The sequence below is a fragment of the Granulibacter bethesdensis genome, assembly GCF_001889525.1.
GTDB classification, from domain to species: domain Bacteria; phylum Pseudomonadota; class Alphaproteobacteria; order Acetobacterales; family Acetobacteraceae; genus Granulibacter; species Granulibacter bethesdensis_C.
Map to the genome: position 1 here is coordinate 1822918 of NZ_CP018192.1, position 57671 is coordinate 1880588.

General features: G+C 59.3%; 46 protein-coding genes, 2 tRNA genes and 1 CRISPR repeat array (2 of these 49 only partly in view). Of the genes, 27 read left to right on the forward strand and 21 right to left on the reverse strand.

Annotated features, from left to right (window positions below; translation table 11 throughout):
* On the reverse strand, nucleotides 1-753 hold the 5' portion of the coding sequence (thrS, locus tag GbCGDNIH6_RS08170; protein ID WP_072563526.1) for a threonine--tRNA ligase. The gene continues 1176 nt to the left of window position 1, outside the view; the window shows 753 of its 1929 coding nt (coding positions 1-753); it begins with the start codon at nucleotides 751-753; its stop codon lies beyond the left edge, outside the window.
* Between the two features lie 277 nt (nucleotides 754-1030).
* Between thrS and GbCGDNIH6_RS08175 the strand changes: the two genes are divergently transcribed.
* The 8 genes from GbCGDNIH6_RS08175 (at nucleotide 1031) to ppk2 (ending at nucleotide 12431) form a co-directional block, all read left to right on the forward strand.
* Entirely contained in the window at nucleotides 1031-2059 is a 1029-nt protein-coding gene (locus GbCGDNIH6_RS08175) for a catalase family peroxidase (protein WP_072563527.1), read from the forward strand.
* A gap of 154 nt (nucleotides 2060-2213) precedes the next feature.
* The gene (locus GbCGDNIH6_RS08180; RefSeq protein ID WP_072563528.1) at nucleotides 2214-4811 is read left to right on the forward strand and encodes a S8 family serine peptidase; all 2598 of its coding nucleotides are present in this window, start codon (nucleotides 2214-2216) and stop codon (nucleotides 4809-4811) included.
* Nucleotides 4812-4897: 86 nt separating this feature from the next.
* Complete coding sequence (locus GbCGDNIH6_RS08185) at nucleotides 4898-7492, forward strand: S8 family serine peptidase (RefSeq protein ID WP_072563529.1); 2595 nt, start codon at nucleotides 4898-4900, stop codon at nucleotides 7490-7492.
* Nucleotides 7493-7715: 223 nt separating this feature from the next.
* Complete coding sequence (locus GbCGDNIH6_RS08190; RefSeq protein WP_072563530.1) at nucleotides 7716-7976, forward strand: FeoA family protein; 261 nt, start codon at nucleotides 7716-7718, stop codon at nucleotides 7974-7976.
* Nucleotides 7977-8047: 71 nt separating this feature from the next.
* Nucleotides 8048-9895 carry a ferrous iron transport protein B gene (gene feoB, locus GbCGDNIH6_RS08195; protein WP_072563531.1) on the forward strand — a complete coding sequence of 616 codons (1848 nt, stop codon included), beginning with the start codon at nucleotides 8048-8050 and terminating at the stop codon, nucleotides 9893-9895.
* Between the two features lie 19 nt (nucleotides 9896-9914).
* Complete coding sequence (locus tag GbCGDNIH6_RS08200) at nucleotides 9915-10145, forward strand: DUF6587 family protein (RefSeq protein ID WP_072563532.1); 231 nt, start codon at nucleotides 9915-9917, stop codon at nucleotides 10143-10145.
* 240 nt (nucleotides 10146-10385) lie between these two features.
* On the forward strand, nucleotides 10386-11396 hold the full coding sequence (locus GbCGDNIH6_RS08205; RefSeq protein ID WP_072563533.1) for a transporter: 1011 nt from the start codon (nucleotides 10386-10388) through the stop codon (nucleotides 11394-11396).
* A 117-nt stretch (nucleotides 11397-11513) separates the two neighbouring features.
* Entirely contained in the window at nucleotides 11514-12431 is a 918-nt protein-coding gene (ppk2, locus tag GbCGDNIH6_RS08210; protein ID WP_072563534.1) for a polyphosphate kinase 2, read from the forward strand.
* A 45-nt stretch (nucleotides 12432-12476) separates the two neighbouring features.
* On the opposite strand, the gene GbCGDNIH6_RS08215 is transcribed toward ppk2, so the two are convergent.
* The 3 genes from GbCGDNIH6_RS08215 to GbCGDNIH6_RS08225 form a co-directional block, all read right to left on the reverse strand.
* Nucleotides 12477-13238: a sulfite exporter TauE/SafE family protein gene (locus tag GbCGDNIH6_RS08215; protein WP_072563535.1), complete on the reverse strand. Its 762-nt coding sequence runs from the start codon at nucleotides 13236-13238 to the stop codon at nucleotides 12477-12479.
* Nucleotides 13239-13417: 179 nt separating this feature from the next.
* Entirely contained in the window at nucleotides 13418-14404 is a 987-nt protein-coding gene (locus GbCGDNIH6_RS08220) for a hypothetical protein (RefSeq protein WP_081370049.1), read from the reverse strand.
* A gap of 254 nt (nucleotides 14405-14658) precedes the next feature.
* On the reverse strand, nucleotides 14659-15297 hold the full coding sequence (locus GbCGDNIH6_RS08225; protein ID WP_081370172.1) for a YceI family protein: 639 nt from the start codon (nucleotides 15295-15297) through the stop codon (nucleotides 14659-14661).
* 263 nt (nucleotides 15298-15560) lie between these two features.
* On the opposite strand from GbCGDNIH6_RS08225, the gene galE reads away from it, so the two are divergent.
* Both galE and GbCGDNIH6_RS08235 read left to right on the forward strand, forming a co-directional pair.
* Nucleotides 15561-16586: a UDP-glucose 4-epimerase GalE gene (gene galE, locus GbCGDNIH6_RS08230; protein WP_072563536.1), complete on the forward strand. Its 1026-nt coding sequence runs from the start codon at nucleotides 15561-15563 to the stop codon at nucleotides 16584-16586.
* Between the two features lie 124 nt (nucleotides 16587-16710).
* A complete protein-coding gene (locus tag GbCGDNIH6_RS08235) occupies nucleotides 16711-17457 on the forward strand; it encodes a VIT1/CCC1 transporter family protein (RefSeq protein WP_072564467.1) in 747 nt (248 codons plus the stop codon).
* Here the strand turns inward: GbCGDNIH6_RS08235 and GbCGDNIH6_RS08240 are convergent.
* From GbCGDNIH6_RS08240 to GbCGDNIH6_RS08260, 5 genes are all read right to left on the reverse strand, one after another.
* Entirely contained in the window at nucleotides 17454-19166 is a 1713-nt protein-coding gene (locus tag GbCGDNIH6_RS08240) for an ABC transporter ATP-binding protein (RefSeq protein WP_072563537.1), read from the reverse strand. The two genes, GbCGDNIH6_RS08235 and GbCGDNIH6_RS08240, sit on opposite strands and share 4 nt — an antisense overlap.
* Before the next feature lie 256 nt (nucleotides 19167-19422).
* Nucleotides 19423-21097: a CRISPR direct-repeat array (repeat unit 28 nt; unit sequence GGTCTATCTCCGCGTGCGCGGAGGAACC).
* Between the two features lie 528 nt (nucleotides 21098-21625).
* Nucleotides 21626-22867 (reverse strand): CCA tRNA nucleotidyltransferase, encoded by a 1242-nt coding sequence (locus tag GbCGDNIH6_RS08245; protein WP_072563538.1) that lies wholly within the window; start codon nucleotides 22865-22867, stop codon nucleotides 21626-21628.
* Nucleotides 22864-23520, reverse strand: a complete 657-nt coding sequence (locus GbCGDNIH6_RS08250; RefSeq protein ID WP_072563539.1) for a CoA pyrophosphatase — start codon at nucleotides 23518-23520, stop codon at nucleotides 22864-22866. Before GbCGDNIH6_RS08250 ends, GbCGDNIH6_RS08245 begins: the two co-directional genes overlap by 4 nt.
* A 3-nt stretch (nucleotides 23521-23523) precedes the next feature.
* Entirely contained in the window at nucleotides 23524-24063 is a 540-nt protein-coding gene (locus GbCGDNIH6_RS08255) for a DUF1285 domain-containing protein (RefSeq protein ID WP_072564468.1), read from the reverse strand.
* Nucleotides 24064-24288: 225 nt separating this feature from the next.
* Nucleotides 24289-25698: a nucleobase:cation symporter-2 family protein gene (locus GbCGDNIH6_RS08260; RefSeq protein ID WP_072563540.1), complete on the reverse strand. Its 1410-nt coding sequence runs from the start codon at nucleotides 25696-25698 to the stop codon at nucleotides 24289-24291.
* Between the two features lie 162 nt (nucleotides 25699-25860).
* Here GbCGDNIH6_RS08260 and GbCGDNIH6_RS08265 point away from each other — a divergent pair, with 162 nt between their 5' ends.
* From GbCGDNIH6_RS08265 to GbCGDNIH6_RS08305, 9 genes are all read left to right on the forward strand, one after another.
* The gene (locus tag GbCGDNIH6_RS08265; protein WP_072563541.1) at nucleotides 25861-26775 is read left to right on the forward strand and encodes a LysR family transcriptional regulator; all 915 of its coding nucleotides are present in this window, start codon (nucleotides 25861-25863) and stop codon (nucleotides 26773-26775) included.
* A gap of 98 nt (nucleotides 26776-26873) precedes the next feature.
* Nucleotides 26874-27890, forward strand: a complete 1017-nt coding sequence (locus tag GbCGDNIH6_RS08270; protein WP_072564469.1) for an AAA family ATPase — start codon at nucleotides 26874-26876, stop codon at nucleotides 27888-27890.
* A 23-nt stretch (nucleotides 27891-27913) separates the two neighbouring features.
* Entirely contained in the window at nucleotides 27914-28843 is a 930-nt protein-coding gene (locus GbCGDNIH6_RS08275; protein WP_232449764.1) for a DUF58 domain-containing protein, read from the forward strand.
* Nucleotides 28844-28856: 13 nt separating this feature from the next.
* The gene (locus GbCGDNIH6_RS08280) at nucleotides 28857-31721 is read left to right on the forward strand and encodes a DUF4159 domain-containing protein (protein ID WP_072563543.1); all 2865 of its coding nucleotides are present in this window, start codon (nucleotides 28857-28859) and stop codon (nucleotides 31719-31721) included.
* 12 nt (nucleotides 31722-31733) lie between these two features.
* Nucleotides 31734-33947: a hypothetical protein gene (locus GbCGDNIH6_RS08285; protein ID WP_072563544.1), complete on the forward strand. Its 2214-nt coding sequence runs from the start codon at nucleotides 31734-31736 to the stop codon at nucleotides 33945-33947.
* 98 nt (nucleotides 33948-34045) lie between these two features.
* Nucleotides 34046-34555 (forward strand): TspO/MBR family protein, encoded by a 510-nt coding sequence (locus GbCGDNIH6_RS08290; protein ID WP_198355735.1) that lies wholly within the window; start codon nucleotides 34046-34048, stop codon nucleotides 34553-34555.
* Between the two features lie 56 nt (nucleotides 34556-34611).
* Nucleotides 34612-35220, forward strand: a complete 609-nt coding sequence (locus tag GbCGDNIH6_RS08295; RefSeq protein WP_072563545.1) for an ankyrin repeat domain-containing protein — start codon at nucleotides 34612-34614, stop codon at nucleotides 35218-35220.
* Between the two features lie 110 nt (nucleotides 35221-35330).
* Nucleotides 35331-35405: transfer RNA gene (locus GbCGDNIH6_RS08300), tRNA-Thr, on the forward strand.
* A 283-nt stretch (nucleotides 35406-35688) separates the two neighbouring features.
* Complete coding sequence (locus GbCGDNIH6_RS08305; RefSeq protein ID WP_157692384.1) at nucleotides 35689-35910, forward strand: helix-turn-helix domain-containing protein; 222 nt, start codon at nucleotides 35689-35691, stop codon at nucleotides 35908-35910.
* Nucleotides 35911-35936: 26 nt separating this feature from the next.
* Here GbCGDNIH6_RS08305 and GbCGDNIH6_RS08310 read toward each other — a convergent pair whose 3' ends face one another.
* The 7 genes from GbCGDNIH6_RS08310 to GbCGDNIH6_RS08340 form a co-directional block, all read right to left on the reverse strand.
* On the reverse strand, nucleotides 35937-38108 hold the full coding sequence (locus GbCGDNIH6_RS08310) for a Hint domain-containing protein (RefSeq protein ID WP_081370051.1): 2172 nt from the start codon (nucleotides 38106-38108) through the stop codon (nucleotides 35937-35939).
* A complete protein-coding gene (locus GbCGDNIH6_RS08315) occupies nucleotides 38105-39355 on the reverse strand; it encodes an autotransporter strand-loop-strand O-heptosyltransferase (RefSeq protein WP_232449766.1) in 1251 nt (416 codons plus the stop codon). The genes GbCGDNIH6_RS08310 and GbCGDNIH6_RS08315 overlap by 4 nt, the downstream gene beginning before the upstream one ends.
* A gap of 298 nt (nucleotides 39356-39653) precedes the next feature.
* A tRNA-Gln gene (locus GbCGDNIH6_RS08320) sits at nucleotides 39654-39728 on the reverse strand.
* 98 nt (nucleotides 39729-39826) lie between these two features.
* Nucleotides 39827-41377, reverse strand: coding sequence for a bifunctional phosphoribosylaminoimidazolecarboxamide formyltransferase/IMP cyclohydrolase (gene purH, locus GbCGDNIH6_RS08325; RefSeq protein ID WP_072563548.1), 1551 nt, complete (start codon nucleotides 41375-41377; stop codon nucleotides 39827-39829).
* Nucleotides 41378-41513: 136 nt separating this feature from the next.
* Entirely contained in the window at nucleotides 41514-41969 is a 456-nt protein-coding gene (locus tag GbCGDNIH6_RS08330; protein ID WP_072563549.1) for a hypothetical protein, read from the reverse strand.
* 206 nt (nucleotides 41970-42175) lie between these two features.
* Entirely contained in the window at nucleotides 42176-42523 is a 348-nt protein-coding gene (gene clpS, locus GbCGDNIH6_RS08335) for an ATP-dependent Clp protease adapter ClpS (RefSeq protein ID WP_038512569.1), read from the reverse strand.
* A gap of 156 nt (nucleotides 42524-42679) precedes the next feature.
* Nucleotides 42680-43021: a phasin family protein gene (locus GbCGDNIH6_RS08340; RefSeq protein WP_072563550.1), complete on the reverse strand. Its 342-nt coding sequence runs from the start codon at nucleotides 43019-43021 to the stop codon at nucleotides 42680-42682.
* A 456-nt stretch (nucleotides 43022-43477) separates the two neighbouring features.
* Between GbCGDNIH6_RS08340 and GbCGDNIH6_RS08345 the strand changes: the two genes are divergently transcribed.
* The 6 genes from GbCGDNIH6_RS08345 to GbCGDNIH6_RS08370 all read left to right on the forward strand — a co-directional run bounded on the left by GbCGDNIH6_RS08345 (nucleotide 43478) and on the right by GbCGDNIH6_RS08370 (nucleotide 50439).
* Entirely contained in the window at nucleotides 43478-44767 is a 1290-nt protein-coding gene (locus GbCGDNIH6_RS08345) for a D-alanyl-D-alanine carboxypeptidase family protein (protein WP_072563551.1), read from the forward strand.
* 185 nt (nucleotides 44768-44952) lie between these two features.
* The gene (locus tag GbCGDNIH6_RS08350) at nucleotides 44953-46266 is read left to right on the forward strand and encodes an NAD(P)/FAD-dependent oxidoreductase (RefSeq protein WP_072563552.1); all 1314 of its coding nucleotides are present in this window, start codon (nucleotides 44953-44955) and stop codon (nucleotides 46264-46266) included.
* A 130-nt stretch (nucleotides 46267-46396) separates the two neighbouring features.
* Nucleotides 46397-47200 (forward strand): type I methionyl aminopeptidase, encoded by an 804-nt coding sequence (gene map, locus GbCGDNIH6_RS08355; protein WP_072563553.1) that lies wholly within the window; start codon nucleotides 46397-46399, stop codon nucleotides 47198-47200.
* A gap of 32 nt (nucleotides 47201-47232) precedes the next feature.
* Nucleotides 47233-48048 (forward strand): RadC family protein, encoded by an 816-nt coding sequence (radC, locus tag GbCGDNIH6_RS08360; protein ID WP_072563554.1) that lies wholly within the window; start codon nucleotides 47233-47235, stop codon nucleotides 48046-48048.
* Between the two features lie 100 nt (nucleotides 48049-48148).
* Nucleotides 48149-48850, forward strand: coding sequence for a response regulator transcription factor (locus GbCGDNIH6_RS08365; RefSeq protein ID WP_232449767.1), 702 nt, complete (start codon nucleotides 48149-48151; stop codon nucleotides 48848-48850).
* Nucleotides 48851-48873: 23 nt separating this feature from the next.
* The gene (locus tag GbCGDNIH6_RS08370; RefSeq protein ID WP_157692385.1) at nucleotides 48874-50439 is read left to right on the forward strand and encodes a sensor histidine kinase; all 1566 of its coding nucleotides are present in this window, start codon (nucleotides 48874-48876) and stop codon (nucleotides 50437-50439) included.
* 27 nt (nucleotides 50440-50466) lie between these two features.
* On the opposite strand, the gene GbCGDNIH6_RS08375 is transcribed toward GbCGDNIH6_RS08370, so the two are convergent.
* Nucleotides 50467-51147 (reverse strand): YjbE family putative metal transport protein, encoded by a 681-nt coding sequence (locus GbCGDNIH6_RS08375; RefSeq protein WP_232449769.1) that lies wholly within the window; start codon nucleotides 51145-51147, stop codon nucleotides 50467-50469.
* Nucleotides 51148-51277: 130 nt separating this feature from the next.
* On the opposite strand from GbCGDNIH6_RS08375, the gene purB reads away from it, so the two are divergent.
* Both purB and GbCGDNIH6_RS08385 read left to right on the forward strand, forming a co-directional pair.
* The gene (purB, locus tag GbCGDNIH6_RS08380) at nucleotides 51278-52609 is read left to right on the forward strand and encodes an adenylosuccinate lyase (protein ID WP_072564472.1); all 1332 of its coding nucleotides are present in this window, start codon (nucleotides 51278-51280) and stop codon (nucleotides 52607-52609) included.
* Between the two features lie 37 nt (nucleotides 52610-52646).
* Complete coding sequence (locus GbCGDNIH6_RS08385; RefSeq protein ID WP_072563558.1) at nucleotides 52647-53372, forward strand: NRDE family protein; 726 nt, start codon at nucleotides 52647-52649, stop codon at nucleotides 53370-53372.
* Between the two features lie 164 nt (nucleotides 53373-53536).
* Here the strand turns inward: GbCGDNIH6_RS08385 and GbCGDNIH6_RS12460 are convergent, their stop codons facing one another.
* The 4 genes from GbCGDNIH6_RS12460 to GbCGDNIH6_RS08395 form a co-directional block, all read right to left on the reverse strand.
* Nucleotides 53537-53935, reverse strand: coding sequence for a hypothetical protein (locus GbCGDNIH6_RS12460; protein ID WP_198355736.1), 399 nt, complete (start codon nucleotides 53933-53935; stop codon nucleotides 53537-53539).
* A 1-nt stretch (nucleotide 53936) separates the two neighbouring features.
* The gene (locus GbCGDNIH6_RS08390; protein WP_157692387.1) at nucleotides 53937-54887 is read right to left on the reverse strand and encodes a hypothetical protein; all 951 of its coding nucleotides are present in this window, start codon (nucleotides 54885-54887) and stop codon (nucleotides 53937-53939) included.
* Nucleotides 54888-55102: 215 nt separating this feature from the next.
* On the reverse strand, nucleotides 55103-55420 hold the full coding sequence (locus GbCGDNIH6_RS12465; protein ID WP_157692388.1) for a hypothetical protein: 318 nt from the start codon (nucleotides 55418-55420) through the stop codon (nucleotides 55103-55105).
* 1 nt (nucleotide 55421) lies between these two features.
* Nucleotides 55422-57671: the 3' portion of a hemagglutinin repeat-containing protein gene (locus GbCGDNIH6_RS08395; RefSeq protein ID WP_072563560.1), read on the reverse strand. Its footprint extends 609 nt past the window's final position; only the last 2250 of its 2859 coding nucleotides appear in the window; the start codon falls outside the window, past its right edge; it ends in the stop codon at nucleotides 55422-55424.

Sequence of the window (57671 nt, forward strand, 5' to 3'; positions counted from 1 at the left end):
CATCTCCTTGCCCAGTCGGCGATGGTCGCGGCGTTCGGCTTCCTCCAACTGATGCAGATAGGCATCCAGCTCCTTCTGATCGCGCCATGCGGTGCCGTAGATGCGGCTGAGCATCGCGTTGCGGTGATCGCCACGCCAATACGCGCCTGCCACCTTCATCAGACGGAAAGCCGGACCGATATCCCCGGTGCTGCGCATATGCGGGCCACGGCACAGATCCAGCCACTCGCCCTGACGATATACCGTGATCGTCTCGGTATCCGGCAAATCCTGAATCAACTGGGCCTTATATTTCTCGCCCTTGTCCTGAAAGAAACGGATCGCATCCTGACGGTCCCACACCTCGCGTTCAAACGGAGCGTTGCGGGCGATGATCTCGCGCATTTTCGCTTCGATCGCAGGCAGGTCTTCCGGCGTGAACGGCTCGTTGCGGGCGAAATCGTAGTAGAAACCGTTCTCGATCGACGGGCCGATGGTCACCTGCGTGCCGGGGAACAGCTCCTGCACCGCTTCCGCCAGCACATGCGCGGCATCGTGGCGGATCATCTCCAGCGCGACTTCGTCCTTACGGGTGACGAACACCACATGCGCATCAGCCGCAATGGCGCGGGACAGGTCCATCATCTGGCTGTCCACCTTCATTGCCAGAGCCGCGCGCGCCAGACCGGGACCGATATCGGCCGCGATCGTAGTGCCCGTCACCGGCGCATCATAGTGGCGCACGGAGCCGTCGGGCAGGGTGATCGCTGGCATGATATCGGTATCCTGATGATAAAAAGTGAAGGCGCTGCACCTAAACGCAGCCGAACCGATTGTCCACCGTCATGGGGTCAGACCTGCCCTCCTTCTCCTCCTTCCCCCATCTTTCCCTTTGACTGCAATGCGGGAGAAAGGGAGCAAGACAACACGGGGAAAGGATGATTATCCTCCGCCTGTGAGGGGCGTATCTACTGCCTTTCTTTCCTTCAGCCGCCCCCGAAAACACCCGGATCAACCGGGATCCCATCCATCATAAGGGTTTCCTCCCCCCATGTCGTACCCTGTGTCGCACCATCATACTCGACCGCCTTATATCCGGGCTGCCGCTGCCGGGCTGTTGCTTGCTGCTGCTTTCTCACTGTCTGCCGCCGGCCCCGCCATGGCGGAGGATGGAGCCTCCATGCCCGAGCAGATCGTGAATGTCATGAATATAATGTGGGGCAAGCAGGCCCCCGGCCAGCGGGCCAATCATGCCAAGGGTGTGCTGGCGGAAGGCACATTCACCCCAAGCCCAGATGCGAAAAAGCTCAGCCGGGCAGGCATTTTCACGGGCAAGACCATTCCCGTCACCGTGCGCTTCTCAGACGCCACCGGCCTGCCTCATGTCGCCGACCTCTCGCCGAATGCCAATCCCCACGGCATGGCCATCCGATTTCACGACAAGGGTCATACAGATGTCGATGTGATCACCAACTCCCTGCCCTTTTTCCCGGTCCGCACGCCGGAAGAATTTCTTCAGCTACTGACTGCAATTTCGAAAAGCAAGGATGCGCCTCACCCGACCCCGGCCGAGCAGTTCATCATCACTCACCCCACCGTAGCCGGAGCAGTCGGCGCCCTCAAAACACCGTCCAGCTTTGCGAGGGAAACATACAACGGTATCAACACCTTCATTTTCACCGATAGCGATGGCAAGAAACATCCATTCCGATTCAAAATCTCCCCGATCAGCGGCGCCCATCATCTGACGCAGCGGGAAGCCGAGAAACAGAAGCCGGATTTTCTGGTGGATGAGCTGCCGACGCGACTGAAAAAAGGCCCTGTCAAATTCGCTCTCTATGCCGTTCTGGCTGAAAAAGACGACGCGATCGAAGATGGGTCAAAGCGCTTCCCGGCAGATCGCCGCCAGGTCCAGCTCGGCACGATCTCCATCACGCGCATCCCCGAGGATGCGGCCAAACAGGCAGCCTCCATCCTGTTTCTGCCCGGCAATCTGGAAGCCGGGATCGAAGCCTCCGCCGATCCGCTGATCGACGCGCGTAATGCCGCCTATGCAGTGTCCTTTTCGCATCGGCAGTAAGCGATATCAGCAGAAGCAGTGCACGAAAACCACAGTGTGCACTGCTTTCCAAGGATAACCATTCTTTCACAATTATCCCATTGTAAGGAGAACAAAAATGATAAAAATATAATTTATGTTTCTTCGTGTTATTTTTTATATCCAGGGTCGATGAATGTCTTTTTCCGGCCTGCCGAATGATCCGCTGTTTCAGTATCAATGGTATCTGCAAAATACCGGACAGGCAGGGGGAACACCCGGGATCGATATTGATGTCACGCCGCTATGGTCCCGCTACACTGGCAAAGGGGTTCGTGTCGGTGTCATCGATGTCGGAACCCAGCTCGATCATCCCGATCTGGTCCAAAATATCGACCCGACCGCTACGTGGGATGCCGCACAGGACAAACCGGGCGGTGGCCCGACCACTGCCGCGGAAAATCATGGCACTGCCGTCGCCGGTCTGATTGCCGCCGCCGCAAATAACGGGATTGGCGGAGTGGGAGTTGCCCCCGATGCCACGCTCGGCATCTATCACGAAGCAGAGGGAACGGTTCCCTACCCGGTGAATCCGCAGGAATTCTCGATTGCCTTCACGCATGCGCTGAACGACCGGATGGATGTGGTCAATGCCAGCTGGGGGGTCGGAACCCCGTTCGCGCCCTTCATGTCCGGGCTTCAGACACTGGCACAGCAGGGCCGCAACGGACTTGGCACCGTGATCGTGATGTCCAGCGGTGACAGCCGTGGCAGAGGCTCCAACGCCATCATGAACGCCACCAAGAATTCCCAATACGTGATCGCGGTCGGGGCCGTCGACAATACCGGCATCGTAGCCAGATATAGCACGCCGGGCGCCAGCCTGCTGATCACCGCGCCGGGCGGCTCTGCCACCAATCCCTCTGCCTCTACACCCGGTTCAGACATCGTCTCCACCGATCGCACCGGTTCTGATGGCTATAACACCCTTGCCGGTGCTGCCGGAGATTATGTCTATAATTTCAACGGCACCTCTGCCTCCGCGCCGATTGTATCAGGCATCGTGGCCCTGATGCTTCAGGCCAATCCCAACCTGAATTATCGTGATGTACAGCAGATTCTGGCCCAATCTGCACGCATCATCGATGCAGGCTCCGTCAAATGGTTCCAGACGCATTCGGCAGACTGGAATGGAGGAGGCCGTTTCTACAACGCCGATTACGGATTTGGTCTGGTCGATGCCCGCGCCGCCGTGCGTCTGGCCGAAAGCTATCGGGGCCGCAGCGTCACCGGAACCGGGCAGACACTGACCGCTGCCTATCAGCCTGCAAGCCCGGTCGATATTGCACTCGATCCATCAGGTACAGCACCGACACGGATCAGCTTTACCATCGATAACGCCATTTCTGTTGAGCATGTCAGCCTGAATCTGAACATGAATGTGCCGGATTCAGGCAATCTTCGTCTTGGTCTGACCTCGCCAGCGGGCACCACCGCGTTCCTGCTGGTGAACATTGCCGATATGCAGAATGTTCCTTGGAAACAAGGCGGTTTTACACTGACCTCGCCCATTTTCCAGGGAGAACATGCGCAAGGCACCTGGACAATGAGCATCTGGGACAATGCTCATTTCTCAACCCCCACGACGCCCGATACGCTGACCAGCGCGACATTGAGTGTCACAGGATCGCAGCCTGCCAGCCATGACATTGTCTACACGAATGATTTTCCGACTTTGGCCAGCCAGAGTACAAGCCGGCTGATCTTATCCAGCACACAGCCAAACCCGGTTTTCAACGCCTCTGCTGTAAGCCTGCCGGTCAGCATCAGCATTCCGGTGCAGCGCTTTTCCATTGGGGGGACTTCGGCCTCCATCGCGCCTGCAACCACCTTGTCGGCACTTTATACCGGCGATGGCAATGATACGCTGGTCGGTGGCAGCAGCGCCATGACCTTCAATCCCGGCTATGGCAATAATACTGTTCTCCTCGGCAATGCCAACAACATCGTTAACTCCAGGGGACAAGATACCATTACCGCAACACAGGGTGCGGCAACTGTGCGGGCTTCCGGTAATGCCATGGTGTTCAACAATGCCGCCCAGCTGAATTTCGTCAGTTCAGGGGGGGCCAGCACCATCATCGGTGGCAGCGGAGCCATGAGCGTCAATGGCGGGGCCGGCAAGGTCACCGTCTTCGGTGGCACAGGCGCCGATACCATCATCGGCGGCAGTGCCGGGGGTAATCAACTCTCTGCCAATGGCGCGGGCAGCACACTGTTCGCCAACGGGAATGGCAACGTGCTGCTCGGCAGCCAAACGGGTGCCGTGACGCTCGCAACGCAGGGGGCCAATAACACCGTGTTCGGGGGCATTGGCGGCGGCACCATTCTCAGCAATGGCACCAATGATCTGGTGGTGATGGATCAGGGCGCCACCACCCTGTTCGGTGGACAGAATGCCGCCATCTTCACCAACAGCGCCAATGCCAATATCGTCGGCGAGACAGGCTCCTACGCCGTCGGCTTCGGCAGTGGCACCAGCAACGCATGGGCCAGCGCCTCCACCGATCTGTTCCTGTTCGCCAACGGACAGGCCGGAGGAAACGTCACCATCGGCAATTTCCAGAACGGAAAAGACTTTATCCAATTACAGGGATATGGCGATAACGCAGTGCAGACCGTTCTCGCCAGTGCTCAGCAGACTACATCCGGACTATCCCTGACGCTCAGTGATAATACCCATATCACCCTGCTCGGTGTCACCAGCATCAATCAATACAGCTTTATGACCTGAGAGATGCTTACATTGCTATGTATACTGCTCTGCACTTAGCTTTCCAGCTTTATTTCTTACAAAACAATTACCAGTAGGCCATTAGAATGACCTTTAAAAATGATCCGAACGATCCCCTGTTCCAGTATCAGTGGGGCCTTAAAAATACCGGGCAAGCCAATGGAGGCATTGGCGTTGATATCGATGTCGTTCCGATCTGGCCCTACTATACCGGCAAAGGCATCCGTGTCGGCATCATTGACGATGGCGTCCAGCTGGATCATCCAGATCTGAAGGCCAATATTGCTGTTGGCGCCACGTGGGATGCTGCATTGGATTCGCCTGGCGGTGGCCCCGATGAAGCGGCCGAAAAACACGGTACCGCCGTTGCCGGGATCATAGGGGCCATTGCCAATAACGGAATCGGAGGCTCAGGCGTTGCACCAGATGTAACGCTAGGCGTCTACCATGTAGGATTAGGAATACCCCAATCCTACATTCCAGAACCTAATCAGATGCAAACCGCTTTCAAATACGCATTTCAGAACCAAATGGATGTGGTCAACAACAGCTGGGGAAGCGATAAACCTTTCACTTCTGTTACAGTCGGCCTTAATGATCTGGTTCTGCAGGGCCGCAATAAGCTGGGCACGATTTTTGTCAAATCTAACGGCAATGACAGACCATCCGGAAACGATAGCATGCTGGAAGGAACTTCCAGTTCTCAATATGTTATTGCAGTGGGCGCGATTGATAATAATGGTGTTGTATCCCGTTACAGCACACCCGGCGCCAACCTGCTGATCAGCGCACCCGGAGGAAGCAGCACGAACCAATTGCCAACCATTCCTGGCAACGGGAACGTTACAACCGACCGAACCAGTACAGATGGCTACAATACTCACACAGGAACAGCCGGCGATTATACGTATAGTTTCAGTGGCACTTCTGCGGCAGCCCCCTTTGTCTCCGGGGTTGCTGCACTGGTGTTGCAGGCCAATCCAAATCTGAACTATCGAGATGTACAACAGATTCTGGCCAAATCCGCACGCTTAAACGACAGCAGTGCCTACAGATGGTTTTCGACAGGTTCAGCAGACTGGAATGGCGGCGGCAGCATGTTCAACCGGGATTATGGGTTCGGTCTAGTCGACGCGCGTGCCGCTGTGCGCCTCGCTGAAAGCTATCGGGACCGCAGTGTCACCAGCACCGAAGAGATTGAAAGACAAGAATACGATCCCTCCCCAGTCATTACCATTCCAACCAACAGCGATGGAAGCAATCCTGCCACCTTTACGTTCACGATAAACAAGAACATGACGCTTGAGCATGTCAGCTTGAATCTTGATTTGACAGTAGCGAACTCAAGATACTTGAACATTGTCCTGACATCTCCAAGTCATACCAACGTTACGCTGCTTTCAAACACAAAAATCCTTTCGGATGTCGCGTGGCCGAAAAGTGGCTATACCCTCACGACTCCGGCTTTATGGGGAGAGCAGGCTCAAGGCACATGGACCGTCAAGATCTGGGATACCAATCCTGCAGCCACAAGCAGAGAAACCATTGATCTTGCAAGTCTGCTTACCATCGGCTCCGTTCAGACCAACAGGGATTTGGTGTTCACCAATGATTTCGGTACCTTGGCAGCACAGAATACAGCCCGACAGACTATATCAAGCAGCGGGACGGATCAGGTATTCAATGCCTCTCCGGTGAGCGGGGCTGTCGGCTTCAACGCAGCCAATAACACGTTTTCCATCAATGGCACCGCAGGGACTATCAAACAGGGCAGTTCTTTCACGACCGTCTTTTCCGGTGACGGGAATGACACGCTGGTTGGTGGCAGCAGCGCCACGACCTTCAGCCCTGGCTATGGCGATAATACGGTTCTACTCGGCAATGCCAACAACATCGTTAACTCCAGGGGACAAGATACCATTACCGCAACACAGGGTGCGGCAACTGTGCGGGCTTCCGGTAATGCCATGGTGTTCAACAATGCCACCCAGTTGAACTTCGTCAGTTCAGCCGGAGCCAGCACCGTCATCGGTGGCAGCGGAGCCATGAATGTCAATGGCGGAGCCGGCAAGGTCACCGTCTTCGGTGGCACAGGCGCCGATACCATCATCGGCGGCAGTGCCGGGGGTAATCAACTCTCTGCCAATGGCGCGGGCAGCACACTGTTCGCCAACGGGAATGGCAACGTGCTGCTCGGCAGCCAAACGGGTGCCGTGACGCTCGCAACGCAGGGGGCCAATAACACCGTGTTCGGGGGCATTGGCGGCGGCACCATTCTCAGCAATGGCACCAATGATCTGGTGGTGATGGATCAGGGCGCCACCACCCTGTTCGGTGGACAGAATGCCGCCATCTTCACCAACAGCGCCAATGCCAATATCGTCGGCGAGACAGGCTCCTACGCCGTCGGCTTCGGCAGTGGCACCAGCAACGCATGGGCCAGCGCCTCCACCGATCTGTTCCTGTTCGCCAACGGACAGGCCGGAGGAAACGTCACCATCGGCAATTTCCAGAACGGAAAAGACTTTATCCAATTACAGGGATATGGCGATAACGCAGTGCAGACCGTTCTCGCCAGTGCTCAGCAGACTACATCCGGACTATCCCTGACGCTCAGTGATAATACCCATATCACCCTGCTCGGTGTCACCAGCATCAATCAATACAGCTTCATGACCTGAAAACCTTACCCTCGCGGAATAACGAACAGGCGGTGCACCAGCCGGGCACCGCTTTTTTGTCATTAAAAATATATTTTATGCTTTTTCGGCTTTTTGCAGGGAACCCATCCCGGCAGCGCATTGGACATCAGACAAGAATTTAACTAATCCTCATTCTCAACTTCTGCTCTGGTCTGGATCTGGGCGGAAGGATCCCATGGCCATCGTGCCAAGGAGTTGACCCATGCGCCTGACCCAGCTGTCGGTTGCCAGCCACAGTGTCATCGACCATATCGAGCCGCTCGGACCGGATGACGTCATCGCCCGGCGTCTGTGTGAGCTTGGCTTCGTCCCCGGCGAACCTGTGCGGATGATCGCGCATGGCCCTCTGGGTGGCGATCCGGTGGCGGTGGAGATCGGCTTTACCCGCTTCGCCCTGCGTCAGGCCGAGGCTGACCGCGTTATTCTGCGCAGTGATCCCGGCGACCGTCTGGCCGCACAGTAATGATCTCCTCCCACCTTTGCCTTGCTGATGCGTCTGTTATTTCAGTTTCCCGATTGTAACGACTGGACCCGATGTCAACCACCACACACCCGCTGCGCATTGCGCTGGTCGGCAATCCAAACTGTGGCAAGACGGCGCTGTTCAACCGGCTGACCGGCAGCCGCCAGAAAGTCGCCAACTATGCCGGTGTGACCATCGAGCGGAAATCAGGCCGCGTGACCACGCCAAGCGGACGTTCCGTGCAGGTGCTGGATCTGCCCGGCACCTACAGCCTGCATGCTGCCAGTCCCGATGAGGCCGTCACACGCGATGTCTGTCTCGGCCGGTATCGGGGGGAAGATCCGCCCGATCTGCTGCTCTGTGTCATTGCCGCCACCAATCTGCGCCTGCATCTGCGCTTCCTGCTGGAAGTACGGCAACTGGGCCGTCCGATGGTGGCCGTCATCAACATGATGGATGCGGTCGAAAAACAGGGGCTGCATATTGATGTTCCCCAGCTGTCAGAGGCGTTGGGAATCCCGGTCGTCACCGCCATCGGCACACAGCGCAATGGAGCAGACAACCTGCTGCGCCTGCTGGATACGCTGCCTCCCGCTCTGCCGCCACCACCGCTGACCAACGCCAATGCTGATCTGCATGCCGAGGTTCGCGCCATGCTGGATCGCTGTATCACCCGCATCGCGCCGGAACGTCCGACACTGGAGGAAAGGCTGGATCGCTGGGTGCTGCATCCGGTGTGGGGCATGCTGCTGCTGACCCTGCTGATGTTCGCGATGTTTCAGGCCGTGTTTTCCTGGGCCAAGCCGGTCATGGATTTCCTGCAGGATACCATGGACCATCTTGGCGACGTGGCGGGGACTGCCCTGCCGGAAGGCCCGTTGCGCGGCCTGATTTCCGATGGCGTGATCGCCGGAGCCGGCACCGTGATCGTGTTCCTGCCACAGATTCTGGTGCTGTTCCTGTGGATTCTGACGCTGGAGGCATCCGGCTATCTGCCCCGCGCCGCATTCCTGCTTGACCGTTTCATGGCTACGGCCGGGCTGAGCGGCCGTTCCTTCATTCCGCTGCTGTCCAGTTTCGCCTGTGCAGTGCCGGGGATCATGGCAGCCCGCACCATTCAGAACCCGCGGGACCGGATGCTGACCATCCTGATCGCGCCGCTGATGACCTGCTCCGCAAGACTGCCGGTCTACGCCTTGCTGATCGGCGCCTTCATCCCGGCCCATACGATTCTGGGCCTGTTCAATCTGCAGGGACTGGTTCTGTTCGCGCTGTATCTGGCAGGTATCCTCAGCGCTTTGCTGGTCGCCCGCGTGCTGAAACGTGGCACGGTAGAGGAACAACCCCTGTTGCTGGAATTGCCCCCCTATCGTCTGCCCAGCCTGCGTAGTCTGGCCATCGAACTGTGGCAGCGCGCCTATATTTTCCTGCGTCGCGTGGGCACCATCATCGTCTCCGTCAGCATATTGCTATGGGCCTTGTCGAGCTTCCCCTCCCCACCGCCCGGCGCAACCGGCCCGGCAATCAACTACAGCCTCGCCGGGCAGATTGGTCAGGCCATGCTGCTGGTGTTCGAGCCAATCGGATTCACCTGGCAGATCTGCATCGCCCTGATTCCCGGCCTCGCCGCACGGGAAGTAGCGGTCAGTGCGCTCGCCACCGTCTATTCGATTACCGCCGACAAGGATCATGCCGCTGAGAAGCTGATGCCGCTGCTCTCCTCGCAATGGAGCATGGCGACGGCGTTCTCTCTGATGGCATGGTATGTCTATGCGCCGCAGTGTTTTTCTACGCTGGCCGTCATACGACGGGAAACAGGGGGCTGGAAGATGGTCTGGATCAGCGCCGGATATCTGTTCGGACTGGCTTATCTGCTGTCTTTCCTGACATATCGTATAACGCGCCTGTTCACCGGTTGAAGCCAGCCAGGAGGCCACCATGCTCCAGTCCATCATCGCCGGGATCGCCGTCCTGATCTGCGCCTTGTTCTGGATGCAAAAGCTTGCCCCCCGTGCCATGGCCCCGCTCTGGTCGGCTGTATCGGCTCTGCTGCGGCGGATGCAGGTGATGCCTGCGCTGGCCGAGCGTCTTTCTCCCGCCGCCTCACCCTCCTCTAGCGGATGCAAGGGATGCGACGGCTGCGGTGGAAGCAAGGGTGGGTGCCACTGACTGACGAAGGGCAGAAACCTGCCTATCCGGGAAAAGAACCCTTAAAACTGGCCATCCGGCAGAGTATTTGTCGGCTCGGCATGGTCAAAAATCTGTGCCTTGTCTTACACCGGTATTCCATCCCAAAAGCACAGTGCAAACTGTCCTCATGCAAGAGGCAGGCTCGGGATGCCCATTGGGATGCCCATTGGGATGCCCATTGGGATGCCAAGACAAAAACCGCCGATTCAGGACGCCCCTATGGATAAGCCAGCCAGAATGCCGCCCTGTTATGGCCTGCTCGCAGCAAGGGATCTGACGGCGCGCAAGCTGCTCACCGCACCCGAGATCGAGGCCATTTTCTCCACCGGCGTGCCGGAAAAGCCCATCTGGCTGCATCTCGATCTGCTGGATACGCGCGTCACCGAATTCATCCGCGCTTTGCCCGGGCTGCCGGAACAAGCTTGCGCGCTGCTGTGCGATCGCAACGAATCCTCCCATCTCGATACAGAGAATGATGCTATCTGGGGCACAATCCCCGATTTCGCGCATGAAGTCAGTGAAGAACCGGACCCGGCCTATATGGGTGTGCTGCATCTGGTGATGACGCCGACCATGCTGATCACGGCGCGTCGGCATCCGCTGCGGGCACCGTCGGTGATCGGCTATGGTCAGGCATCGCTGGATACCACCGCCGCGCAATGGGATCATCTGATGCGGGCCATCATGGAAGGCATCAGCCGCGCTGCCAAGGTGCTGGCCCTGAAACTGGACAATATGGAGGACAGGCTGCTTCAAGGATATGAGGTCACACGCGACGAGTTGGCCGGGCTGCGCCGCTCCGTGCTGCTGCTGTATCGCCGGGTGGAGCCGACCGTAGAACTGTATGGTGAAATCGCCGAGATCGCCCCTGAATGGATCGGAGAAGCCGGACATGATATGAGCCGCGTCACCTCCCGCCTTGAAAGCCTGAAGCGCAACGTCATGTCGTTGCAGGAACGGGGCCGCATCGCGCAGGATCAGCTTGCCGCCCGCAATGCCGAGGAAACCAATCACAGCCTGATGATCCTGTCCGTGCTGACCGCCATCCTGCTGCCGCCCACGCTGGTGACCGGTATTTTCGGCATGAACACCACGGGTTTGCCTGGAACCTCCGGCCCTGGCGGCACCTATATCGCGTTCATGGCGATCCTCGGCTCCGTCGCGGGAGCCTGTCTGCTGCTCAACAGGCTGGGGCTGCTACGCTTCAGGGCAGAGAAAAAACGACGCTGATCCGACCTCTTCAATCCGGGAGGAGGCAAAACCGTCGCAAATGCTTCACGGGACGAGGCAGACAGATTTTTCTACATCCTGTCTGCATTGCTGCCTAAAGCCCGTGAGGATGCCGCTATGAACGACCCTTCCAGCCCTATCGAAAAATCCTGGCTGGCGCTTGAGCTTGAGGACGATTTCGATGAAGAACTGGAACAGGAAATCGACGACAGTCGCCTTCCTGCCGCCTTGCGCGCATTGCAGAGTCAGCACCGCAAAAGCACCATCGATCGCGGGCTGTATTTCCGCGAACTGCTGCGCCTGCAATCGGAGCTGGTGAAGCTTCAGGATTGGGTGGTCCATAATGGGCTGAAAGTCGTGGTGCTGTTCGAGGGTCGCGACAGTGCCGGCAAGGGCGGCGTCATCAAACGGATTACTCAGCGCATCAACCCGCGTGTGGCGCGTGTTGTGGCGCTCCCCGCCCCCTCTGACCGCGAACGCACGCAATGGTATTTCCAGCGCTACATCGCGCATCTGCCAGCTTCCGGTGAAATCGTGCTGTTCGATCGCAGCTGGTACAATCGCGCCGGCGTGGAGCGCGTGATGGGCTTCGCCAGCGAATCACAGGTGGAGGATTTCTTCCGCGACGTGCCTGAATTCGAGCGTATGCTGGTCCGCTCCGGCATCATTGTGATAAAATACTGGTTCTCGATCACCGATCAGGAACAGCAGCTGCGCTTTATGATGCGTATTCATGATCCCCTGAAGCAGTGGAAACTGTCCCCGATGGATCTGCAATCCCGCGTGCGTTGGGAGCAATATACCAAGGCGAAGGAAGAGATGTTCGAACGTACGAACATCCCCGAAGCCCCCTGGTATATCGTCGAGGGCAACGACAAGAAGCGGGCGCGGCTGAACTGTATCGCGCACCTTCTGTCCATGATACCCTATGGCGATGTGCCACATGAACCAGTGGCATTGCCGGAAAGGGTATTCGACCCGCATTATGAACGCCGTACCTTGCCGACAGAACTTTACGTGCCGGAAAACTATTGATCAAAGCATGCATTTTTCCCGGTCTCATGGCCGGGAAGCCTATCCCTATCCATAGGCTCTGAGGAAGCTGCCGACTATCGAGACCAGCATCAGCGTCATGAAAACGGTCCGCAACAAACGAGCGCTTTTGTGGATCACCACATTGCCACCGATCTGTGCTCCCAGAAAAGAACCTGCCCCCATGATCAGGGCGCGCCGGTAATCAACCCCGCTGCTGCTGATCAAAATCGACAACGCCGCAATGTTGCCTGCCATGTTCAGAGGATTTGCGTACATTGTGGCCGCATTGATGCGCAGTTGATAGGTCCGGCTGAGGGCCACGGTCCAGATCGATCCAGTGCCGGGGCCGAAAAAACCGTTATAGAACCCGATGGCAACCCCCAGAGGTTGCAATTTGCATGGATGAGGCGGCAATCGGGACTCTCCCGTTACATCCTTGCGATCAGATGACAACACGTAATATAGAAATACACCGAATAACATCCACGGCACCAAACGCTTCAGAAAAACCTCTGAAACAATTTGCAGCAACATGGCTCCGGCCAGCGCTCCCACCACCGTGCAGAGCAAACCACGCCGGAGAGGGGAAAAATCCATTCCTCCCTGACGCCAGAATTTCAGTGTGGCAGAAAGCTGTCCCAACACAGATTGCAGCTTGTTGGTGCCGAAGACGGCCACCGTCCCCATACCCGTCAGGCCGAGTGCCGGAACGCAGATCAATCCTCCACCCCCTGCCACCGTATCGACCACTCCGGCGCAAAAAGCCGCCGCAAACAGAAACACATCCAGCGCCCAGGAAAGGTGCATTTTATTTTTACAGGCCTTCAAAGCAGCAGGGTCGGAGAACGGGCTTTATCTGCCGCTATCGTGCCATACGCACAATATTTTTATAAAACGATTGGTACCTTCTGTTTGATGAAACAAAAAAACGGCGCGGGATTTATTCCCGCGCCGCCTTCCGTGAACCCGGATAAATCAGACAGTGATCAGTCGCGACGCACCGCGTGGTTATGATGGATCACGGCTTCCGCCTCAGGTGCACCAGCACCGCCACCGAACCAGGCTGCAACCGCCCCCAGAAGGAGACCAATGACACCGAAGATTGCACCACGAGCTGCAGCTTTGCGAGTCGCTTCTGCCGCCGCGATGGCTTGCTGCTTCGCCTCATCGATTGTCTTCTGATACTGCTGCTCCAGCGCATCCAGACGGGTCTTGGCTTCATCAGGGCTGATATTGGCCGCTTTGGCCACACCATTGACGGCCTGTTCACGGGCGCGATCAGCTTCCTGCTGGTTCCCGTTCAGCTTTGCCTTCACGTAGGCAACGGCGGCATTCTGCACCGTCTGCGCGTCGGACGGATTGACCAGGCTGCGCACCTGGGCTTCCAGACTGTTATAGGCCTGCTTTGCATCATCAGGATTGCGCGCTGCCGCCGTTCCGGCCGCATTGCCCATCCCGCCTACCATCGAACCGATCCCGCTGGCAGTACCACCAATCGCATGACCCACGCCGCTACCCACCGTGCTGATCGCACCACCGACCATGCCGCCAACCGCGGTTGTCAGGATGTAAAACAGGACGAAAGTCGTAGCCGCCCATGAGACCAGGCCATGCCACCGCGCAGTATTCAGCTTTGCAGTGCCGGATAAACGACCCGCCACATGGCCACCGAAAAAGGCGGCAATAATGCCCGAGAGGGTCCACCAGCCCGCCGCCGCCATGGACAGCGTATCGGCATCCGGATTACCGGAGCTGTTGGCAGCATCAACGGAACTCAGCCCGATACCGATCCCGAGCAGATTCAACAGGGCCTGCACCACCAGAGCGAGAACAACGCCTGCCAGCACAGCGCCCCAGGAAATCCGGTTGGACAGCCGAATACGACGCTCATCCAGCGCCAGATACTCATCTTGGCTGCTCCAACCCGTGTCACCATAAGGGCCGGGCGGCACCGGATGTGTTGTATGTGACATGCGTATTCCTCGATTATGTTGTCTTGCGGATAGTTGCCGTTCGGACCGGGCGGCGATGTTCCCGCATCGCGCCTCAGGACGGCAATCCTTCACTCAAGACGTTACCAGGGCGAGAAAGTTGCGATAGCAGCCTGTATAACTATGTTCACAACCATGTGATGCAGCAAAAAAAAGCCTTGCAGTGAGGGAACCGCAAGGCTTTTTCAAAATACATGTCTTAAAGGATCGTGTTTAAGCGCTTTCAACCAAGGTTATTATTCCTTCAACTCGAAAGCTCCGGCAATCCTCAGCTTCACCTCATCACCCACGACCGGCAGATACTTGGTGATGCCAAATTCACCACGATGGAGTTCTGTATAAGCTTCAAACCCGACCGTCTGTTTTTTATCCATCGGGTTGATGCCTGTGCCAACCAGCCGAACCCGTAGCACGACATGTTTCGTAACCCCGTGCAGCGTCAGATTGCCGGGCACCACCGCATGATCCTTGCCGGCAAGCGTCACCTTGGTCGCAACGAACGTTGCTTCCGGAAATTTTGCGCTGTCCAGCCAGTCGGCAGATTTCAATTCTTCAGTGAGTTTCTGACTGGTTGTCACCACCGATGCGATCGGAATACTGATACGGAGCATCGTCTTTTCCGGAGCGGCGGGATCGATGGTCAACTCCCCCTGTGCATCGGAAAACAGACCATTGTAATTCGTAAATCCGAAATGCGAGACCGAGAATGCGACCTGTGAATGCGCCGGATCAGCCACATATGTGCCGGCCTTGATTGATGCCGGATCAGTGGATGCGATCTTCTGCGACGCTGCTTCAGCATGCGCTGCGCCACTCTCAAAACGCAGCGTACCGACACCCACGAGAAAGGCCCCCGCGAGAAAAGCAGCGCTCATTGCCCCCGATTTCCACGTTCCAATCATCCGCATTATTTTTTATCCTTTTCCCAGATAAACCGTTTTTTCGAGCCCTGTCCTTCAACAGTGTTGCAAGATCACGCTGCATCGGAAACCACCTGAATCGAAATCCTGCATCGCCATTATTTGACTGGTCTCAGCGAGCCGAGTGCCAGAGGGGTTGCATCACTCTCGCAGACACCGCATGAGAAACAGGGTGTGCAACTTATTTTTTACCAGCATGAACGGACCTTGTTTCCGTGATGAATGAAACAGTTTCCGGTGTCTCCCCTCATCGTCCCCTGCGGCTGCTGGTCACAGGCGGGGCGGGCTATGTCGGCAGCCATACGGTCTGGGCACTGCATGACCGGGGCGACGAAGTCACCGTCTATGATTCCCTGTTTCAGGGACACCGTCAGGCTCTGCCACCCGGCGTGCGGCTCGTGGTCGCCGATCTGTCTGACGAGACCATGCTTCATACCATCCTTGCCGATGGACAATGGGATGGCGTGCTGCATTTCGCCGCGCGTTCTCTGGTGGGGGAGAGCATGGTCGATCCGATGCTCTACATGAACCAGAATGCGGCACTGGGCTTTAAACTGATCGAGGCCTGCGTGCAGCATAAAGTGCCGCGCTTCCTCCTGTCCTCCACCGCCGCATTGTTCGGCCATCACGACGACACGCCGATCGACGAGAACGCCGCCATTCAGCCCGGCTCTCCCTATGGCGAGAGCAAGTTGATGATCGAGCGGGCTCTGTCATGGGCGGACCGGATTCACGGGCTGCGCTATGCCTGCCTGCGCTATTTCAACGCTGCGGGAGCCGATCCCCAGGGACGCAGCGGTGAAGATCATGATCCGGAGACCCATCTGATCCCGCTGGTGATCGACGCGGCGCTGGGGTTACGGCCAGAGATAAGGGTGTTCGGCCATGATTACCCGACACGGGACGGCACCTGCATCCGCGACTACATCCATGTCAGCGATCTGGCGCAAGCGCATCTGGCGGCTCTGACGCGGATCGATCAGGGGAGCACAGTGTATAATCTCGGTAATGGCGCAGGCTATTCCGTGATGGAAGTCATCCGCAGTGTCGAGCGTGTCAGCGGCCTGACCGTACCGATGCGCATCGAGGCCAGACGGCCTGGCGATCCCGCTATTCTGGTTGCCAGTGCAGAAAAAATCCGCAGCGAAACCGGCTGGATACCCCGTTTCCCTGAGCTGGATGACATTGTTGCCACCGCCCTTGCATGGCGGCGCGCACATCCGCAGGGCTTCGAAGCCGCTTGAGCCTGTTACGGATCATCAAACGATCATCTATTCGGCCGTTCTTCCGGATGGGCAGCTCCTTGGCGGACGGCTACGGTCCGGCGACTTCCTGCCGTTTGCATCCTCCCGAATGATGGAAATCCCCATGCGCAGCCGCATCAGACATCGTGAAACCCATGCCACGGAACGGCTCGGATGGCTTCGTGCCGCCGTGTTGGGGGCAAATGACGGTATTCTGTCCACCGCCAGCCTGATGGTCGGCGTGGCCAGCGCAACCAGCCCGGGCAGCGGGCGTGGCGCCATTCTGCTGGCCGGGTTGTCGGCTCTGATCGCGGGGGCCATGTCGATGGCGGCCGGTGAATACGTTTCCGTCAGCTCCCAATCCGATTCAGAGCGCGCCGATCTGGCGCGGGAGAAAAAGGAACTGGATGCCGACTGGCACGGAGAGCTGGAGGAGTTGACCGAGATCTATCGCATCCGCGGTCTGGATGCTCCCCTCGCACGACAGGTTGCAGAGCAATTGATGCGCCGCGATCCTCTCTCAGCCCATGCCAGGGACGAGCTGGGCATGAGCGAGGACGGAGCGGCCCGTCCAGTGCAGGCGGCTTTGGCCTCGGCGGCCTCTTTCGCCTGTGGTGCGGCCCTGCCATGGCTGGCAGCGACACTGGCCCCTGATCCCTACAATGCGGCAGGGCAGAGCACAGGACAGACAAGCGTGATCTGGACCGTTTCGGCCGTGTCCCTGCTGGCGCTGCTGCTGCTGGGTCTGGCGGGAGCATGGGCCGGAAATGCGCCGAAGCTGCGGGCGGCGATGCGAGTATTGCTATGGGGTGTGCTCGCCATGGCTGCCACCGCGATCACCGGCCATCTGTTCGGTGGTGTGGTGGGTTAAAGCTCCAGCGTCTGGCTACGCACCAGCCGGGCATACAGCCCGTCCTGCTCCATCAGGGCTGTATGGGTGCCCTGCTCCGCCACCCGGCCATCGGCCATGGCCACCACCAGATCGGCATCACGCACGGTGGACAGACGGTGCGCGATCACCAGCGTGGTACGCCCCTGACGCAATCTGGTCAGAGCCTGCTGTATAGCGGCCTCGCTTTCCGCATCCAGCGCGCTGGTCGCTTCATCCAGCAGCAGAATGCGCGGATTGCGCAGCAGCGCCCGCGCCAGCACCACACGTTGCCTCTGCCCACCGGACAGGCGCTGGCCGCCGGGGCCGACTATCGTCTCGAACCCCTCCGGCAGATCGCGGATGAAGCCTCCGGCAGCGGCCTCGGCAGCCTGCTCGATCTCCGCCCGCTCCGCGCCCTCACGGCCGATGCCGATATTGGCGGCGATGGTGTCGTCGAACAGCAGTGCATCCTGCCCCACATAGGCAATGGCATCCCGCAGGGAGGCAAGCGTGACCTCCCTGACATCCGCGCCATCAACCAGCACGCGGCCGGACGTCGCATCCCGCAAGCGCGGCAACAGGGCCAGCGCGGTGGATTTTCCGGCTCCCGAAGGCCCGACCAGAGCCACCGTCATGCCCGGCTGAGCAACGAAGCTCAGCCCGTCCAGCCCGGTACGGCCATCGGCATAGACGAATCCCACATTCTCGAACGCCACATGCCCTTGCCCTTGCGGCAATGTCACCGCACCGGGCGCGTCCCTGATGGCGGCAGGCTCGTCGATAACGGCAAACACCCGGACCAGCCCGGCCACCCCCTCCTGCACCGCCGCGTTCAGCGAGCCGAGCGCACGCAGCGGGCGGGAGGCAATCAGCAGCGCGGCAATGAAACCGGCAAAATCGCCCAGACTGCTCTGTCCGTTCGCGGCGCGCCAGCCGGTGAAGCCGATCACCACCGCTACCGCACTGCCGCCCAGCACCTCCAGCACCGGATCGACCCGCGCGCGGGACCGCGTCATGCGCAACAACGCGCTGTAGAGATGCTGAAAAGCCTCTCCGGCGCGCCTGATCTCGAAACCCTCCAGCCGGTAGGCGCGGATGGTGCGGGCCTGCGCGAAACTCTCGTTCAGCAGAGCGGCGGTTTCCCCCATTCGCTCCTGCATACCGCCGGAGGCACGTCGGATGCGCTTGCCGATTTTCTGGATCGGCAGCGCCGCCAGCGGATACATCGCCGCCGCGATCAGGCTCAGCACCCAGTCCAGATACACCATGGAGGAGACCAGCCCCACCACCGTCACCACATCGCCCACCCCGTTGACGGCACGGACCAGCGCCTCCCGGATGGTGGCGGCATCGGTCGTAAAACGCGCGGCAAGCTGCGCCGGAGCCTCCCGCTCCACCCGATCCAGATCGGCATGGGCGAGGTGGCTGAACATGCGCTCCTGCAACTCCCTGATGACGATCAGCACCAGTTGCTGCATGGAGACAGTCTGCCCATACATCGCCGCGCCCTTGAGGGCGGTGACGATCAGCACCAGTACCGGAATCTGATACAGAATGCGCCGGTCACGGGCGTTGAACAGGTCGATTGCATGCTGGATCACTACTGGATACAGCGCCGTGCTGCCCGCCATCAGTGCCGTCAGCAGGATCACCACCAGCATGCGAACACGGTGATGCGCGATATGCTCCCGCCACAGCCGCCCCATCATAGCGAGGGCAGTCGGCTCCAACTCCACGTTGATCTTCCGCGCGCCTTTACCTCTCCGCTTTAGTGGAGAGTGTGGGGGTGGCGACTGATCCGTTACCTGATCGAGCGGGCGTGCATCCATGCACCCGGGTGTATCAGGCCGGGGGGCTGTTTGCACAGCCCCGGAAGGGGAGTAGCGATCGATACGATGCGGAAGATCTATTCTCCGCCCGCGCGGAGGAACCAAGCGGCGGTCCTTGGTGTTTTTCTGTGGGTAGGGTCTATCTCCGCGTACGCGGAGGAACCCTTAGAATTCCGCGAGTGCTTGTCTGCAATACAGGTCTATCTCCGCGTGCGCGGAGGAACCTACGGTAGCGCTGATTTCCCGCGGCCTTTGTGGGGTCTATCTCCGCGTGCGCGGAGGAACCCCGGCGATTCCATCACCTGGCTGGCCTCGGCGGGGTCTATCTCCGCGTGCGCGGAGGAACCGCAGGGATGAAAGCTCGTGACAGTGCTGCCTAGGGTCTATCTCCGCGTGCGCGGAGGAACCATGATGGACAACGCCAATGCCGCACAGGGCGGCGGTCTATCTCCGCGTGCGCGGAGGAACCGGCGTGGGGAGCAAAGACGGAATATACGCGCCGGGTCTATCTCCGCGTGCGCGGAGGAACCTTGCTCTGGTCGCAAACAGCAATGAACACAAAAGGTCTATCTCCGCGTGCGCGGAGGAACCGCGATTGCTGTTCCTTGGCGATTTCCGCAGGACGGTCTATCTCCGCGTGCGCGGAGGAACCGCCCAATGGGTGATCCCCTCTTCAGCCCCTGCGGGTCTATCTCCGCGTGCGCGGAGGAACCGGGAGACCCTCGGCCTCTAGGATGCTGGCCGCGGGTCTATCTCCGCGTGCGCGGAGGAACCTGCGAGTTCCGGCGGCCACAAAGGGCCGCTGGGGGTCTATCTCCGCGTGCGCGGAGGAACCATACTGAACTGAGACTCCGAACCGCGACCAACGGGTCTATCTCCGCGTGCGCGGAGGAACCTTCACCGCGGGCACATGGATCGGCTGGCCAATAGGTCTATCTCCGCGTGCGCGGAGGAACCGCCACGGCACAGAGCGGCGCGAGGCGGATATCGGGTCTATCTCCGCGTGCGCGGAGGAACCCGCACCAGCGGGACACGGGACAGGCCCGGGCGTGGTCTATCTCCGCGTGCGCGGAGGAACCCAATCAGAGGCTTTTCGCTTGTCCCGACTGTGCGGTCTATCTCCGCGTGCGCGGAGGAACCATGGCGGTGATTTTCTATCCGTTATTTCTGACAGGTCTATCTCCGCGTGCGCGGAGGAACCGAGATGTTAAAAAACGCCAGTTAAATCAATAAGGGTCTATCTCCGCGTGCGCGGAGGAACCACAGCCGTATCGCCTTGGGATCAGCCAGATGGCGGTCTATCTCCGCGTGCGCGGAGGAACCCAGCCTGTTGAACCACAGCTTGTTGAAACGCCGGGTCTATCTCCGCGTGCGCGGAGGAACCGTTATCAAAGTCGGCTGGCAAGACAATCCGTGGGGTCTATCTCCGCGTGCGCGGAGGAACCATGACCGTCGCTCCGCCCGCCGCAGTGAAGCCAGGTCTATCTCCGCGTGCGCGGAGGAACCCCGGAGTCCAGTCAATGGGCCGTCCTGTCAACGGGTCTATCTCCGCGTGCGCGGAGGAACCAACCGGATCAAGGCGGGACCTAAAAGTGCCAAGGGTCTATCTCCGCGTGCGCGGAGGAACCACGCATAAATCTGATTGGTCTACACAATCTGAGGGTCTATCTCCGCGTGCGCGGAGGAACCTCGCTGAGCGAGACCGGTGTTCCGTCACGGTGAGGTCTATCTCCGCGTGCGCGGAGGAACCGCCGAGCAAGCCGCGTTGATCCGCGCAGGGCGGGGTCTATCTCCGCGTGCGCGGAGGAACCTCTTGCCTACAACACATTGATACTTATTAACAATCTCAAAGAACGTTATGTTTCAGAAATTAATTTCTCTGAACCAGTGCTCCACCGGCACCAATGATTTCCTTCGGAGCATCACAATCGGAACAGAACCAGGCCAGGAGATATACCAACCCTGCCTCTCTCACACTTCTTCATGCAGAATTAAAGACGCGTATGATCGTCTTGTGCAACAGGTGCAGGATTTAAAAGGGGCATGAGAAGACTGGGCTCTCCATATGCTACAGCCCTCAGCGAAACATCCAGAACATGCTTGGCAATCATTGATGGAGCAACGCCCGGACGAACTGCATGAAGCGCAGGCTGTGCAAGGATATATTAAATAATCCGTTCTATTATCCTGACATCACAATCGATTTTGTGCAGAAAGACCTTTCCCTCTCATTGCCGACAACAGCCTGATATCTTGAAAGCCAGACCGAAAAGGGATTTCTCTTCAAACATCAGGCCGGACGCAGCAGTTCTTATGTCGTGTCAGACGAAGAGTAGAATTTAAATCTCTCCCGCCTTCAGGCCACCCTCCACCCAAGCCAGCAACGCCGCCTTTTCCTCATCCCCCTGCCGGCAACCACGGCGGCGCCATTCCGTGCGGATGGTGCCGAGCAAATGGCCGAGCGCCGGGCCGGGCACGGCAAGACCGGCCGCCACCAGATCGCGGCCCGCCAATGGGAAGTTTGGGCGACTCAAAGGCGTCAGAAGGCGTGTCAGATGCGCCGCCCGCCCATCGCGCAACATGACCCAGGCGCGATCGATCAGAGTCTGCGCCGGATCATCAGCCAGCAGCCGGCGGAGGCTCACCGTATCCTCGGCTCCATTCCACACCGGCACAGAACCATCCAGGCAGGCGGTCAACCGGCCTGCCTCCTGACCGGACAGGCGCAGGCGCTCGGCCAATGCGCGGGGAGCTTCCTTCTCCACCACCAGCAAAGCGAGGCGCGGGATTGCTTCCTCCGCCAGACCTTCACCGGGCATGCCGTTTGCAACAGCCTCGACCAACGGTGCGGGATCGTATCCGTCTGGAAACAACGCCGGCAACACACCGGTCCGCTCCATCGCCGCCAGTGTTGCTGCCAGATGCGGGCCGGTGAGGATACGGCGCAACTCACTCCACACACGCTCCGCCGAGAGCTGTGTCAGCTCGCCGGCCATGGCGGCAATGGCCTGCATCGCCGCCGGATCCGGCTCCGCCCCCTGTTCCCACCGGCCATAGCGGGCCTGAAAGCGGAAAAAACGCAGCGCCCGCAGCCGGTCCTCTGCCACCCGCCGCGCCGCCTGCCCTACGAAACGGACCCGGCCAGCACGCAGATCGTCCAGACCGCCGAAATAATCATGCAGCTTGCCATCCGGCGACAGGGACATCGCGTTGATAGTAAAGTCCCGCCGCGCCGCATCCTCCTGCCAGTCATCGGTGAAAGACACCTCGGCATGACGGCCATCCGTCGCCAGATCCCGGCGCAGGCTGGTGATCTCGAAATGCTGGCCCCTGCTCACCGCTGTCACCGTACCATGGGAAAGCCCGGTGGGAATACCGTGCAGGCCAGCCTGTTCCAGACGCTGAAGCGTCTGCTCCGGCGGCATCGGTACGGCAAGGTCGATATCCGCCACCGCCCGCCCTGCCAGCGCATCCCGCACACACCCCCCCACCGGACGCGCCTGCGGCAGAACCGCCAGCACATCATGCAGGGCCGGATCATCCAGCCATGACGGATGCAGAAACGGTTTTTCCTCCGTCAAAAGCCGGGCTCCGACGCCAGATGAACCTCCGCCTGCCGCAACCGCAAGGATAACTCCATCAGGATCATGGCAGTCGCCCCCCAGATCACATGTTGCTCATGCGGCCAGACCCAGCTTTGATGACGCATGCCTCTTACCTCCAGCCAATCCTGCCGAGGCGCATCGGGATCCAGCAGCACACGCAATTTCAGTTCGAACACCGCCGCCACTTCCGCGGGCGCAATGGTCACCACCCAGTCCGGCCGCACCAGTCCCACCACCGGCGTCACCACAAAGCCGGTTCCGGTCAGGATCGGATCAAGTCGCCCGAGAATGTGGACATCCTCCGCCAGCAGGCCAACTTCCTCCCGCGCCTCCCGCAAGGCAGCATGCTCCGGGGAGGCATCGCCGGGATCAATCCGGCCGCCCGGAAAGGAAACCTGACCGGCATGATGGCTCAACCCCGCCGCACGCAGCGTCAGGATGATACCCGGCTCCTCGGCCTCTGTGATTCCCACCAGCACCGCGGCAGCCCGCATCATCGAGACGGTATCCGCCAGCATCTCCGGGCGACGCAGCAGAGCGCGATCAGGCCCCGGCAGGGCCAGAGCCGTGCGGAGATATCTGCCGACAGAGGCTATACCGCATGGCGGGACAGTCTCTTCCACCTCCATGCCTCATCCCTGTTCCGCATGGGACGGCATTTCGCCGAGCGCAAAAAACGTGCCGCAGCTCCAGACACCCAGCATCCGACGGCAACAGACATCATGCGGTTCCGCCAGCGCGACCAGCTCGTAATACACCGCCCGGCTGATCCGCGCCTCGACCGGAGGAGCGCCGTCTTCTCCATCCCTGACATGCAGATAAGGAGTTGGCTCGCAGGTCAGGATGTCATGCGCCACGCGGATCGGGTGGTCCTTTCCGGCAGTGATGAGCTGATCGACATTGGTGCGGAAAGTCAGCGTCTGATGGCGGCCACAGCCGGTCCAGTCCAGCTCCACCGCGACAAAGGGCGCATCCTCGACCTCGATCCGGCCTTCCTCGACCGGGGTGCGCAGCTTGTACCCATCCCGATCCCGTCGCAGCACAGACGCAAACAGGCAGACCAGCTCCTTACGGGCGATGGGGCTGCCACGATACAGCCATGTGCCATCACGCCGGATCAGAAACGGCAGCACACCGCAACATGCGCTGCCAGCCTGCGCCGCCTCGCCCATGACGGCATCAGGGGAAAAACCCTGCTTCTCATGGCAGGAAAGGCTGTTCAATGTGCTGTTATCGACCACGTTCCATCCCAGGTTTGATCCGATGACGCCGGAAAGACCGCCTGAAAGGCATCGCGCGGAGGAAAGCCCCCCACAGCAATATCGCCTTGAGAGCGATATAGGAAGTCTCTCTCTGCTGATCAAACGGCACGATCGCAGATTAGCCTTGGCTCTGCATCAGAGCCTGACAGGCTCGGAGGGATGCTCTGGCGCGGCAAAGGGGACCGCCATGAGGCGTTGCTCCGTTTTTGTCTGCCGCAGCCTTGTGGCACGGCTGAAAAATGCGTTCAGCAGCACGGCGGAGACAGCCGTCAGTACGATCGGATCAGCCACGACCGGCCTCCATGCAGCAGGCAGCATCCGGAAAAAATCCGGCGCTACCAGCGGAATGACGCCCAGCCCGACCGACAGCGCCACCACCAGCACGGCATTATGCTCCGTCCTGTAATCGACGGTGGCAAGGATCTTGATGCCGGTGGCCGCCACCATACCGAACATGATGAAAGCCGCCCCGCCCAGCACGCTGTAGGGAATGGTGGCGACGATAAAGGCCAGTTTCGGCACCAGACCCAGCGCCAGCATGATGACCCCGCTGGCAACGCAGACATACCGGCTGAACACCCCCGTAATCCCGACCATGCCGACATTCTGGGAGTAGGAAACATAGGGAAAGGTGTTGAACACCGCGCCGATCACGGTCCCCAGACCATCGGCCCGCAGCCCGCGTCTGATATCCTCCTCCGAGACGGGCTTCCCCACCACGCTGCCCAGCGCCATGAACATGCCCGTCGCCTCGATAAAGGTAATAGTGACCAGCAGGCACATGGTCAGGCAGGGGATCAGGTGAAAGCTGGGCATGCCGAATTGCAGGGGCGTAACCACCCTCATCCACGGCTCCGCGGCAAGACCCGAGAAATCGACATCCCCCCGCAGGATGGTCAGCATATATCCCGTCAGCAGCCCGGCCATAACCGCGACATGGGACAGAAACCCGCGCGCGAAACGCACCAGCAGCAGGATGGTCAGGAGTACCACGACCGCCGCCGAGATATGGTGGAAGGAACCGTAATCAGCTGCTCCAATCCCGCCGGCAGCCCAGTTGATGCCAATCCGCATCAACGAAATACCGATCATCATGATGATGGAGCCAGTCACGAGAGCAGGGAAAAAGCGCAGCATCCGCCCGATCAGCGGCACGATGGCCAGACCGAACAGCCCCCCGACCAGAGCAGCCCCGTAAATACCCTGTAAGCCTACTCCCGGCGTCGCGGCCATGGTCAGCATGGGAGGGATGCACAGACCGGTGACTCCCATGATGATGGGCAGGCGAATGCCGAACGAACCGAAGCCGATGGTCTGGATCAGTGTGGCAATGCCGCAGGCAAACAGATCGGCATTGATCAGCATGGCGATATGGGCCTGATCCAGATGCATCGCCGCACCGAGAATCAGCGGTGCCGCCACCGCATTGGCATACATGACCAGAACATGCTGCACCCCGAGGGTCAGCAATCTGGGCCATGGCAGCATCTGATCCACAGGATGTCGTTTTTTGACAGCACTCCCGGATACGGAACCCGTCATCATTCATTCCTTCTCCGCCCGAACATGCGCAGGTTCACAAGCCCTGCCGCAGAAGGCTACGAATCATACCCGTTGCCTGCCAGTGCCCTTTTCTTGACAAGGTGTTGTGAAAATCTGAACACCTTCTTCTGATGGCATGGTGCCAACATAAGTGATCAACAGCCTATGCGACATCTGCGGATTCTGACTCATATCGTCGATGTGGCCCGCAGCGGCTCCATCCGTCGCTCGGCCGAGCGTCTGCACATCACCGCCTCCGCCCTCACCCGCCAGATTCAGGATTTCGAGGAGGAGCTGGGCACACCGGTTTTCGAGCGCACCGCACAGGGCATGCGTCTGAATGCCGCCGGGGAGCTGATCGTGCAGCATGCGCTGACCAGGGCGGCCGATCTGGATCAGATACGCTCCCGCATCGCCGATCTTCAGGGGGTGCGGCGCGGGCATGTGACGGTGGTGTGCAGTCAGGCTTTTGCCCGGCTCGACCTGCCGCGAGAAATCGAGGCATGCCGCAGGCTGCATCCGCTGGTTTCCTTCAGCATAAGGGTGCTGGATCACAGCCGCGCGCTGGAAGCGCTGCGCCGTTATGAGGCCGATCTGGCGCTGGTTCTGCAGCCCCTGCCGGACAGCGAGATTCAACCCCTGCTGCACTACGCCTTGCCGCTTTGCGCTGTGATGGCGTGGGATCATCCGCTGGCCAGGCGGGATGGCGCGCCGGTGCGGCTGCGGGCCTGTCTGGCGCATCGTCTGGCGCTGCCGGAACGTGGCATGGCCACCCGTCAGGCTCTGGATGAGGCGCTGTTACGGCTGGGGCAGACAGACCCCCAGGATATCGCCGTGGACTCTGATTCGATGGAGCTGCTGACCGAATATGTGCGCCGCGCCGGAGCCGTGACCTTTCAGGCCGCCAGCCCGTTGCAGGAGGAGGAAGCCGGTGATCTGTGCCTCCGTCCGCTCGACCCGCGTGATGCGGAGCCGGTTTCCTGCGTGCTGGGCCATCTGCGGGGCCGGGTGCTGTCTGTCGCGGCGGCCAAATTCGCCGATCAGCTCGCCCGAAGCCTGCATGCACGCTACGGGCACTGATCTCCCGCTTTGCGATCGTGCGACAACATGTCACCATTTGCGTTGATCCTGTGACACGCGGCCAATTTCCACCATCGCCAGAGGATATGTGCATCATTATGCCGGTCAGCATGTTTCAAAACGCCGACACTCACTCACTTGAAACCAGTCTCGCGGCGCTGGAAGCCACCGGCGCGAAAATAGCGGCGGTGCGCACCGAAATCGGCAAGGCGATTTTCGGGCAGCGCGCGGTGATCGAACAGACTCTGGTGACGCTGCTCAGCGGCGGCCATCTGCTGCTGGTCGGGGTGCCGGGGCTGGGTAAAAGCCGTCTGGTGGAAACGCTCGGCACGGTGCTGGGCCTGCATGCCGGGCGGGTGCAGTTCACGCCCGATCTGATGCCCGCCGATATTCTCGGCAGCGAAGTGCTGGAGGAAACGGAGCTTGGCCGCCGCGCTTTCCGCTTTATCCCCGGCCCGATTTTCTGCCAGCTTCTGATGGCCGACGAGATCAACCGTGCCAGCCCGCGCACACAATCCGCGCTGCTTCAGGCGATGCAGGAGGGGAAGGTAGCGGTCGGTGGCGTGGAGCATGCCCTGCCGCGCCCGTTCCATGTGCTGGCGACACAGAACCCCGTGGAGCAGGAAGGCACCTATCCACTGCCGGAAGCACAGCTGGACCGGTTTCTGCTTCAGGTCACCCTGACCTACCCGGAGGCGGCCGATGAGCGCGCCATGTTGCTGGCCACCACCGGCGTGGAGGAAGACCGTCCGCAACAGGCCCTGACCGCCGAGGATCTGCTTCAGGCGCAGCGTCTGGTGCGGCAGATGCCGGTTGGTGACAGCGTGGTGGATGCGATTCTGGCGCTGGTGCGTGGCGCCCGCCCGGAAACCACGGAGGATACGGCATTGCGCCGTCATCTGGCCTGGGGGCCGGGGCCTCGTGCGGCGCAGGCCCTGATGCTGGCGACCCGCGCCCGTGCCCTGCTGGACGGGCGGCTGGCCCCAAGCCTCGATGACGTGGCAGCGCTGGCTCCGCCGGTGCTGCGGCATCGCATGGCGCTGGGTTTTGCCGCCCGCGCCGAGGGCATTCAGCTCGATCAATTGATCGAGCGCCTGATCGAGCGGATCGGGTGAGTCCAACCCCTATGCCAACCCCCATGGCGGCTTCTTCTCATCAGCAGGCCCTGCTGCGGGCACAGGCGGAGGCCGGGCGGTTGCCGCCTTTGCTGGCGGCGGCGGAGCGGGTCGCGTCCTCCGTCGCGCAGGGCGTGCATGGCCGCCGCCGCACCGGCAGCGGCGAGAGTTTCTGGCAGTTCCGCCCTTTCTCCCCCGGCGATACGCCCCGCCGCATCGACTGGCGGCAATCCGCCCGCTCCGGGCTGGATGCCCCGCGCGGCTGGTTCATCCGGGAGACGGAGTGGGAAGCCGCCCAGACGGTTTTTCTGTGGACCGACCGCTCTGCCTCGATGCAGTTCCGCTCGACCGGAACCACGGTCTCCAAGCTGGAACGGGCCGATCTGCTGTTGCTGGCGCTGGCCTCCCTGCTGCTGCGCGGCGGGGAGCGTGTGCGGCTGCTGGGAGCGGAAACGCGCTTCAGCGGCGGGCAGGCCGCGCTAGAGGCGCTCGCCATGGCGCTGAACACGCTGCCGCCGGGTGAGGTGCCACCTCTCTCCGCACCGGTGCCTCCTTTTTCCCATGCGGTGCTGATCGGCGATTTCCTCGCGCCGCTGGAGGAGATCCGCGCCTCACTGGCCCGGCTGGCGGCGCTGCCGGTCAGGGGCTGCGTGCTTCAGATTCTCGATCCGGCCGAAGTGCTGCTGCCTTATGAAGGCCGCGTGCGCTTCACCGGGATGGAAGCGGATGGGGAGGTGCTACTCCCCCGCGTCAACGCGGTGCGGGAGGAATATGCCAGACGGCTGGCCGCCCAACAGGAAGGACTGGCCGCGCTCTGTGCCGGGATGGGCTTCACCTTCTCCATCCACCGCACCGATCGGGGGCCGGAACTGCCTCTGCTGGCACTGCATCAGGCGCTGGCCGGCAATCAGGGTGAGAACAGTCGGGCTGATAACAGTCGGGCCAGCACCTGATGGGAGGCAACCCATGATGTTTCTGTCTCCATGGCTGTTGCTGGCACTCGGCCTGCTGCCAATGCTGTGGTGGCTGCTGCGGGCCACACCTCCCGCCCCACGGCAGGAGAAATTTCCAAGCCTCCGTCTGCTGCGTGATCTGGCGATGCGGGAGGAAACACCAGCCCGCACGCCATGGTGGCTGCTGGCCCTGCGGATCGCTGCCGCCGCGCTGGTGATTATCGGGCTGGCCGGACCGGTCTCCACCCCGCTGGAGGGATTGCCCGGCCCGGCTGGTTCCTCCCGCTCTCCCCTGCTTCTGGTGCTGGATGATGGTTGGGCCTCTGCCCCGCGCTGGCCGGGCATCCTGCGCGCAGCAGAGCAGAGCCTGGATCGCGCCGCCATGGATGGGCGGCAGGCAGCCCTCCTGACCACTGCCCCCGGCGGAGACGGCACCCAGCCCACCCCCAGCCCGGTCATGGACCCCGCTCTGCTGCGCGCCCGCATCGGTGCGTTGCAGCCCCAGCCATGGGCCACCGATCACCGCGCCGCCGCTGCCATGCTGAACCGGCTGCCGGCCAATGGATGGGGTGTGGTGGCGATTCCAGATGGCCTCGCCCAACCGGGTGACGATGTGTTCGCCGCGGCATTGAATCACCTCGGCCCGGTGATGAAGGTCGAGACCGAAGGCAGCACGCCCTTGCTGCTGCGCCCGCCCGTGATCCAGCCCGACCGGCTGATCCTGCGCGTATCCCATACCGGACGCAGCGCAGGGACCGATCATGCCGATGTGCTGGCGCAGACCGCCGATGGACGCAGCCTGTCCCGCACCCGCATTACCCTGCCCCCCACACCAGGTACCGCCGAAGCACCACTGATCCTGCCGCCGGAGATCCGCAACCAGCTTGCAAGGCTGGTACTGGACGGACCACCTGGTGCAGGCGGAATCGTGCTGCTGGATGAACAGTCGCGCCGGCGTCCGGTAGGGCTGGTGGCGGCGGATCGCACCGCCGCCGACACGCCGCTGCTCGGCCCGCTCTATTATCTGCGTCGCGCTCTGGAACCCTATGCGGAGGTTCGGGAGGGCGATCTGAAAACCCTGCTCTCCCGCGATCTGTCCGTGCTGATCCTCGCCGACCGCCCGGTGGAAAATGAGGAAGAACGCGCCGCCATCCTGCGCTTCGTCAACAAGGGTGGGGAGTTGATCCGCTTTGCCGGGCCGCATCTGGCCGCACATCCGGATGATCTGATGCCGGTCCGGCTGCTGGATGGCGACCGCCAGCTCGGCGGGGCAATGTCATGGGGACATCCGGCGCACCTGGCCCCCTTTCCACCCGGCCCCTTCGCCGGACTGCCTCCGCTCGGGATGGCGTCCTCTGACATAAGACGGGGTGACATAAGATCCGGCGATCAGAAAGCAGAGGATAAAACCGGGGCCGATATAAGGGTCTCGCGGCAGGTCATGGCGGAACCCTCCACCGATCTTGCCACGCATAGCTGGGCGGTGCTGGAGGATGGAACGCCTCTGGTCACCGAACGCAGTCAGGGGGCGGGGCGCATCGTTCTGTTTCATGTCACCGCCAATACAGACTGGTCCACTCTGCCGCTCTCCGGGCTGTTCGTGGAAATGCTGAAGCGGCTGGTCGGGCTGGCTGCCGGCGTGGCCTCCATTCCGCCCGACACCGTGCTTTCACCGACTGAGACGCTGGACGGATTCGGTCAGCCCGGCAGCCCGCCACAGGCCGCAACGCCGTTGCGCGCCGGAGATTTTGCCTCCACCCCGACCTCTCCCCATCATCCACCGGGGCTATACGGACCGGAACAGGGACGGCAGGCGCTGAATATCGGCACTGCCGCCCCTGCCCTTCTCCCCGCTGCACCCATTCCGGGAGCGCACAACGTCACCGCTGCCCTGCTGGGACGGCAGCATGCGTTCGGACCGGGACTGATCGCCACCGCGCTGGCTCTGCTGGCGCTGGATATGCTTCTGTCACTCTGGCTGCGCGGCATGCTGAAAAGGGGCGGAGGGGAGGAAGACGGCGCCCTCGCAACGCCCGCATCGAAACCCGCCTTTTTCGCCCGGCGGCGTAGAATGCTGAGCCTGCTCATCGGCGGCGCGGTCACCATGGCCGCGCTGCGCCCGCGCTCCGCGCCGGCTGCTTCAGGCGGGATCGCCGGGAATCCCGACAGCCATTATCCTTCACTCGCCATCCATCTCGCTTATGTCGTGACCGGCAATGCGGAGCAGGATGCCATCTCCCGCATGGGGTTGGCCGGGCTGGCCGATTTCGTCTCCGGCCGGACCGCCGCCACGATCGCGCCGCCCATCGGCGTGGTGCCGGGGCGGGATGATCTCAGCTTCTATCCCCTGCTCTACTGGCCGCTGACCAGCGACCAGAATCAGGATGCCCTGCCGGAAACCATGCTCGCGGCGCTGAACGACTATATGGCGCATGGTGGCATCATCCTGATCGACACGCGCGATGCCGGGGCCGGGGCCGGCATGAATGGCGGACATGAACGCCTGTTGCAGGCCATTGGGCGCTCCCTGAATGTGCCGCCGCTGACCCCCCTGACGCCAGAGCATGTGCTGGCGCGCAGCTTCTATCTGCTGCACGATTTCCCCGGCCGTTACGCCGGTGGCGAGGTCTGGGTCCAGCGCGATGAGGACCGTGCCAATGACAGTGTCAGCCCGGTGATCATTGGCGGCAATGACTGGGCCTCGGCCTGGGCGGTGGATGATCAAGGGGGCCATCCCTACGCCACCATTCCCGGCGGCGCGCGGCAGAGGCTGCTGGCCTACCGCTTCGGCACCAATCTGGTGATGTATGCGCTGACCGGAAACTATAAGGGCGATCAGGTGCATGTGCCCTCCATTCTCGACCGGCTCGGGCAGTAGGACGGGGATTTGATGCAGACCGATCATATCTCCACCTCTCTGGGGTTTCAGCCGCTTCTACCGCTCTGGCTGCTGGGAGCACTGGGCGTTCTGTGTCTGCTGGCGCTGCTGCCCGCGCTGATGCGCCGGGCGCGGGGCTGGTCATGGCGGCTGGCCGCCTTCGCCGCGCTGCTGATCTGGCTCGGCGGTCCGATGCTGGTGCGGGAGACGCGGCAGGGACTGGCCGATATCGCCCTGCTGGTGATCGACCAGAGCGGGTCCATGGCGCTGAAGGACCGCACCAAGCTGGCCGAGCAGGCCCGCAGCATTCTGACGCGGACCATCCCCCAGCCCGGTCGCGCTGGTGAGCCTCCGCTGGAACTGCGCACCGTCACCGTGCCGGAACATGGCCGTGACGGCACGAAACTTTTTGCCGCCATCGCGCAGGGGCTGGCCGATATTCCGCGCGACCGGCTGGCTGGAATCGTCGCCGTGACCGACGGGCAGGTGCATGACGTGCCGCCCTCCATTGCCAAAGGCACTCCTCCGGCTTTCAACGCGCCGCTGCATGTGCTGCTGACCGGGCGAGGTGAGGAAACCGATCGCCGCCTGCGCATGATCGAGGCCCCGACCTACGGCATTGTCGGCAAGACCGTCTCCCTGCGCGTGGCGGTTGAGGATCTGGGCGTCGCCAACCCTGCCCCGGGTGCCACCCCGGTGGCGGAGTTGACCCTCCGCCGTGACGGAGAGGCTCCGGTAAAGTACACCGTGCCGATCGGGCAGGAATACCCCATTACCCTGCCCGTGACCCATGAGGGGCCGAGCGTCATCGACATGACGGCAGCAACACTGCCGGGAGAAGTCTCGACCATTAACAACCACGCCGTGGTCACTCTCAACGGGGTGCGGGACCGGCTGCGCGTGCTGCTGGTCTCCGGCGAGCCGCATCAGGGCGAACGGGCGTGGCGGCGGCTGCTGAAAGCCGATCCCTCGGTCGATCTGGTGCATTTCACCATTCTGCGGCCACCGGAAAAGGACGATAACACGCCCCTCAACGAACTCGCGCTGATCGCCTTTCCTGTGCGGGAACTGTTCCAGCAAAAAATCCGCGATTTCGATCTCATCATTCTCGACCGGTTCCAGAACCGGGGGATTCTGCCGCAAATCTACCTGCGCAACATCGCCGATTATGTGCGGGAGGGCGGCGCCCTGCTGATGACCGCCGGACCGGAATATGCCAGTCCGGTCAGCCTTGCCAGTTCTCCACTCGGTGCCGTGCTGCCTGCCATGCCGCACGGGCAGGAGTCCGACGATCCGCTTTCTGCCGTGATAGAAGGCGGGTTCCGCCCGCAGGTGACCCCACTCGGCACCCATCATCCGGTGACGGAGAAACTGCCCGGCGCACCGGGAGGGGGAAAAGATACCGCTTCGGAATGGGGATCGTGGTACCGCTATATCGCCACGGACAGCCTGGATAATCCGGGGCATGGCCAAACTGTGCTTGCCACCCCGGATGGCGCGCCGCTGCTGATTCTGGACCACGTGGGTAAAGGGCGCGTGGCGCTGCTGCTATCAGACCAGATCTGGCTATGGTCACGCGGACATCAGGGGGGTGGTCCTCAGGCGGAGTTGCTGCGTCGCGTCGCGCACTGGGCCATGAAGCAGCCTGAGCTTGAGGAACACGCCCTTACGGCACAGATCACGCAAGGGCGTCTGACAGCCCGGTTGCGCAGCCCGGAGGATATTCCACCCGGCACGGTGACCGTGACCGATCCTGACGGCAAAGACACCAGCGTTCCATTGCATATCACCGGGCCTGGGCGGGCGGAGGCCAGTCTACCCGCCGCCGCACCCGGTGTCTGGCGCGTGCGTTATCGTCCGCCGCTGTCTGCTAAACCCGCTTCTCAGGAAGGGGACACTGCCGCATCCTCTGAACTGACTGCTTTCGTGGCGGCATCCCCGCCTGATCCGGTGGAGGTCGCCGATCTCCGCGCCACAGCGACCGTGCTGAATGGCGCGGCCCGGCTCAGCGGTGGCAGTATGCATTGGCTATCGCCCGCAGGGGTACCCGCTATCCGCCGCGTCTCTATGGGTGCTCGCGCCTCTGGAAATGGCTGGATTGGTCTGCGCCGCAATGATGCACATCTGGTGACCGGGATTGATGCACTGCCGCTTTTGCCCAGCTGGATCGCTCTGCCGCTGATCCTGTCGCTGATCCTGGCAGCGTGGCGGCGTGAGGGACGATAATGGGACCTGTGACAGAAGACTGTTCGGCCTGATGTATCGGCAATTTTTCCAGTGCGTCACAGGCAGGACGACACAAGAAACACGACAGGGAAGCAGGAATGGCCAGACAACCCGATTTTCATGAGAATAATCCGGATGCCGCTTCTGCGCGCTGGTCTCCAGCAGTGGCGCTGGCGGGATTTATTGCTTTCTGCCTGCTGGTGGCAACCGTTGATGGGGTCTTTACACAGGGCGGCGTGCGCGACTGGTATCCATCACTCACCAAACCGCCCGGAACACCGCCGAACTGGGTATTCCCGGTCGTCTGGACCACATTGTATATCATGATCGGTGTGGCAGGCTGGCTGCTATGGCGCCGCAAGGCGTGGAGCACGCTGCGCTTGTGGGGCTGGCAGATTCTGGTCAACGCGCTGTGGAACCCGATTTTTTTCGGCCTCCACCAGATCGGGATCGCGCTGATTGTGATTATTGCGCTGCTGGTCCTGATTTTTCGTTGCATCCACCGCTTCAAAGCGATTGATACTCTGGCGGCCTGGCTGTTTGTGCCATATGCCGTATGGGTCTGCTATGCCACCTATCTGAATGTCGGCTTCTGGTGGCTGAACTGAACCGCATGCACCCGCCTCTGCCATCAGGCACCGGGCGGAAGGGAGTATTCATTCTGATGGCGTATCGCCTGACTTCTTCTTTGTCGTTTCGCACACGCTGTGGCGGTATTCTGGCGGTTCTGGTGACCACCCTCTGCATCGCTCCGGAGCATGCTGCGCAGGCTCAGGGCATGGGTATGCACAATAACCCGCACGCCTCAGAACCAAAGGTGCAGCAGGCTCCTCCCCCCTCTCTTCCCGGCTCCAAACCTGCAAGCCATACGCCGGTGCCACCGCCCGACAAATCGCTGGCCGATATGCAGCCGAATGATGCCCTGTTCGATGCCATCAACCGCGGTGATGTCCCTGCTGCCCGCGATGCCTTGTCACGTGGCGCACAGCTGGAGGCGCGCAATGTGCTGGGCATGACACCACTGGAACTGTCAGTGGATCTGGGGCGGAACGAGATTTCCTTCCTGCTGCTTTCCATGCGTCCACCGCCGGACAGCGCCGCCGTCATCAGCGGCCCGGCCCCTAAACCGGTTGCTACAGCCGGCAAGGCGACCAGGAGCAAGGGCAGTAAATCCCATCATGAGGACAGCGCCGTCCTCTCCGCCACACAGCCGAAACAAGCCAATGCCAATGCCAATGCCAATGAAACAGGCTTTCTGGGCTTTAATCGCTAGCTCTTATGCATCCGGTCGGCCGGGAAACAGTCCGACCGGCAAAGACTGTGCGGAAAGCGGATTGCAGAACACCGCCAGTTATGTCTAAAACCCCTCCCACTCACCAGCGGGCCGGGTTAGCACAGTGGTAGTGCAGCGGTTTTGTAAACCGAAGGTCGGGGGTTCAAATCCCTCACCCGGCACCAGTTTGGGTGGTTGGGTGTGCTTAGCTTTTCCAGAAAATTGATCGTCCCCTTTCATCACCCGCACGTGGTAGAGGGCACCTGTCCATGCGCCGTCATCAGTCATCATAACAAGCGGGATTGATTCCACGGCTTTCCAGATGCGCCTGAAGCTGCCCCCATTAAACCAGGCATTGATCCACATCATCCGTGGCTGCGCCCGTGCAATGTGGCTGATGGCAGGCAACAGCGGGTTATGCTGAGCCTCCAGACAGCGTGTGAAAGATTGCCTGGTTTTCCGGATGACATGCGCGACCGGCTGGATGAGGGGCCAGGCAATGCCATCATCCTGTCCATGAGCCATAGCGACATCGACGATTATCTGGGCCTGACAATTGAAACCATCTGCCGCACCCTGACGGCGTTATGGCGGCAAGGGCTGGTCAGCCTCTGCAAATCCTTTCCTCAAGCAAGACGATGGGATGCGGGCCGTATCGCGCAGTTACCCCATATCGCGCAGGTGCACTGACACGATATGGGTGTAGAAGCTTCAGATCAGGCTGTTACCGCCATATCCATGCCGACCGTCTTATCAGCCGGATAAGGCCCTCCAGCCCTGATCTGAATCGCCAGCAGCGCGATACTGTCAGGGGCACGCTCCCCAAGTGGCAGAACGGCATTGCCGTTGGTCCAGCGGCAAGGCACGGCCTCCATCGCACCCCAACCCGGCAGGTCGCTTTGTCTTAGATGACTCTCGATATGACGAGTGGACGCGGCCTCGAACAAAAGAACCTCGCCAACCAGCACCCCGAGTTGCCGACGATCATCGACGAACGGGCCGATCATATCGCAGGGACGGCTGCTGCGGGAGGCAATGCGCACATCCCTGACATCTCCCGACACCATGAACATGACACGATCCTCGGTCTTGCGGACAGGACGGAGGATCTGCCCACCATCCGTCACCAGATGCAGCGCCGCATCATTCGTAAAACAGGCTGTGACCGTGCGGTCAGGAAGACCGGCCTGTTCCGCGCGGGCCTCGATCTGACGGAACAGCGGCTCGACAAAATCCCGCGATACACAGAGAGGCGCCGCGGCAGCGTTCCAATCCAGATTGCGCCGACCATCGATCGCCACAACGCGGCCCTTGCTCTGGAACGCATAGCGGTTACCGGTATCGAGATAGCTTTCTGTCAGAACACCATCCGCCCTGATCACCGAATGGGTCTCGGTTTCGATATGATAGCAATCATAAACCATGAAGGTTTTATCGTAGAGGATAGAACGGCCATTCACGAGCATCCTCACCGGAACGAAGGCTCCGTCGAGGAACAGGCAATGTTCACCCGTGATCAGCATATCCTTGCACGGCACATCTGGAGCAATAGCATCTTTCAGCACGCGCACCGGATAGCCGGCAAGATCGTCAGGAACGGAAGGCTGGACCCGCATCTGTGATTTTCCAACCCATGTCACCTTGCGGACAGAGACTGTTCCACCATGATAGGTGGCGATGTCATCCCCAACCTCAATGTCCTGTACAGGAACATCTCCCCGCGCCAGGGTGATCATGCTGTCAGCCAGGAAGCAGGGCGCCGATCCATCGATACCGGCATAGGTCACCAGCCTGCCGCCACCCGCCACGGTCGTCGGCTCTGTGACAATGGCCCCGGCAGAGACCGTCATGGTGAAAGCACCCGCCGAGGCATTACCCAGATAAGGGGACGTGACCGTGGCACCGGACATGACTGTCACATTGGCGGCACTATCCGCATCGGGGCCGCTATTGATGTAGGTATCGTTGATGGAACTGCCCCCGGCAGAAATCCTGACCACATTCGAATTATAGGTATTTCCCGACACCACCCCGCCATTGGCAACGACCAGATAGCCGTTCACTTCCAAAGAATCCGTCATCGTACCGCCATTGAGCACGGAGACCGTTGGAACACCGCCGGCAATCGTCGCCCCGGACACGACCGCGCCGCTGGAAATGGTCAGCGTGTTGATGCGGGACATCAACACCGGGCCGGTGACGGATTGCGTACCGCTCTGGTAATAGGTCACGCCGCTGATATTGACCGCAGACCAGTTGCCGCCGCTCAGAAAGGTGAAACCTGAAAGCGGGGGCTCGGTATTCGGGGTTCCACTGCCATATGTGGCCGCCATGGAAACGACCGAGCCAGAGGTCGCCGTCACCGCAGATACATGCGCGCCGGAGGATACAACAGCGGTCGCCCCCGCCCCCACCGTCAGCCCGGACACATTCGCACCGGAACCAACGATGACACGCAAGCCGTTCACTGTTCCACTGTTGAAAGTCGCCCCATTCAACGTCCCGCCGGCCGTCACCGAAACGGTCGCAGCGCCATCCGCAGCGGGGCCATCATTGACAAAGGTATCATTGATGGAACTGCCGCCAGCGGCAATCGTCACCACATTCGAATTATAGGTATTCCCCGATACAACACCGCCATTGGCAACGATCAGATAGCCGTTTACCTCGACAGACTCCGTCATGATGCCACCGCTGAGAACAGACACGGTGGGAACGCCTCCATCCAGAATGGCACTGGAAACAACCGCGCCGCTGGAGATAGTCAGCGTGTTGATGTGGCCCAGCACCACCGGTCCGGTCACCGAAGTCGCGCCGCTTTGATAATAAGTCGTGCCGTTGCTATTGACGGCGGACCAATTGCCGCCACTGAGATATGTAAGGCTCATTGAGGTCTGGCTCCATCGTTGTTGAGTGCTGCCATTGAAGGAATTGTCTTGATGGTTGAAATAACCGCTTCAGGCGTAATCAAACGTGAGCATTCAAACTGCCTGTCCGTGTTTTCATGGCGCGGACACCAGAAAATATTATTGTGATCAAACATGATTCTGGGATCATTCCAGCAGGAATTACAGGCATTCCAGTTGATGACCCGGTATGGCGTATAAAATTCGTTGGTCGGGTGGGTAAAACCCGAAATCAATACGACATCAATCCCGACTGCCCAGGCCAGCCAGGAAAGTCCTGAGCTGGTGCCAATGAAAAATTCGGCATGGGTCAGCCAGCGTACACGTTCTTCCAAAGGACGATTACCGGTCTGATCCTCGCAGCCATGTGGAAGATGGTTCCAGACCCAGTTTTTGCCATGTACCGATTTCTGATCGATACAGATCACCCGCAATCCCTGCTCTTTCAGGAATTTGATGACCTCTCTCCATCCATCGGGATTGTTCCAATATTTGCACTGCGATGATGCCTGCGCGGCAATGCAGACATAGCGCTCCTCGATGGGTCTGGAGTCATCACGGACAGCGATTGCAGGCCTGACCTCACCCGGATCGACACCCAGTATATAGGCCGCCGTCTTGTGGAGGCCGACATGCCGGAAGTCGCTGGGCTGCCAGTTATTTTCGGTATCCGTAAAGAACAAACCAATCCGGTAAGTTGCATAGGCTTGTTCCTGCATATCGGACTTGGCCAGAACTTCCTTCGTGGTGAATTCGATGTTCGGATACTGATCCTTGAACAGGGCAATAAATTTATCAGCAACGACACAAATCGTTCTGGCGCCTGTTTTCTCCTGAAAACGTGGCACATAGGAGAACCAGCCAATCGCATCTCCCAGCGTGCCAACCGGTATCTGGATCAGGATGATCTTGTCGGCCGGATCGAACTGATGATGGAAAACATCCCTGATACTGCCATCATCGGATACAAAAAAAACCCTGATCTCATAGCGCAGAAAATATCGCTTCGCCGATTGCAGACGGCCATTTTTCAGATCGCCGTGATACAGGATTACGCCAGATGCCTTATCACGCAGTGTCACCCGCCAGACACCATCCTCCCGCTCTGGAAAATGGACTCTGGCACCGTCGTTGAAATCAAAACGAATATCCTCAACCCCTTCCTGCGTCGGGACGGAGGGAGCCGGAAGATATGCCCCTCCATGGAGGCAGGCAGACTCTGCGACCAAAACAGGAAACCCCTTATATGCGCTGATTTTCAATCAAGAAAATAGGACGACTATCTTTTCCCGAGACAACAAATTTTTATTGTGCAAGGAAATTGATAATACAACTGCGTTAACAAAATGTTATTTATATAGTTTCAAGAATTATTATTAAATAATTCTTGATTTGTGATTGAATATTGATTTGTTATTTTCTACTGCTGGTAATATTTTATCCAGCCATCAGAGACTGCCGGCAGCCAACTGAACGCAGAAAGGCGTGCAGGATAATGGCACGCAGCTGGTTTTTATCTGAATAGGCTGGCTGGGGCGGGAGGATTCGAACCTCCGCATGGCGGAATCAAAATCCGCTGCCTTACCGCTTGGCTACGCCCCAACATGCCGTAACGCGGAGAATCAACCGGAGAGGCAATCCTGCGCACCGCCGCTTGATAAGCGGAACCGGCGCGCAGGTCCATCCCCCCTGGTCAGGATTTAGTGCCGGAAATGGCGCATACCGGTGAACACCATGGCCAGACCGGCCGCATCCGCCGCGGCGATCACCTCATCATCCCGTACCGAGCCACCCGGCTGAATCACGGCCGTTGCACCGGCGGCAGAGGCGGCCTCCAGACCGTCGGCGAAGGGGAAGAATGCATCCGACGCTACCACGCTGCCTGCGATCAGCGCGCCGCCTTTCTGGGCGGCAATGCGGGCGCTGTCGACGCGGCTCATCTGCCCGGCACCAATGCCGGTGGTGGCCAGATCTTTCGCATAGATGATGGCGTTGGACTTCACATGCTTGCAGACCCGGAAAGCGAACAGAAGATCACGCCATTCCGCGTCCGTCGGCGTCCGCTTCGTCACCACGCGCAGATCCTCGCGCCGGATGCGGCCATTATCGCGCGTCTGCACCAGCAGCCCCCCCGCCACGCTCCGCACCGCCATGCCCCGCTCAGCCGGGTCCGGCATGCCACCGGTCAGCAGCAGACGCAGCGCCTTTTTGCGTGCCACGATCTCCAGCGCGGCCTTATCCGCATCGGGGGCGACAATCACCTCGCTGAAAATGCTGGTGATACGCTCGGCCGCTTCTGCGTCTAACGTGCGGTTGAGGGCCACGATCCCGCCAAAAGCCGAAACCGGATCGCAGCGTAGCGCCATATCCCACGCTTCTGCCAGACTGGCCGCCGAGGCTACGCCACAAGGATTGGCGTGCTTGACGATGACGACGCTTGGCTGTTCGAACTCGGCCACGCATTCAAAGGCGGCATCAGTGTCGTTGATGTTGTTGTAACTCAGCTCCTTGCCCTGAAGCTGGCGCGCGGTCGCAGCGCCGGGACGCGCCCCCAGCGCATAGAAAGCGGCGCTTTGATGCGGATTCTCGCCATAGCGCAGCCCCTGCCTCAGGCTGCCACCAATGGAGAAATGACGCGGAAATTCCTCCTGAACCGTCCCTTGAGTCGCAAACCAGGTTGCAATGGCGCTGTCATAGGCCGCTGTGCGGGCAAAAGCCGCCGCCGCCAGCCGACGGCGCAGCGTGGCATCCGTGCCGCCATGCGCGGTGAACTGCTCCAGCACTGCATCATACTGCGCCGGATCGGTGACGATGGTGACGTGATCGTGGTTTTTAGCCGCCGCACGGGTCAGGGCGGGGCCGCCAATATCAATATTTTCGACACAGGTTTCGAAATCCGCACCGGAGGCAACGGTGGCTTCGAACGGGTAAAGATTGACGCAGACCAGATCAATCGGGGCAATGCCGTGCTCATTCATCTGCGAGACATGTTCCGGTAGATCACGGCGACCGAGAATACCGCCATGGATCTGCGGCACCAGCGTTTTCACCCGGCCATCGAGGATCTCAGGGAAACCGGTATGCGCAGAGACATCCTTGACCGCCACTCCGGCCGCCCGCAGCGCCGCGGCGGACCCGCCGGTGGAGAGAATCTCCACCCCGCCAACTGCAAGCGCCTTGGCAAAGGGGATCAACCCGGTCTTGTCGGAGACGGAAATCAGGGCGCGACGAATAGGGGCGGTAGCGGTCATGATGGGTGCGAACTCCGGCTTGAAGACTGCTAGCGTGTCTCCCAAGCCGTGGGCGGCGACAATAGCCTTCGCCGCATGCCCGCCTCCCTGCTGCCTTATGGGCCGGCTGTCTTTGAGCCTCCTGTCTTTGGGAAAATCAGCGGGCGGCGTGAAGCTCCGGCCGCACTGGCAGGTTCTGGGCTTCACGCACCGCCACCCAGGCTTTCGTCACGGCGTCGGAGAACATCATCCCGGGTGCCTTCTGACAAACGCGATAGACGGTGCGGGCGCGTTCGATCTTGTGCGGGGTGCTGTCCGGCAGCTCTGCCGTCGGCAGTCCCTTCGCGGCGGCGTTGCTTTCCAGAGTGCGGAAAGCATCATCGATTGTCTCGAACCAGCCGATCTTGCGGGAGGAAATATGGTTGCGCGCCACCATCGCTTCGATCCGGCGACTGTTGACCACCTCCCCCACCGCAGCACTGTAATCGGCACAGCGCGGGCGATAGTTGTCCGTGGCGGCCTGAGCCTGTTTGACGGGCAGAAAGCCACTGACTGCAACAGCTACAGCGGCAAGTCCGGCAAACGGATGAAGCATCTTCCTGGAAAGCTGCATGATAGGAGATCTCCGGCACGTCGGTTCGACAGACCCGGCGGTAATGCCGGATATGTCTCATTTAGACATGTCGAACGGCGGATGCATCCATCTTCGCACCTGCACAATACTATGTCACAATCCGGCAGATGTTGTGAAATATAAGGCCGTTTCAAGGCAACGCAGAGAGGCCGTGAGAAGGAATGCTCCCTTCTTCTTTCTCGCGCTTATTCTTTCTCGATTGTGCATTGCAGGGGATGCTGGTTATGGCGGGCCAGATCCATCACCTGCGTTACCTTGGTCTCGGCGACCTCATAGGTGAAGACACCGCAGACCCCCACCCCGCGCCGATGCACATGCAGCATGATCTGGGTCGCTTCTTCGCGGGTTTTCTGAAAAAACCGCTCCAGCACATGCACGACGAACTCCATCGGCGTGTAGTCGTCGTTCAGCATCAAGACTTTATACAAGGACGGCTTGCGTGTTGCCGGGCGCGTTTTCGCAATCAGTCCGGTGCTGGTGCCATCCCCGGCATGACCCTGCCCGTGCTCATCGCTGCCATGGATATCGATCATGGTATTCTTCCCGTCATGAAGCCGTACCACGCGCCACTGGGGCGCGGCTTGCGCCAGCCTACCATATCGGATCAGGGCTGGCGGGGGAAAGAGGGAGCAGGCAGGGGAAAAGCACCCGATGCATACTGTAGACACAAGCAACGGAAGCGGGATCGCTCACCCCATCCGATCGACGGCAGCAGAGACACGCTCGGTCAGAGGGGCCAGCGCCTGCTCCGCCACCCGCATGGAAGCATCCGCCAACCGGCTGGTATCAACCACGGCTTTTTCCATCACATCGCGGGCAAAGCTGTTCTGGACCTCAATCATATCCTGCACAGAGCGGGTTTCCGCCATACGGCGCATGGCATTGGTGGCCGTTTCCAGACCATCCTGAGCACTGGCAAGCCATTGACGGGACAGTTCCTGAAACCCGCCGGCCCAGACCTGACTGCACTGAAGCAAGGCATCAAGATTGTCGCGATGGAAGGCCATCAGATCGTCAGGGCCTGGAATCATACTGCATCATTCCCGTTCATCCCGCGCCGGGAGGGAGCGGAGGAGACGTTCAGACTATACGGCCTGGTCTATCCGGCATCGGCAGGCATCATGAACACCATTCCCGGACCGTCATAAAACATGAACCGTCATGTTGCATTGCAACACGAGATATCAGGTAGCCCTCCCTCCCCTTAAAGTCAATGACGGCAAGGCTTTCTCATCTCCGCCAGCATGGCCGGGTGGCTCAATGATGACAGTTCGGCAACACCGGGGGGTTATCCGCCACGGCCAAGAACCGCTCTGCAAATCATCTGTTAACATACCGGAAATATTGCTTTTCCCGGCAAACGACGCTGGACAGCAGCCTTGCTCGCCTATTAGGTTTAATAATGTTTGGGGGGATGGACCGTGGGGCGTATAAAAGCTGACAGAGCGCAGGCAAGCCGGGCCATTGCAACGGAGGAGACACCCGCCATGATGGTGTCCCCTCTCCGCCGAAGCTGGCGCACCCGACTCGCCCCCGGCCTGTTCGGCAAGATCATCCTGCGCAGTACCATTATCGGCGGCCTGCATGTCTCCGCAGGAGCCGCGTTCCTCACCACCGCAGCGACCGGTTTCTCCACCACGGCCCACGCCCAGATCGGTTCCGAGCGATACAGCTCCATCGTCGTCGATGCCAATACCGGCGCCGTCCTCTCCGCCTCCAGCCCCGATGAACTGCGTCACCCCGCCAGCCTGACCAAGATGATGACGCTGTATATGCTGTTCGAGGCATTGCGGGATCGTCGGGTCTCCCTTGATGATCTGGTTCCGGTCTCCGATCATGCCGCCTCCATGTCACCCTCCAAGCTCGGGCTGGTACCTGGCACAAGGCTGACGGTCGAGGAAGCCATTCTCGGCCTGGTGACCAAATCCGCCAATGACGCCGCCGCCGCGGTCGGCGAAATGCTGGGCGGTAGCGAAGAACAGTTCGCGCAGATGATGACCATCCGCGCCCGTGCGCTTGGCATGACCCGCACCGTGTTCCGCAACGCCTCCGGCCTGCCGGACCCGGACCAGATCAGCACCGCCCATGATATGGCTGTGCTGGCCCGTCATCTGATTCTCGATTTCCCGTCTGAATATCGTTACTTCAGCACGCCCAGCTTCGTGTTTCACCGCCATGTGATCCCGAACCATGATCGTATGCTCTCCATCTACCCGGGTGCGGACGGGCTGAAGACCGGTTATACCAATGCATCCGGGCTGAATCTGGTTACATCCGCGCTGCGTAACGACGTCAGGCTGATCGGCGTGGTGTTTGGCGCCTCCAACAAATATGAGCGCGACAGCCATATGGCAGCCCTGCTCAATGCCGGCTTCAGACAGGAAGGCGTGCAGTCTGACGGTATGGCTGTGGCACAGGCACGGGCACCGTCCTTCATCTCCTCCGCCCATGCGTCGGCCATGCCTGTTTCCGCACGGATGCGGGTAGCCCGCCATCAGACGCGTGTTCCGGCGGCACGGGAGGTCGAGGTGGCCGAGGCCCCCGTCATGCCGCGCAGCAGACTGCACCGCTCCGCCTCCGTAGTGCAGGTTGGTGCTTTCAGTACCCGCGCCGCCGCCCAACGTGCCGCTGTCGGGGCTGCCCATCAAGATGGCGGCAAGGTGCAGGTGACACCCGTGGTGGTGAAGGGGCAGAAGCTGTGGCGGGCACAGGTCCAGAAAATCTCATCTCTCGTCAAACCATCCAAGGCACGCCACACACAGGTGGCAGCCCGTTAAGCCCTCCTGATTTTTCCAGCTGACGGCCTTATATCTGTTCCAGCTACCCGCCAGGGCGGCTTCCCGGAAGGGGCGAAATGTTTTTCCATTTCGCCCCATTGCTTATGCACATTTGCTGACAGGGCCTGCACAGCCTGCCCCCTGTCGATTTCTGTCGATCAAAAATCGTGAGGATACAGAATTCCATGAATCAGGCGCATCGGATCGTGGTCGTGGGCGGTGGAGCCGGTGGACTTGAACTCGTCACCGCTCTGGGCAACACGCTTGGGAAACATGGCAAGGCTCATGTGACACTGATCGACCGCGCACGGGCGCATGTCTGGAAGCCTCTGCTGCATATCATTGCCGCCGGCAGCATGGATCCCGGCGAGCATCAGGTGAACTATCTGGCGCAGGCAAAATGGAACCATTTCGACTTCCGGCTTGGGGAGATGATCGGGCTGGACCGGCAGGCACAGCTGGTTCATCTGGGCGAAATGCGGGATGAGGAAGGACGGCAGATCACGGCTCCCCGCTCCATCCCTTATGACACGCTGGTCATCTGCCTCGGCAGCGTGACCAATGATTTTGGTACGCCGGGCGCGGCCCAGTATGCCGTGCCGCTGGATACCCCGACCGAGGCCGTCCGCTTCAATCGCCGCCTGTTGAATGCTTGTATCCGCGCGCAGTCTCAGGACGGTCCGCTCCGCCCCGGGCAGCTGCATGTCGCCATTATCGGCGCGGGGGCTACAGGCAGCGAACTGGCCGCCGAGCTGCATCGTACCGCCCGTCAGATGGTAGCCTATGGCCTCGACCGGATCGACCCGCAACGTGACATGCGCATCATGCTGATAGAAGCGGCGTCACGCATTCTCCCTGCCCTGCCGGAGCGTATGTCGGTTGCGACCGAAGAACTGCTGAAAGAGCTGGGGGTTGAGGTCATGACGAACTGCCGCGTGGCTGAAGTACGGGAAGACGGGGTGCAGCTTTCCTCCGGTACATTCCTGCCGGCCGAGTTGGTCGTGTGGTCAGCCGGAGTCAAAGCCCCGGATTTCCTGCGTGACATTGACGGGTTGGAAACCAATCGCGCCAACCAGCTGGTGGTCGAACAGACGCTTCAGACCACCCGTGATCCGAACATCTTCGCCTTCGGTGACTGTGCCGCCTGCCCACTGGATGAAACCGGGCGTCTGGTACCACCGCGTGCCCAGGCGGCTCATCAGCAGGCCAGTCACATGGTCGGACAGATCAAACGCCGCATGGCTGGAGAGGCGCTCAAACCCTATCATTACCGGGATTTCGGCTCTCTGGTCTCGCTGGGACGCTACAGCACGGTCGGTAATCTGATGGGGTCTCTGGTCGGCAAGAATATGTTTATTGAGGGCTATTTTGCCCGACTGATGTATCGTTCGCTCTACAAGATGCATGAGGTGGCCGTGTCAGGCTGGTGGCGTACCATCGTGGATACACTGTCACGCAGCCTGTCCTCCCGCGTGGAGCCGACCGTGAAACTGCATTGACGTCAGAGCAGGGTGTTCCTATTGCCCCGGGTTCAGGCGGTACACGGCATGGTCACAATGGGATTGCCGTGCGCTGGTATAGTGGGTCAGATTGGCGGAATGTCCGCATTGAGGCCGGGGAGTGGATTGAATGGACGGTGAGTCCGACTCAAAGCGTATCATCCTGCATCGGCCGGAGGATTTCGTCGGCATGCGCGCAGCCGGACGGCTGGCGGCAGAGACGCTGGATTTCATCACCCCCCATGTCCGCCCCGGCATCACGACTGAAAAACTGAACCAGTTGTGTCACGATTTCATTGTCGATCATGGCGCCATTCCGGCACCGCTGAACTATCGCGGCTTCCCTAAATCGATCTGCGTTTCCATCAACCACGTCGTCTGTCACGGCATTCCCGGTGAGAGAAAACTCGAGGATGGCGATATCCTCAACATTGATGTCACCGTCATTCTGGATGGCTGGCATGGCGACAGCAGCCGCATGTATGCGGCCGGCACCCCGGCCACCAAAGCGCGCGTGCTGATGGATGTGACCTATCAAAGCCTGATGCGTGGCATCGAAGCGGCAAAGCCCGGCGCAACACTGGGTGATATCGGTCATGCGATCCAGAGCTTTGTGGAAAACAAACGCATGTCGGTCGTACGGGATTTCTGCGGTCATGGAATTGGCCGCACCTTTCACGCCGCCCCCAACGTGTTGCATTACGGTCGGCGCGGCAGCGGTACCGTGCTGAAACCCGGCATGTTCTTCACCATAGAGCCAATGGTGAATGCGGGCCGTCCGGACGTAAAGGTTCTGGACGATGAATGGACCGCGGTTACACGGGATCGCAGCCTGTCCGCACAATATGAACACATGATTGGCATCACAGAGACAGGCACTGAAATTTTCACCCTCTCCCCTGCCGGATACAATGCGTGGCCCTATCCAGTTTGACGATACGCGAAAGAAAATAGGAAACCGGCGGCATGGCTAAAGGCGTCGGAGAAGCTTCTGGCCCGCTGGGCAGACATATCCTGCGCCAGGAAACATCGGTTTCCGAAACCCTCTCCCCCGTGCTCTCTGTCGAGGATGTTGCTGCCAATTCTGCCCTGGTGACATCGGTCCCGCCCGGCAAAGGAACCGAGGGGCATCGGGCCAGGATGCGCAACCGGCTGCTGACGCATGGGCCGGAGGCGCTGGCGGATTACGAAATGCTGGAGATGCTGCTGTTTCTGGCGCTTCCACGCCGCGATACCAAGCCGCTGGCAAAAGACCTGCTGAACCATTTCGGCAGTTTTGCAGCCGTCATCAGTGCATCCCCCAGGGAACTGACCACCATCAAGGGAGTGGGAGAAGCAGGTGCTGCGGCGCTGGCTCTGGTGCGGGCGGCATCGCTGCGTCTGCTGCGCGCCGATGCCGTGGCACAGCCGGTGCTGAACAACTGGGAAAGGCTGATCGCCTATCTCAATGCTTCTTTGGCGAGGGAAAAGAATGAGCAGTTCCGGGTGCTGTTTCTCGACAACCGCAACCAGTTGATCGCGGATGAAATTCTCGCGCATGGCACGGTCAATCACGCACCTGTCTATCCACGGGAAGTCGTGAAACGCGCCCTGGAACTGCATGCGACCGCCCTGATCGTGGTGCACAACCATCCCAGCGGAGACCCTACCCCGTCCGCCGAGGATATCCGTATGACCAGAGAATTACGGGAAGCCGGGCGTCTTCTCTCGCTTGATCTGCATGACCATGTCATCATCGGGCGGCATGGATGGAGCAGTTTTCGCAAGCAGGGCCTGCTGTGACCACGTCCACGCTTATTGCCTTCGAATATAATGCGCCTTTTAATTGCCGCTGCGGCAAGACTATTCTTAATGACAAAGGACGGTAGCCATGGGAAATAACATGACAAGCGTACTGGTCATAGAAGACGATGAAGAAGTCGGTCCGTCCCTTCAGTCAAATCTCCTAGCTCGCAACTATGATACCCAACTGGCAGTCACAGGCACGCAAGGTCTGGAGGCAGCAACCAAATCCGGCTTCGATGTTATGATTGTTGATCGGATGCTGCCTGAACTGGATGGGTTAAGTCTGATCGGACGGTTGCGGGAGCAGAATATTCAGACACCTGCCCTGGTCCTGAGCGCTCTTGGCGCGGTGGATGATCGTATCGAAGGACTACGTGCCGGCGGCGATGATTATCTCGTCAAACCTTTTTCGCTGGAAGAACTCATAGCACGAATCGAGGCGCTGGTTCGGCGCCCAGTCAGTCAGGCCAGCCTGCAACTGCGCGCTGGCCCGCTGCGGCTGGATCTGCTGAACCGCACGCTTTCCTGCGCGGACAAAACGGTTGATCTGCTGGCCATGGAGCTGAAGCTGCTGGAATACATGATGCGGCGTCCTGATCAGGTGGTGACACGGGCGATGCTGCTGGAAGACATCTGGCGTTATCGCTTCCTGCCAGAGACCAATCTGGTCGATGTGCATATGGGCAAGCTGCGTCGTAAGCTGGCCGAGGCTGGCGGGGACGGATTGATCCATACTGTGCGCGGTGCCGGTTTCATGCTGCGCATCCCCTCCGAGACCAGCAGCACGCCCTCCGCCTGATCCACCAGGCAGGACACGCTCTTTTGTCATCCAGTCATACGCCGCCAGGTACATCCAGTCCCACTTCCCCCCCTGCAGTGATCAGGGAGATCTTCCACACCACCACCTTTCGGCTGGCAATGGCATTGGGAGGTTCATTCCTGCTGGCCATTCTGTGTCTGTTTTCATTCATTTACGTACAGACATCCATTCTGGAAACGGAACGTGTGGACAGGACACTGGCCCATGATGCCAGACAGCTCGTCGCGGATCGTATGGAAGATACGCTCCGCGCCGTTGATCTGAATGTCGTGAACGACCTGCACCGCGTGACACTGGTTGGTGTTTTCGAGGCGGATGGCACTCGCATTGTCGGCAATCTGCTGCATCTGCCTAAGTATCTGCCGGTAGATGGGGTTGCGCATGGCATCAAACTGCTGCGTCTGGATGGCGAATACAGCGTGCGCGAAAAAATGCGCGCCGTCGCCCTGCGTATTCATGATGGACGGATTTTGATTCTGGCCCGCAATATCGAACAACTGGATGAATTGCGGCACGTGGTACTGCGCGCCCTGCTGATGGGGGTTGTACCTGCTGTTATCCTGGCGCTGATCGTGGCGGTATGGATCAGTGCAAAGACGCTGGATCGTGTGCGTGATTTTCATACCTCCATCGCCCGTATCATGAATGGTGACCTCAGCGAACGACTGTCCCTGCGGGGCGGAGACGGAGATTTCGACCGCCTCTCTACCAGCATCAACGGTATGCTGGACCGTATCGAGGATCTGATCCGCGATCTGAAAAGCGCGGGCGACAATATCGCCCATGACCTGCGAACACCGCTGACACGGGTGCGGATGCGGCTGGAACAGGCCCGCTCAGCACAGGATCTGGATTCGGCCCATACCGCCATTGATCTTGCCCTGAATGGGACGGATCGCACGCTGAGTATTATTACGGCCCTCCTGCGCATCGCGGAAATAGAGACGGGTCAGCGGCGCTCCCATTTCAGTGCCGTCAATCTGCCGGACCTGCTGTCCGACCTTGAAGCACTGTATGGCAGCATCGCAGAAGATGCCGGGCTGACATTGGGCATTACCACCCCGTCGCCCCCTGTTCCGGCGATCTATGCCGATGCCGATCTATTGATGGAGGCGCTCGCCAATCTGGTCGGTAATGCCATCAAGTTTACGCCGGCACCGGGTGATATCATGGTGGAAGCGTCTCTGGCGCATGATGGCTCCATGCTGATCAGCGTCAGCGATACGGGCCCTGGCATCTCGGCTTTCGAGCGCGAGCTGGTCACCCGGCGCTTCTATCGATCCGATCGCAGCCGCCATGTGGAGGGGACAGGGCTGGGACTCAGTCTGGTCGCAGCCGTAGCCTCCCTGCACGGCTTCAGCTTCACACTGGCGGATCTCAATGATATGGCCCATCACAGGCGCAAACATGGCATGCCGGTCGGCTGCATCGCCACACTACGCTGCCCGCGGGAATCCGTACTTTACAATGCCTCCTCCAGCCGGGAGGAAGAACCGCGCGGAAACCCGTCAGCCTTTCCCCGCTCTCAAGAGAAATTCCCGACACAGACCCCAACCACACCGCCGTAAGCCTGCCACACTGTCCAGAAATCTACCTCATCCTGCCACCAGCTGATGCAACTGGCCGATGCCGTGACGCAGCCACATCGGTACCCAGACTGGTACGCCGGGCTCGGTATCGCTGAATTCCTGCACACCATCCCAGATCATTTTCAGCGCGACATACATCACCACTGCCAGCCCGACCCACGCGATCCAGCGATAACGGGACAGCAGATTCGCCAGCGCATTGGCCACCAGCCCCATCAGCACCACCGACAGCACCAAACCCGCCATCAAGATATAAGGGTGCCCCTCTGCCGCACCAGCCACGGCCAAAACGTTATCGAGGCTCATGGAAAGATCGGCGAGCACAATCTGCGTCATCGCCTGTCGCATGGTTTTGGTCGGAGGGGATACCTCGAGATGCGGTTCCTGACGGCGCAATTCCCTATACATGCGCCAGCAGACCCAGAGCAGCAACAAGCCACCAGCAAGCGTCAAGCCGATGATTGCCAGAAGTTGCAACGCCAGCAAACCAGCCGCAATGCGGATACCGGTTGCAATGGCAATGCCCCAGAACACCGCTTTACGCCGCTGCTCGGCCGGCAGTCCGGCCACAGCCAGCCCTACCAGCAGCGCATTATCACCCGCCAGGGCCACATCAATGAACACGACCTGAAAAAATTTGATCACCGCAGGGCTGAAAACCAGTCCGTCCGGAAAGAGAGAGTCCATTATCTTTTCCATCCTCTACCGGGTTAAAGGCCCGGCCTGTTCCCCCACCCACACGACAGGGGGTTGCCAAAACGGTGCAGGCGGGTTTCTACCTTCCTCTCCGCCCGCTTTGGAAGACGAGATCCCGATCATGGTTCCCCGCTATACCCGCCCTATCATGGCCGCCATCTGGGCGCCGGAAAACCGTTACCGCATCTGGTTCGAGATCGAGGCACTGGCCGCCGAGGCCATGGCACAAACCGGTATGATCCCGGAAGAGGCTGCCCGCACCATCCGCGAGCGCGGCAACGCCAAGGTCGCCACCATCACCCAGGCCGATCTGGACCGGATCGACGCGATCGAGGCCGAAACCCGGCATGACGTGATCGCCTTCCTCACCTGGCTGGCCGAAGGGATCGGTCCCGACAGCCGCTTCGTGCATCAAGGCATGACCTCCAGCGACGTTCTGGACACCTGCCTGTCTGTACAGATGACACAGGCCGCCGACATCCTGCTGGCTGATCTGGACGAGGTTCTGGCGGCACTGAAAGCGCGGGCGATTGAGTTCAAATATACCCCCACCATCGGCCGCAGCCATGGCATCCATGCGGAGCCGACCAGCTTCGGCTTGAAACTCGCCGGCCATTATGCCGAATTCGCCCGCAACCGGAAGCGGCTGGAGCAGGCTCGCGCGGAAATCGCCACCTGCGCAATCAGCGGCGCGGTCGGCACCTACGCGCATCTCGACCCCCGTATTGAGGCCTATGTAGCCGAGAAGCTGGGATTGAGCGTGGAGCCGGTCTCCACCCAGGTTATCCCCCGTGACCGCCATGCCGCGTTCTTCTGCACGCTGGCGGTGATCGCCAGCGGGATCGAGCGGCTGGCGATCGAGGTCCGCCACCTTCAGCGCAGTGAGGTGCGGGAGGCTGAGGAATTCTTCCATGCCGGACAGAAAGGCTCCTCCGCGATGCCGCACAAGCGCAATCCGGTGCTGAGCGAAAACCTGACCGGCCTCGCCCGCGTGGTGCGGGCCGCGGCGGTTCCGGCGCTGGAAAACGTGGCGCTGTGGCATGAGCGGGATATCAGCCACTCATCGGTGGAGCGCGCGATCGGCCCCGATGCGACGGTCACACTGGATTTCGCGCTGGCCCGTCTCGCGGGCATGATGGCAAAGCTGACCGTCTACCCCGATCAGATGAGCAGCAATCTGGAGAGTCTTGGCGGTGTAGTGCACAGCGGCGAGGTTCTATTGGCCCTCACCCGTGCCGGTATCCTGCGCGAAGATGCATATCGTATTGTCCAGCGCAATGCGATGGCGACATGGACCAAGCTCGGCCTGCCGGATGCGCGAGGCTTCCGCGACAATCTGCTGGCCGATCCTGAAGTAGCAGGTCGCATCACCGCCGAGCAGATCGACGCAGCCATGGACCCATCGATGCATCTGAAGCATGTTGATACCGTGTTCGCACGCCTGTTCGGCTGAACCGGCGGTATGAAGGGGCGGCTAAAGGAGACCGGGCATGTGTACGTTGGTCCTTCTCCACCGTCCCGGCACGGACTGGCCGTTGTTGATCGCCGCCAACCGGGATGAACGACTGGCGCGTCCCTGGCTGCCTCCTGCCCGGCATTGGCCGGATATGGCGGTCACGGGTGGTCTGGATAACGTGGCTGGTGGTACATGGATGGCTATCAACGATCAGGGCGTGGTGGCCGCCGTGCTCAATCGCACCGGCACGCTCGGCCCGGTTGCCGGTAAACGAAGCCGGGGAGACCTCCCACTTCTCGCTCTGCGCCATGGCAGTGCAAAAGAAGCCGTGCAGGCACTCGAAGAACTGGATGCAAGCGCTTGGCGCGGCTTTCATCTGGTGATTGCCGACCGGAACAACGCTTTCTGCCTGGTGGGCAAAAGTTTGCCCGGGAAACCGGAGGTTATCACTCTCAAAGCGGGAATCAACATGTTCACCGCTCATGATCCGCATTACACTCCCAGCCCCCGCGCAGTACGCTTCCTGCCGATTTTCCAGACAATTGCTGCTCCCTCTCTGCCCGACTGGGGCGCATGGCCCTCAATTATGGCCAACCAGGACGCCCCCTACGAAAGCAGCATTTGCCTACCTGAAAAAAATGGATATGGCACTGTCTGCAGTTCTTTGCTCGCTGTTTCTGCAAACAACGATCTCATCTGGCAATTTGCTCCGGGTAATCCGCATACAACGGAATACCGGCCTGTAAAGATACGCCGGTAAAACAGTCGTATCCTGCGCAGAATTCAGAAACTTGCAGCGCACGCTTCAGATCAGCCTCATCCGATGCGAGCGTGCTGGAATAAGCGCCATTCCGGCGATCATTCTCAAGCTTCTCAGATGCCGCCTGTATTTAGTCTCACTCTACACGCCCGGGCAGCATCATTTTATTTTAGCATATACAGCTTTGCCCATTCCACAAATGATGGGGAAAGAGGCCTCTTTAGCCCCCCTATATTAAAACCCTTTATTAATTCTTTACCATATGCAGTAGAGCATAATTGATAGCCATTCCAAAATACGATCCCATCACTATGTTGATCAGTATTTTTTATATTCTCTATGGCCTGCCATATAGATATTTCTATTCCAACATCAATATCTGCTATTCCAGTTTTACAAGCAGCTTCAACAAAACCAATCACTCTATCTTTCCATGTCGATTCACCTGTAATCCGATCATATAATTCTATTTCAGTCAAAAGACTTACAGGACTCATCTCCGTAATACTCAGGAGATAAATACTATCTTGATAAGATTCAAGAATTTTTTGATCACACATCATTCTACTCTCGTGGAAATTTAAATTTTAGAAGCTTATTTGAATTCAATGATTTTACTACAGGATCATTGATCTCAACAGTAGCTGTCGTCGGCAGTGTATCCCGACCTGCTTGCCCAGCTCGACGATAGGTTATAGCACTACCATCATTAAATCCCGCAACCCATGCCCCCGGCTTACCCGGGATTGGCTTAAAACTTGTCGGCACTCTACCATTGAATGCATTGAACGCAAACTGCTCAGCCGTTTGATCAGGGTTAGCACTGGCGGGCATTTCACGTGGACTGCCAGGATCACCCTTAGGTGTACCGACAAAATCACCATTCAGTCTGAATAAATTCGATAAACCACCACTCCGATTAGAGAGTGTTTCCAACAATGCTTTTCTGGCATCCAAAGTCGCCTGATCGGCAGCAGAAAGATTTTCCGTACCAACGGGAGCATTCTTGATCAGCTCCTGCAAACCATCCGCTGTTGTATTGAGGGACTTAATGTTCCTTGCCTCTGCCAGCGCCTGCTGCATCCGCACCACATCTTCACGGGTCGGCACATAATTCTGTGGTATCAGCATTTTCAGCGCAGAGTTCTCCGGATCAATCTTCGCAAGTTCTCTGGCAGCAACGTTGAAGTTATGTGTGTCGAGGATTTCCTCGTCCGTCAGAGGCTCACCACGCGGACCGACAGGACGATTGACCTCTTCATCAAGAGGTTCCTCCTGATTGTAAAGTGTAGAGCTGGCTGCTGCGGAACCACCCAGGATCGCACCGATCCCTGCACTGCCCATCCCTACGCCGGTCAATGCCCCTATCCCAGAGCCAATAGCCGCACTCGCCATGAGGATGACGACATGGCCAGCCGGGCTATCAGGACGGATCGCACCACCTTGCAGATAATCCTGCCACAAATAGTGCTGTAATTGCGCCGAGGAATACGTTCCAGCCGCTGCGCCAAGCAAAACACTTCTTCTGTCAACAGCAGAAGAGCCAATAATATCTAGATTTTTACTTGATCAGATCGAAACCATTTCACTAGACACAGTACCACCAACAAACAGAAACGCCTCCGTCTGCGTTAACACCATGTTGCGATGATAATCCATCCAAGACCCACGAAAAGAAACACCACTTGATTTTTAAAGTTAATTTTGAGTCAAAAATTTTATTTTTAAAATCATTCACGTTTATCAACGCCATATGAAATAGCTAATCCATCCAAAGCTTTTTGCAATTCAGTCGGGTTATTTCTTAAATCTCTCATATATCTTACGCCCCCATACTCTCCTATTACACAAGCACAAAATTGCCTTGCAAACCAATCATGTTCATGAATATTAATATTTTTATTTATAAAAAATATCCAAAAACCATTTCCTTTAATGCAATCATCATCAATTATACTAATATTTTCTTCTATTTTAGTAAATTGCATTTCAGAACGAAGCATTTCCTCTGCTTTAATTTTAGAATCATCGTAATTTCTCTTTTTCATTTTATTTTTCCCAAGGAACTTTTTCACTTTCAAAATTTAGGTAGCCAACCTTTAGCATAAATTTAGGATTAATATTAACTATTAAACCACTTTGTCCATCAATAAAATATACTTTTCCATTCAGATTCGTTGCAACAATTGCATGATCTACCTCTCCTTTCTGTTTAACAATAATCAAACGGCTTTCACCAGATTCCAATCCCTTCATATAGTCAGTAACTTCGCTTACACTACCAGGAGCACTAAAATATGCAGCATCAAGATGACTACTTGTTCCCAGCCCAAGATTATCTGCAACTGCTGATGAATTTTCTCCAGTCAGTCGACTATAAACCGCATTTGCGCAGGAAACACAATTATTGTTCCTTCCTTCCACAGTATAATGTGGATTGACACCAAGCAACTGTGGAAACACTGACTCCATTGGCTCTGCGCTGGTATAAATTTCAGGAAGGGCACTCCCGGCGCGAGTAGCTACCAACGAAGTTTTAGCGGCCCCTATCGCTCCAGCCAGTAAGGTGGCAGCTGTAGGAGAACCACCCAATTCAGGTGTGGTAGCAAGAATATCATGAACAAGAATGCCAAAGTAATTCGTATAACAGGCTACGCTTGTGCCACACAAAGCGCGGATTGTGGCCGCTGCTTCAATGCCTTCGTAAGCTGCAATTCCGGATAGGGCCGCAACGGCGCCACCAGCGGCACCCACATCAAACCCTTTGAGAATAGAGCCAAGATATACGGCATCACGGGAATTTATAATTTTTTGAGTCAGAATATCTACCGCCCGGAGCGTTTGATATTCCTGCTTTAAAGCAAGAATATCAGGGCTATTGATATCTACGCCTGCGATATCTGCCGCTCTCCATGTTGCAGCTGCATTACTTAACCTTTGGCTTTGTGCTAAACAAGAAAGAGACCCACCCGTCAGACAGGCCTGCACAAGGGCAAGATTTGTCTGATTATCAATATCCTGAAGATTTTTGATCGTATCTTTGTAATTGTTTATATCTTCCTGACTGCAGCTACCACTGCTTTCGCAAGCTGCAAGCGCTTTTTCAGCCTTGATCTTCTCCACCGCCTGCGAATGCGTCAGATAGTTGAATAATGTCGCACTCTGTGCAGCAGAAGCTCCAATCAGCGCGCCAAATTGACCATTCGTAAGGCCGCCTATTCCAGCACCAACGGCTGCACTGGCGAGTTGCAATAAAATACGGCCTTCAGCACTGTCAGGTTGTACCCCATGCTCAATCAGATAGTTACCCATCCATTGAGTCAGTGCTGTTCCACCAGCCGCCCCTAATCCGCCACTCAGGGCACTCAAACCTGTATTGCCTGCTATATAACCCTGTAGAGCACCAATCATACCATGAAGCAAAAGGGAGCGGGGATCACTCTCACTCCAGCCGCGTGAAGTAATAAGATTGCCTACGACCTCATTAGCGACCTGACCAAAAAGGCTTGCTGCTCCCTGATTGAAAGCGAGATCATTGCGCGTCTGCTGCGGATCGAACTTGTTCTGCAACCCGTTCGTGGTTTGCAGCGCCGTGCCGCCATTCCCCGCGATACCGCCCGTGACTGTGCCGAGTGATGTGTTCGCCGTCAGCTGATCCGGACGCAGCAAATTCGATGGAACAGAGCCGTCACGCACCGTCACACCGACATTGCTGGTGATCGCGGACAGGGTTGTGCTGTGTGCGCTATCGCTGGTTTGGGCGACACCGCCGCCGCTGCCCGTGCCGCTGCTTGACGCGCTGGCAGTCATCGAGACGGCAGAGTTATCCCGGTGATTATCCAGATTGCTCACCGTCAGTGTGCCGGTGTTCAGAGTGTTATCATTCGCAGGCGCAAGGCTGGAGATCACCGCACCGGTCAGCGATGTATTGCCGCCAACGGTTACGTTCAGGCCACCCTTCCCAGCAAAAAGCCCCGTCTGGGAAACAACAGAAGCGTAGCCATTGTTGATATTCGAAGCCGCCACAGAAGCAGAGCCGCCGCTGGTGCCCGTTATCCCGATCTGGACATTCACCGAGCCGCCGGCCTGGCTGCTGCTGCCGCTCGCGGTGGCCTGCATGCTTTTCAGGATCAGGTCCCCGCCGATGCTTGCAACGATTTTGTTCGCAGAAGCATCAGCCCCTTCCAGACGCGTGTCTTTTCCGCTGACCAGAACAAGCGTGTTCCCCGCCGCCACCACCGTGTTCACAGGCGTCGTGCTGCTGGCAACAGTCCCGCCCTGAGACCAGCTCGCGCTGCC

Bases quoted from the DNA above. Each gene is read 5' to 3' on its own strand.
- GbCGDNIH6_RS08175 (WP_072563527.1), top strand. From the start codon at position 1,031: ATGTCGTACCCTGTGTCGCACCATCATACTCGACCGCCTTATATCCGG.
- GbCGDNIH6_RS08180 (WP_072563528.1), top strand. From the start codon at position 2,214: ATGTCTTTTTCCGGCCTGCCGAATGATCCGCTGTTTCAGTATCAATGG.
- GbCGDNIH6_RS08185 (WP_072563529.1), top strand. From the start codon at position 4,898: ATGACCTTTAAAAATGATCCGAACGATCCCCTGTTCCAGTATCAGTGG.
- GbCGDNIH6_RS08190 (WP_072563530.1), top strand. From the start codon at position 7,716: ATGCGCCTGACCCAGCTGTCGGTTGCCAGCCACAGTGTCATCGACCAT.
- feoB (WP_072563531.1), top strand. From the start codon at position 8,048: ATGTCAACCACCACACACCCGCTGCGCATTGCGCTGGTCGGCAATCCA.
- GbCGDNIH6_RS08200 (WP_072563532.1), top strand. From the start codon at position 9,915: ATGCTCCAGTCCATCATCGCCGGGATCGCCGTCCTGATCTGCGCCTTG.
- GbCGDNIH6_RS08205 (WP_072563533.1), top strand. From the start codon at position 10,386: ATGGATAAGCCAGCCAGAATGCCGCCCTGTTATGGCCTGCTCGCAGCA.
- ppk2 (WP_072563534.1), top strand. From the start codon at position 11,514: ATGAACGACCCTTCCAGCCCTATCGAAAAATCCTGGCTGGCGCTTGAG.
- GbCGDNIH6_RS08215 (WP_072563535.1), bottom strand. From the start codon at position 13,238: ATGCACCTTTCCTGGGCGCTGGATGTGTTTCTGTTTGCGGCGGCTTTT.
- GbCGDNIH6_RS08220 (WP_081370049.1), bottom strand. From the start codon at position 14,404: ATGTCACATACAACACATCCGGTGCCGCCCGGCCCTTATGGTGACACG.
- GbCGDNIH6_RS08225 (WP_081370172.1), bottom strand. From the start codon at position 15,297: ATGAGCGCTGCTTTTCTCGCGGGGGCCTTTCTCGTGGGTGTCGGTACG.
- galE (WP_072563536.1), top strand. From the start codon at position 15,561: ATGAATGAAACAGTTTCCGGTGTCTCCCCTCATCGTCCCCTGCGGCTG.
- GbCGDNIH6_RS08235 (WP_072564467.1), top strand. From the start codon at position 16,711: ATGCGCAGCCGCATCAGACATCGTGAAACCCATGCCACGGAACGGCTC.
- GbCGDNIH6_RS08240 (WP_072563537.1), bottom strand. From the start codon at position 19,166: ATGATGGGGCGGCTGTGGCGGGAGCATATCGCGCATCACCGTGTTCGC.
- GbCGDNIH6_RS08250 (WP_072563539.1), bottom strand. From the start codon at position 23,520: ATGGAGGTGGAAGAGACTGTCCCGCCATGCGGTATAGCCTCTGTCGGC.
- GbCGDNIH6_RS08255 (WP_072564468.1), bottom strand. From the start codon at position 24,063: ATGGGCGAGGCGGCGCAGGCTGGCAGCGCATGTTGCGGTGTGCTGCCG.
- GbCGDNIH6_RS08260 (WP_072563540.1), bottom strand. From the start codon at position 25,698: ATGATGACGGGTTCCGTATCCGGGAGTGCTGTCAAAAAACGACATCCT.
- GbCGDNIH6_RS08265 (WP_072563541.1), top strand. From the start codon at position 25,861: ATGCGACATCTGCGGATTCTGACTCATATCGTCGATGTGGCCCGCAGC.
- GbCGDNIH6_RS08270 (WP_072564469.1), top strand. From the start codon at position 26,874: ATGCCGGTCAGCATGTTTCAAAACGCCGACACTCACTCACTTGAAACC.
- GbCGDNIH6_RS08275 (WP_232449764.1), top strand. From the start codon at position 27,914: ATGGCGGCTTCTTCTCATCAGCAGGCCCTGCTGCGGGCACAGGCGGAG.
- GbCGDNIH6_RS08280 (WP_072563543.1), top strand. From the start codon at position 28,857: ATGATGTTTCTGTCTCCATGGCTGTTGCTGGCACTCGGCCTGCTGCCA.
- GbCGDNIH6_RS08285 (WP_072563544.1), top strand. From the start codon at position 31,734: ATGCAGACCGATCATATCTCCACCTCTCTGGGGTTTCAGCCGCTTCTA.
- GbCGDNIH6_RS08290 (WP_198355735.1), top strand. From the start codon at position 34,046: ATGGCCAGACAACCCGATTTTCATGAGAATAATCCGGATGCCGCTTCT.
- GbCGDNIH6_RS08295 (WP_072563545.1), top strand. From the start codon at position 34,612: ATGGCGTATCGCCTGACTTCTTCTTTGTCGTTTCGCACACGCTGTGGC.
- GbCGDNIH6_RS08305 (WP_157692384.1), top strand. From the start codon at position 35,689: ATGCGCGACCGGCTGGATGAGGGGCCAGGCAATGCCATCATCCTGTCC.
- GbCGDNIH6_RS08310 (WP_081370051.1), bottom strand. From the start codon at position 38,108: ATGAGCCTTACATATCTCAGTGGCGGCAATTGGTCCGCCGTCAATAGC.
- purH (WP_072563548.1), bottom strand. From the start codon at position 41,377: ATGACCGCTACCGCCCCTATTCGTCGCGCCCTGATTTCCGTCTCCGAC.
- GbCGDNIH6_RS08330 (WP_072563549.1), bottom strand. From the start codon at position 41,969: ATGCAGCTTTCCAGGAAGATGCTTCATCCGTTTGCCGGACTTGCCGCT.
- clpS (WP_038512569.1), bottom strand. From the start codon at position 42,523: ATGATCGATATCCATGGCAGCGATGAGCACGGGCAGGGTCATGCCGGG.
- GbCGDNIH6_RS08340 (WP_072563550.1), bottom strand. From the start codon at position 43,021: ATGATTCCAGGCCCTGACGATCTGATGGCCTTCCATCGCGACAATCTT.
- GbCGDNIH6_RS08345 (WP_072563551.1), top strand. From the start codon at position 43,478: ATGATGGTGTCCCCTCTCCGCCGAAGCTGGCGCACCCGACTCGCCCCC.
- GbCGDNIH6_RS08350 (WP_072563552.1), top strand. From the start codon at position 44,953: ATGAATCAGGCGCATCGGATCGTGGTCGTGGGCGGTGGAGCCGGTGGA.
- map (WP_072563553.1), top strand. From the start codon at position 46,397: ATGGACGGTGAGTCCGACTCAAAGCGTATCATCCTGCATCGGCCGGAG.
- radC (WP_072563554.1), top strand. From the start codon at position 47,233: ATGGCTAAAGGCGTCGGAGAAGCTTCTGGCCCGCTGGGCAGACATATC.
- GbCGDNIH6_RS08365 (WP_232449767.1), top strand. From the start codon at position 48,149: ATGACAAGCGTACTGGTCATAGAAGACGATGAAGAAGTCGGTCCGTCC.
- GbCGDNIH6_RS08375 (WP_232449769.1), bottom strand. From the start codon at position 51,147: ATGGACTCTCTCTTTCCGGACGGACTGGTTTTCAGCCCTGCGGTGATC.
- purB (WP_072564472.1), top strand. From the start codon at position 51,278: ATGGTTCCCCGCTATACCCGCCCTATCATGGCCGCCATCTGGGCGCCG.
- GbCGDNIH6_RS08385 (WP_072563558.1), top strand. From the start codon at position 52,647: ATGTGTACGTTGGTCCTTCTCCACCGTCCCGGCACGGACTGGCCGTTG.
- GbCGDNIH6_RS12460 (WP_198355736.1), bottom strand. From the start codon at position 53,935: ATGATGTGTGATCAAAAAATTCTTGAATCTTATCAAGATAGTATTTAT.
- GbCGDNIH6_RS12465 (WP_157692388.1), bottom strand. From the start codon at position 55,420: ATGAAAAAGAGAAATTACGATGATTCTAAAATTAAAGCAGAGGAAATG.